Source organism: Stenotrophomonas tumulicola (genome assembly GCF_014117215.1).
GTDB classification, from domain to species: Bacteria; Pseudomonadota; Gammaproteobacteria; order Xanthomonadales; family Xanthomonadaceae; genus Stenotrophomonas; species Stenotrophomonas tumulicola.
Window position 1 is genome coordinate 1 of the sequence record NZ_JACGXS010000009.1, and the last position, 57,671, is coordinate 57,671.

The 57,671-nt window shown below is 64.3% G+C and carries 45 protein-coding genes and 1 pseudogene (1 of these 46 running past the window's edge); 22 read left to right on the forward strand and 24 right to left on the reverse strand.

Translation table 11 applies throughout. The features are described 5' to 3' along the window. Positions 1–558: 558 nt before the first annotated feature. Genes H4O11_RS14875 through H4O11_RS14895 form a run of 5 tightly spaced genes read right to left on the reverse strand, consistent with a single transcriptional unit; the run spans position 559 to position 6,082 of the window. Positions 559–1,863: an amino acid permease gene (locus H4O11_RS14875; RefSeq protein WP_182340221.1), complete on the reverse strand. Its 1,305-nt coding sequence runs from the start codon at positions 1,861–1,863 to the stop codon at positions 559–561. Continuing rightward, a complete protein-coding gene (locus H4O11_RS14880; RefSeq protein WP_182340222.1) occupies positions 1,860–2,636 on the reverse strand; it encodes a L,D-transpeptidase family protein in 777 nt (258 codons plus the stop codon). Before H4O11_RS14880 ends, H4O11_RS14875 begins: the two co-directional genes overlap by 4 nt. Positions 2,637–2,649: 13 nt before the next feature. Beyond that, positions 2,650–3,498, reverse strand: coding sequence for a MurR/RpiR family transcriptional regulator (locus H4O11_RS14885; RefSeq protein ID WP_182340223.1), 849 nt, complete (start codon positions 3,496–3,498; stop codon positions 2,650–2,652). A 43-nt stretch (positions 3,499–3,541) separates the two neighbouring features. Then, the gene (locus H4O11_RS14890; RefSeq protein ID WP_182340224.1) at positions 3,542–4,636 is read right to left on the reverse strand and encodes a dipeptide epimerase; all 1,095 of its coding nucleotides are present in this window, start codon (positions 4,634–4,636) and stop codon (positions 3,542–3,544) included. Continuing rightward, positions 4,637–6,082: a C40 family peptidase gene (locus H4O11_RS14895; protein ID WP_182340225.1), complete on the reverse strand. Its 1,446-nt coding sequence runs from the start codon at positions 6,080–6,082 to the stop codon at positions 4,637–4,639. 131 nt (positions 6,083–6,213) lie between these two features. Between H4O11_RS14895 and H4O11_RS14900 the strand changes: the two genes are divergently transcribed. From H4O11_RS14900 to hglS, 9 genes are all read left to right on the forward strand, one after another. Continuing rightward, positions 6,214–7,713: a transglutaminase domain-containing protein gene (locus tag H4O11_RS14900; protein ID WP_182340226.1), complete on the forward strand. Its 1,500-nt coding sequence runs from the start codon at positions 6,214–6,216 to the stop codon at positions 7,711–7,713. A gap of 38 nt (positions 7,714–7,751) precedes the next feature. Continuing rightward, on the forward strand, positions 7,752–10,778 hold the full coding sequence (locus H4O11_RS14905) for a TonB-dependent receptor domain-containing protein (RefSeq protein ID WP_182340227.1): 3,027 nt from the start codon (positions 7,752–7,754) through the stop codon (positions 10,776–10,778). A gap of 104 nt (positions 10,779–10,882) precedes the next feature. Then, positions 10,883–12,445, forward strand: a complete 1,563-nt coding sequence (locus H4O11_RS14910; RefSeq protein WP_182340228.1) for a serine hydrolase — start codon at positions 10,883–10,885, stop codon at positions 12,443–12,445. After that, positions 12,378–13,088: a M15 family metallopeptidase gene (locus tag H4O11_RS14915; RefSeq protein WP_182340229.1), complete on the forward strand. Its 711-nt coding sequence runs from the start codon at positions 12,378–12,380 to the stop codon at positions 13,086–13,088. Before H4O11_RS14910 ends, H4O11_RS14915 begins: the two co-directional genes overlap by 68 nt. A 78-nt stretch (positions 13,089–13,166) precedes the next feature. Then, entirely contained in the window at positions 13,167–13,544 is a 378-nt protein-coding gene (locus tag H4O11_RS14920) for a hypothetical protein (RefSeq protein WP_182340230.1), read from the forward strand. Between the two features lie 220 nt (positions 13,545–13,764). Then, a complete protein-coding gene (locus tag H4O11_RS14925; RefSeq protein ID WP_182340231.1) occupies positions 13,765–14,130 on the forward strand; it encodes an EF-hand domain-containing protein in 366 nt (121 codons plus the stop codon). Between the two features lie 110 nt (positions 14,131–14,240). Beyond that, positions 14,241–14,990: an HAD family hydrolase gene (locus tag H4O11_RS14930; protein ID WP_182340232.1), complete on the forward strand. Its 750-nt coding sequence runs from the start codon at positions 14,241–14,243 to the stop codon at positions 14,988–14,990. Positions 14,991–15,022: 32 nt separating this feature from the next. Next, positions 15,023–15,511: a hypothetical protein gene (locus H4O11_RS14935; RefSeq protein WP_182340233.1), complete on the forward strand. Its 489-nt coding sequence runs from the start codon at positions 15,023–15,025 to the stop codon at positions 15,509–15,511. Positions 15,512–15,762: 251 nt separating this feature from the next. Then, positions 15,763–17,127: a 2-oxoadipate dioxygenase/decarboxylase HglS gene (gene hglS / locus H4O11_RS14940; protein ID WP_182340234.1), complete on the forward strand. Its 1,365-nt coding sequence runs from the start codon at positions 15,763–15,765 to the stop codon at positions 17,125–17,127. 152 nt (positions 17,128–17,279) lie between these two features. Here hglS and H4O11_RS14945 read toward each other — a convergent pair whose 3' ends face one another. The 3 genes from H4O11_RS14945 to scpC form a co-directional block, all read right to left on the reverse strand. Continuing rightward, on the reverse strand, positions 17,280–18,008 hold the full coding sequence (locus H4O11_RS14945; RefSeq protein ID WP_182340235.1) for a hypothetical protein: 729 nt from the start codon (positions 18,006–18,008) through the stop codon (positions 17,280–17,282). A gap of 333 nt (positions 18,009–18,341) precedes the next feature. Beyond that, complete coding sequence (locus H4O11_RS14950) at positions 18,342–19,253, reverse strand: hypothetical protein (RefSeq protein ID WP_182340236.1); 912 nt, start codon at positions 19,251–19,253, stop codon at positions 18,342–18,344. 187 nt (positions 19,254–19,440) lie between these two features. Further along, complete coding sequence (gene scpC, locus H4O11_RS14955; protein WP_182340237.1) at positions 19,441–20,955, reverse strand: succinyl-CoA:acetate CoA-transferase ScpC; 1,515 nt, start codon at positions 20,953–20,955, stop codon at positions 19,441–19,443. A gap of 359 nt (positions 20,956–21,314) precedes the next feature. Here scpC and glnE point away from each other — a divergent pair, with 359 nt between their 5' ends. Then, positions 21,315–24,128: a bifunctional [glutamate--ammonia ligase]-adenylyl-L-tyrosine phosphorylase/[glutamate--ammonia-ligase] adenylyltransferase gene (glnE, locus tag H4O11_RS14960; RefSeq protein WP_182340238.1), complete on the forward strand. Its 2,814-nt coding sequence runs from the start codon at positions 21,315–21,317 to the stop codon at positions 24,126–24,128. Between the two features lie 402 nt (positions 24,129–24,530). Here the strand turns inward: glnE and H4O11_RS14965 are convergent, their stop codons facing one another. After that, entirely contained in the window at positions 24,531–25,091 is a 561-nt protein-coding gene (locus tag H4O11_RS14965) for a queuosine precursor transporter (protein WP_182340240.1), read from the reverse strand. A 147-nt stretch (positions 25,092–25,238) separates the two neighbouring features. Beyond that, positions 25,239–26,228, reverse strand: a complete 990-nt coding sequence (locus H4O11_RS14970; RefSeq protein ID WP_182340242.1) for a mitochondrial fission ELM1 family protein — start codon at positions 26,226–26,228, stop codon at positions 25,239–25,241. A gap of 127 nt (positions 26,229–26,355) precedes the next feature. Between H4O11_RS14970 and H4O11_RS14975 the strand changes: the two genes are divergently transcribed. Together H4O11_RS14975 and H4O11_RS14980 are read left to right on the forward strand one after the other, a co-directional pair. Beyond that, the gene (locus H4O11_RS14975; protein WP_182340244.1) at positions 26,356–26,946 is read left to right on the forward strand and encodes a malonic semialdehyde reductase; all 591 of its coding nucleotides are present in this window, start codon (positions 26,356–26,358) and stop codon (positions 26,944–26,946) included. 86 nt (positions 26,947–27,032) lie between these two features. After that, the gene (locus H4O11_RS14980; protein WP_182340245.1) at positions 27,033–27,740 is read left to right on the forward strand and encodes a YceI family protein; all 708 of its coding nucleotides are present in this window, start codon (positions 27,033–27,035) and stop codon (positions 27,738–27,740) included. 113 nt (positions 27,741–27,853) lie between these two features. Here H4O11_RS14980 and H4O11_RS14985 read toward each other — a convergent pair whose 3' ends face one another. The 6 genes from H4O11_RS14985 to H4O11_RS15010 form a co-directional block, all read right to left on the reverse strand. Continuing rightward, positions 27,854–28,468 carry a short chain dehydrogenase gene (locus H4O11_RS14985; RefSeq protein WP_182340246.1) on the reverse strand — a complete coding sequence of 205 codons (615 nt, stop codon included), beginning with the start codon at positions 28,466–28,468 and terminating at the stop codon, positions 27,854–27,856. A 287-nt stretch (positions 28,469–28,755) separates the two neighbouring features. Continuing rightward, positions 28,756–29,163 carry a hypothetical protein gene (locus H4O11_RS14990; protein ID WP_182340247.1) on the reverse strand — a complete coding sequence of 136 codons (408 nt, stop codon included), beginning with the start codon at positions 29,161–29,163 and terminating at the stop codon, positions 28,756–28,758. 33 nt (positions 29,164–29,196) lie between these two features. Next, entirely contained in the window at positions 29,197–29,997 is an 801-nt protein-coding gene (locus tag H4O11_RS14995; RefSeq protein ID WP_182340248.1) for a siderophore-interacting protein, read from the reverse strand. A 60-nt stretch (positions 29,998–30,057) separates the two neighbouring features. Further along, positions 30,058–30,555 carry a PadR family transcriptional regulator gene (locus tag H4O11_RS15000; protein WP_246333522.1) on the reverse strand — a complete coding sequence of 166 codons (498 nt, stop codon included), beginning with the start codon at positions 30,553–30,555 and terminating at the stop codon, positions 30,058–30,060. A gap of 105 nt (positions 30,556–30,660) precedes the next feature. Beyond that, entirely contained in the window at positions 30,661–31,041 is a 381-nt protein-coding gene (locus tag H4O11_RS15005) for an STAS domain-containing protein (RefSeq protein ID WP_182340249.1), read from the reverse strand. 3 nt (positions 31,042–31,044) lie between these two features. Beyond that, the gene (locus H4O11_RS15010; protein WP_182340250.1) at positions 31,045–33,414 is read right to left on the reverse strand and encodes a SpoIIE family protein phosphatase; all 2,370 of its coding nucleotides are present in this window, start codon (positions 33,412–33,414) and stop codon (positions 31,045–31,047) included. A gap of 249 nt (positions 33,415–33,663) precedes the next feature. Between H4O11_RS15010 and aceE the strand changes: the two genes are divergently transcribed. From aceE to H4O11_RS15040, 6 genes and pseudogenes are all read left to right on the forward strand, one after another. Continuing rightward, positions 33,664–36,351, forward strand: coding sequence for a pyruvate dehydrogenase (acetyl-transferring), homodimeric type (gene aceE / locus H4O11_RS15015; RefSeq protein ID WP_182340252.1), 2,688 nt, complete (start codon positions 33,664–33,666; stop codon positions 36,349–36,351). A gap of 84 nt (positions 36,352–36,435) precedes the next feature. After that, positions 36,436–37,398 carry a DGQHR domain-containing protein gene (locus tag H4O11_RS15020; RefSeq protein ID WP_182340254.1) on the forward strand — a complete coding sequence of 321 codons (963 nt, stop codon included), beginning with the start codon at positions 36,436–36,438 and terminating at the stop codon, positions 37,396–37,398. Then, on the forward strand, positions 37,395–38,327 hold the full coding sequence (locus tag H4O11_RS15025; RefSeq protein ID WP_182340256.1) for a hypothetical protein: 933 nt from the start codon (positions 37,395–37,397) through the stop codon (positions 38,325–38,327). Before H4O11_RS15020 ends, H4O11_RS15025 begins: the two co-directional genes overlap by 4 nt. Before the next feature lie 128 nt (positions 38,328–38,455). Then, positions 38,456–39,226, forward strand: a pseudogene (locus H4O11_RS15030) (IS3 family transposase); the annotation flags it as partial. Positions 39,227–39,721: 495 nt separating this feature from the next. Continuing rightward, the gene (locus H4O11_RS15035) at positions 39,722–42,130 is read left to right on the forward strand and encodes a hypothetical protein (protein WP_182340258.1); all 2,409 of its coding nucleotides are present in this window, start codon (positions 39,722–39,724) and stop codon (positions 42,128–42,130) included. Continuing rightward, positions 42,127–43,116 (forward strand): hypothetical protein, encoded by a 990-nt coding sequence (locus H4O11_RS15040; protein WP_182340260.1) that lies wholly within the window; start codon positions 42,127–42,129, stop codon positions 43,114–43,116. Before H4O11_RS15035 ends, H4O11_RS15040 begins: the two co-directional genes overlap by 4 nt. A 192-nt stretch (positions 43,117–43,308) precedes the next feature. Here the strand turns inward: H4O11_RS15040 and H4O11_RS19600 are convergent, their stop codons facing one another. Next, positions 43,309–43,533 carry an antitoxin VbhA family protein gene (locus tag H4O11_RS19600; protein ID WP_182340262.1) on the reverse strand — a complete coding sequence of 75 codons (225 nt, stop codon included), beginning with the start codon at positions 43,531–43,533 and terminating at the stop codon, positions 43,309–43,311. A 78-nt stretch (positions 43,534–43,611) separates the two neighbouring features. On the opposite strand from H4O11_RS19600, the gene H4O11_RS15050 reads away from it, so the two are divergent. Beyond that, the gene (locus H4O11_RS15050; protein WP_182340264.1) at positions 43,612–45,021 is read left to right on the forward strand and encodes an HNH endonuclease; all 1,410 of its coding nucleotides are present in this window, start codon (positions 43,612–43,614) and stop codon (positions 45,019–45,021) included. Positions 45,022–45,314: 293 nt separating this feature from the next. Here the strand turns inward: H4O11_RS15050 and H4O11_RS15055 are convergent, their stop codons facing one another. Beyond that, complete coding sequence (locus H4O11_RS15055; protein ID WP_182340266.1) at positions 45,315–45,602, reverse strand: helix-turn-helix domain-containing protein; 288 nt, start codon at positions 45,600–45,602, stop codon at positions 45,315–45,317. Next, on the reverse strand, positions 45,599–46,021 hold the full coding sequence (locus tag H4O11_RS15060) for a hypothetical protein (RefSeq protein WP_182340268.1): 423 nt from the start codon (positions 46,019–46,021) through the stop codon (positions 45,599–45,601). The genes H4O11_RS15055 and H4O11_RS15060 overlap by 4 nt, the downstream gene beginning before the upstream one ends. A 622-nt stretch (positions 46,022–46,643) precedes the next feature. Between H4O11_RS15060 and H4O11_RS15065 the strand changes: the two genes are divergently transcribed. Further along, positions 46,644–47,474 carry a hypothetical protein gene (locus H4O11_RS15065; RefSeq protein WP_182340270.1) on the forward strand — a complete coding sequence of 277 codons (831 nt, stop codon included), beginning with the start codon at positions 46,644–46,646 and terminating at the stop codon, positions 47,472–47,474. Between the two features lie 71 nt (positions 47,475–47,545). Here H4O11_RS15065 and H4O11_RS15070 read toward each other — a convergent pair whose 3' ends face one another. Then, positions 47,546–50,632 (reverse strand): TonB-dependent receptor, encoded by a 3,087-nt coding sequence (locus H4O11_RS15070; protein WP_182340272.1) that lies wholly within the window; start codon positions 50,630–50,632, stop codon positions 47,546–47,548. Positions 50,633–51,000: 368 nt separating this feature from the next. Between H4O11_RS15070 and H4O11_RS15075 the strand changes: the two genes are divergently transcribed. Continuing rightward, a complete protein-coding gene (locus tag H4O11_RS15075; protein WP_182340273.1) occupies positions 51,001–51,594 on the forward strand; it encodes a hypothetical protein in 594 nt (197 codons plus the stop codon). A 23-nt stretch (positions 51,595–51,617) separates the two neighbouring features. Here H4O11_RS15075 and H4O11_RS15080 read toward each other — a convergent pair whose 3' ends face one another. Together H4O11_RS15080 and H4O11_RS15085 are read right to left on the reverse strand one after the other, a co-directional pair. Further along, positions 51,618–53,015 (reverse strand): MFS transporter, encoded by a 1,398-nt coding sequence (locus tag H4O11_RS15080; RefSeq protein ID WP_220466777.1) that lies wholly within the window; start codon positions 53,013–53,015, stop codon positions 51,618–51,620. Positions 53,016–53,197: 182 nt separating this feature from the next. Then, a complete protein-coding gene (locus tag H4O11_RS15085; protein WP_182340277.1) occupies positions 53,198–54,067 on the reverse strand; it encodes a LysR family transcriptional regulator in 870 nt (289 codons plus the stop codon). 130 nt (positions 54,068–54,197) lie between these two features. On the opposite strand from H4O11_RS15085, the gene H4O11_RS15090 reads away from it, so the two are divergent. Continuing rightward, positions 54,198–54,944, forward strand: a complete 747-nt coding sequence (locus H4O11_RS15090; RefSeq protein ID WP_182340279.1) for a glucose 1-dehydrogenase — start codon at positions 54,198–54,200, stop codon at positions 54,942–54,944. On the opposite strand, the gene H4O11_RS15095 is transcribed toward H4O11_RS15090, so the two are convergent. Beyond that, complete coding sequence (locus tag H4O11_RS15095) at positions 54,927–55,553, reverse strand: hypothetical protein (RefSeq protein WP_182340280.1); 627 nt, start codon at positions 55,551–55,553, stop codon at positions 54,927–54,929. The genes H4O11_RS15090 and H4O11_RS15095 overlap by 18 nt on opposite strands. A gap of 631 nt (positions 55,554–56,184) precedes the next feature. Continuing rightward, positions 56,185–57,671, reverse strand: partial view of a TonB-dependent receptor gene (locus H4O11_RS15105; protein WP_182340456.1) — the 3' portion only. 1,240 nt of this gene lie beyond the right edge of the window; the window shows 1,487 of its 2,727 coding nt (coding positions 1,241–2,727); its start codon lies off the right edge, out of view; the stop codon is at positions 56,185–56,187.

Consider the following 57,671-nt stretch of genomic DNA (forward strand, 5'->3'; position numbering starts at 1 on the left):
ACCCGGTAGCGCCGAGCCATGCTCGGCGAGCGCGAAGCGCGGCCTGCTTCGAGCACCGTGTTGGCCTCACGCACCGTGTCGTTGGAAAGCAGAGCCGCCGAGCATGGCTCGGCGCTACCCTTCCCGGCGTGGGAACCGGCAGATCACCGCACCCACATAACGCTCGCGCCAATAATCGGTGAACGCCTCTGGTAATCGGGGCTCATGGCGTGGGCTCCGCAAACCCGGTAGCGCCGAGCCATGCTCGGCGAGCGCGAAGCGCGGTCTGCTTCGAGCACCGTGTTGGCCCCAACCATCGTGCCGCCGGAAAGCAGACCCGCCGAGCATGGCTCGGCGTTACCCTTCCCGGCGTGGGAACCGGCAGATCACCGCACCCACATAATGCTCGCGCCAATAATCAGTGAGCGCCTCTGGTTATCGGGGCTCATGGCGTGGGCTCCGCAAACCCGGTAGCGCCGAGCCATGCTCGGCGAGCGCGAAGCGCGGCCTGCTTCGAGCAGCGTGTTGGCCTCACGCACCGTGTTGCTGGAAAGCAGAGCCGCCGAGCATGACTCGGCGCTACCCTTCCCGGCGCGGGAACCGGTAGATCACCGCACCCACCACGAATGCAGCCAGTGCGGCCAGGATGTTGGCCCAGCTGGCGCTGGCGAACAGGGCCAGGCACAGCACCAGCGCCAGCACCGGGATCAACGGGCCGCCGGGCAGCCGCAACGCGCCTGGCCGGTCGGCATAGCGCCTGGCCAGCACCAGCACCGCCGCCGCTGTGCCGATGTAGGCGAACAGGCGCGTGGTCATCGACAGCAACGCCAGCTGCACGAACGAACCGCTCAGTGCCAGCGCCAGCGAAATGATGCCCTGGCAGAGGATCGCGGCCGCCGGCGTGCGGAAGCGCGGATGCACCTGCGCCAGCACCTTCGGCCCATAGCCATCGGCGGCCAGCGCGAACAGGAAGCGCGGCCCCATCATCATGGTGTTGCTGTTGGTACCCAGGATGGAGATCGTCGCGCCGACGGTAAGGATCAGCGCCAGGGCTTCGCCGCCGAAGCCGGCGGCGGCATCGGCCAGCGGCGTGGCCGAACCGGCCAGCCCGGCCAGGGTGCCCTGGGCGACGATCTGCACCGCCGCGTAGATCAGGGTGACGGTGACGATCATGGTGATCAGCGCGAACGGGATGTCGCGGCGCGGGTTGCGGTATTCGCCGGCGGCGGCCGGGATGTTCTCGAAGCCCGCATAGGCATACAACAGCAGCAATGCCGCTTCGCCCATCCGCTGCAGGTCATGTGGATCCGGACGCTGCCCGGAAAATGCCAGCTGCGGATCGATGTAGAACGCACCGATGGCCACGAACAGCAGCAGCGGCACCAGCTTGCCGATCACCAGCACCACGCCGGTACGGGCGGCAGAGCGCACCCCGATGATGTTCACCCCGGTCAGGAATGCCAGCGACAGCACGATCACCGCGATCCGCCCCGCGCCGCTACCGGCCAACGGCCAGAAGCGCGCCACCGCGTCGGCCAGCGCGTTGCTCAAGGCGGCCGCCGAGCTGATCCGGGTCAGCCAGATCATCCAGCCGATCTCGAAGCCGGCAAAGCGCCCGAACGCCTCGCGCGCATACAGGTAGCTTCCGCCGGGCTCGTCGAAATAGCTGGCGGCCTGCGCATAGCACAGCACCAGCAGTGCCACCACGATGCCCGCGGCGACCACCCCCCACAGGCTGAAGGGGCCCAGCAGCAGTACCGTGGCGGCCGGCAGCAGGTAGATGCCGCTGCCGATTACATCGTTGATCGACAGCCCGACGATCTGCCAGCGGCTGACCGCGCGCTGCAGGCTTGGCGTGGTTTCGTTTCCGGATGCGTCGCTCACTGGCGCGCACCGCGCGTGTCATCCAGCGCGGGCAACTGCCATTGCGCCTGCAGCTGGCGGTACGCCGCGCGCGGCAACAGCACGAAACGCGGCTGCCGGTCGGGTTCCAGCCACGCCAGCAGGCCCTGCATGTGCGCGGCGGTCATCGCGGTGCAGCCAGCGGTGGGTTCGCCTTGCCGGCGCCACAGGTGCGCGAAGATGCAGCTGCCCTGGCCGGGTACGTTGCGTGGGTTATGCAGGATCACGAACCCCTGCTGGTAGCGCACGTCGCCTTCGTTGTGCAGGTCCAGCCGCATCGGCTCGGTCGACCCCTCCACTGCTTCGGCACCGACCGTGTCCGCATCGACGATGCGGTTGTAATACGGCGAATCCGGCACGTCCATGCAGTAGCTGCTTTCATGCATCGGCTGCCAGGGCAGGGCCGTGTCGGCCTGCGCGGCGTAACCGAACGCGGTGCCCAGCGCGAATACGCCGGCTGGACTGCGTCCGTCACCTTCGCGCTTGCGTGGTTCCCCTGGCGATGCCACGCCATCGGCATGCAGGCCCACGCCCCAGGCGCTGCCGCTGCGGCCCAGCGCCACCTCGAAGGCTTCGCCTTCGCGCTGCCAGCCCGCGTCGGTGCGCGACCAGGCCTGCAGCCGTCCCTGGGTGCTGTCCCAGCCTTCGCTGGTGACCACCACCAGTTGCCCGGCACCGTCCAGCGGCGATGCAGCCAAGGCAGGGCCGGCCAGCAATGCCACGGCAGCGAGGAGGCAACGCAACAGCGACTTCATGGGCAGGCTCCGGTCAGGTGTCCAGCAGGTGTTCGATGCGTTCCAGGTTCACCGCCAGCTGGCGGTTGCGGTCCGGGTTGGCCTCGCACAGCAGCACGAAGACGAAATCCAGCAGGGACTGCAGGGAGGAACGGTACAGCACTTGCGCAACGTGCGGTGCGCGGTCTTCGGCACACACCGCCAGCGCCGCGTCGGCATGCGCACGCAGCGGGTTGGCGGTGTGGCGGGTGATCGATACCACCTTGCCGCCCACGTCCTGGAACTGCCGCGACAGCATCGACAGCTGCGCCAGCTTGCCGAACTCGGAGAACACCAGCATGACGTCGCCGGGCCGCGCGGCGGACAGGTTGGCCAGCATCAGGATGGGATCGGCGTGGTGCACCACCAGCATGCCCAGCAGCGACAGGCGCATGGCGAACTCGCGGGCATACAGGCCATCGTCGCCCAAGCCGTAGACGAACAGCTTGGGAGCGCCATCGACCAGGGTGACGATGCGTTCGATGTCGGCCTGTGGGTTGGCCGCGCGTGTCTCGTCTTCGGCGGCTGCCTTGCTGGCCTGCAGCGCCTTGGCGATGCGGCTGAAGCCATCCATGCCATCGTTGGTGGGTGGCGGCGACGACGGGCCGCCGCCGCTGCGCGCCACGTCCTGGCCGATGGAGTACTTCAGGTCCGGGTAGCCCTTGAAGCCCAGCTTCTGGCTGAACTTGACCACGCTGGACTGGCTGATGCCCAGCGCACTGGCCAGTTGCTGCGAGGAGTAATCGCGCAGCAGGTGGGCGTTGTCGAGGATGAAATCCGCGATGCGTCGTTCGATCGCCGACATCTGCCCGCGCTCGGCGCGGATCTTCAGCAGGGGCGGCATGCAGCGGTTTCCATTGCGCAGGGCATCGCGGTGGGGCCGACGGTCACGCCAGCATCTCCAATCCGCGCACTTCGGTGATCCCCAACCCCGGGGCATCGCTGATGCTGATCTCCGATTCGTTGAATGTCACCCCACCGCTGACCGGGTCGAACTGGCCCAGCGAAGGACCATCCAGGTCCACCTTGACGATGACGTCCGCCTTGGCCACCGCCAGGTGCACGGCAGCGGCCACGCTGATGCTGGATTCGATCATGCAGCCGATCATGCACGGTACGTCGTGGATGGCGGCGATGTCGGCGATGCGGATGGCGTTGGACAGCCCACCGGTCTTCATCAGCTTGATGTTGACGATGTCCGCCGCGCGCTGCTGGATCAGGTCGATCACCTGCGAAGGACTGAACACGCTTTCATCGGCCATCACCGGTGTATTGACCCGGTCGGTCACGTACTTCAGGCCGGCGATGTCGGCGGCCTTGACCGGCTGCTCCAACAGTTCCAGCACCACGCCGGCTTCTTCCAGCGTGCGCATGGCATGCACGGCCTGCTTGGCCGTCCAGCCCTGGTTGGCATCCAGCCGCAGCAGCGCACGGCCCTGCACGGCGGCATGGATCGCCTTGACCCGCTCGATGTCCAGCCCGATGTCCTTGCCGACCTTGATCTTCAGCGACTCGAATCCACGGTCGATGGCCGACAGCGAATCAGCCACCATCTTGTCGATGTAATCCACGCTGATGGTGATGTCGGTGGTGATCACCGGGTCGCCGCCGCCCAGCATCTGGTACAGCGGTGCGCCATGCAGCTGTGCCCACAGGTCGTACAGCGCGATTTCCACCGCCGCCTTGGCGCTGCTGTTGCGCTCCATCGAGGTCTGTACCAGCGCGCACAGCTGGTTGAGGTTGGCCACGTCCTGGCCGACCAGCCGCGGCTTGATGAAATGGCGGATGGCTTCGATGATCGAACCGTGCGTATCGCCGGTGATCACCGCGGTGGCGGCTGCTTCGCCATAGCCGGTATGGCCGCTGTCGGTGCGCACCATCACCACCACGTCCTCGATGGTTTCCACGGTCCGCAGCGCGGTCTTGAACGGGGTCTTCAGGGGCACGCGCAGCATGCCCAGTTCGATGTCTGTGATCTTCATTCAGGGGGTCTGCGCGCGGATGCGCTGGATGTTGGTGATACGGTCGATGTAACGCAGCTCGTCGCTGGCCATCATCGGCTCCAGCGGGGTCACCGATACACCGTTCAAGTGCGCCTGGATGCGCTGGCCGTCGGCGTCTTTCCAGCTGCCGCCTGCGGTGTCATGGATCACCCAGGTGCGGCCTTCGACATGGCCGATGGCCATCATCACGTGGCCGGGAATGTAGACCAGGTCACCCACCTGCAATGCCGCCACCGCACGGTCGCGCGTGGCAGCGCCGTCCTTGTCGGTGAAGGCGATGCGGTCCAGTGCGGGGCTGACCCCCTGTGCGCTGGTATTGCGCGGCAACAGCACGCCGGCGCTGCGGTAGATCTCCGAAACGAAGCCGCTGCAGTCGCGGGTGTCGTAATCGTGGCCCCAGCCATAGCGCTCGCCGAGGAATTTGTAGGCTTGCTGCAGCAGCACGCGTGGCGTCAGCGGCAGATACTCGCTGCTGCTGTCCTGCGAACGCGGCAGCAGTGCCGGCACCAGCGACAGCGTGCCGTCCGGCTCGCGCACCGGCAACTGCACCACCCACGAGGCATGCGCCTGCTGGCCGTTTACCACCTGGGCCGGCGGCCAGTCGGCCAGCACCGGCAGGCGCACGCCCATGTCCAGCTGCAGCCGCGACACGCGCGGATCTTCCGGCGTGTAGGCGGTATGCGCCACGGCACCGGTGATCACCCGGTACGGGCCCTGTGCCCCATAGCCGAGCACCGTCTCGCGGTTGCCGGTGGCCACGTGCCGTGCTTCGATCCATGCGCTGTAGCGTTCGCTGTGCACGAACAACCAGGCGCCGTCGGCGCTGCGGTGGACCACCGCGACCTTGTCGCCGGGGAACAGGGCCGATTCCTGGAAGCGGTCGATGTCGGTGCCTTCGGTGCTGCTGAAGACACGTTGCCGCGCCGGGAAGGTACGCAACGCGCCGCGATGCACGACCAGGCCGTATTGCGGCACGGTGGTCGTGGCAATGGCATCCAGCGCGAGGTTGGCCTCGATGTCCTGGCGCAGGGCCGCCGGGATGGCGTTGCCATGGATGTCATGGAGCGGGCGCGACGGCCAGTGGGAAAGCGCGGTGATCGCGCTGCGTACCTGGCTGGCGGGAATCGAAGCCGGCAGTGCGGCGATGTCCTGGATATGGGGATCCTCGGCGCGCATCCGCGCGTGCTGCGCATCGATCTGCCGCCGGTCCAGGATGGGCGTGTCGGCGTCGGGAAGGCGCGCGGCCCAGTATCCGGGGCTGAGGTAGGCCTCGTGCAGGCCAATGATGTACGGCAGCGCCGGACCGGGGTCGGGCGCGTCGTCGGCGGCAGCCGGGCGCGCCAGCACCGGCGCGCTGCCGATGCACAGCACCAGCGCCAGGGCCAGCCCGTGCCGGCGGGAGGTGTGTCGGGAAGCCAGGAACATGCGGCGGTCACCCTCTTTGAAAGCTCTTGGAATAGTTATTCCTTTTTTCCGTTAACGCAAGAATAAATTATTGACCACCTATCCCGTGCGTGTTACACAGCGGTTACCACCCGCGCTGGGGAAGTGTCGCTGTGGATCCAGTCGTTCGCAAACTGCCTTTGCCCGTTGTCGCCGGCCTGTGTGCCGCCGCACTGCTGTGGGCGCTGCCCTTCGGGGCCGCCGCCGACACGGTCGATGGGCCCGTGCAGGAGATCAGCGCGCTGGTGGACCAGGGCCATTTCCGCGCGGCCGCCGAGCAGGCCAACGCCCAGCTGGCCAACGCCCCGGCCACCGCGCAGCGTGACGCGCTGGCATTCCAGGTCGAACGCATGCGCCGCATCCGCATGGACTTCACCCTCGACCAGGCCGCGGCGAAGGACAGGCTGCGGCGCTGGATCCCGGACCTGCGCGATGAAGAGTTCGCGCGCTGGGACGGGCAGGGGCTGCTCGAGCACATGCAGATCGACGGACAGCGCTGGTACTTCAACCGGGCCCCGTCGAACCTGTTCCGGCTCAGTGCCGAAGCGCGCGCACGTCGCCGTGCCGATGCCCCGATGCCTGCCGACGGCCCCTACGAAAACCTGACCGGTTACCACGCACAGGTAGTTGCGGCCGCAGGAAGCAGTGGCACCGCCTCGGTGCTGCCGCAGCGCGTGGAAGTGACGCAGTCGCTGGTGGTCAAGGCCGATGCTGTCCCGGCCGGGGAGACCGTGCGCGCCTGGATTCCGTACCCGCGCGAGATCAGCGGCCAGCAGGAAGACCTGCAATGGATCGGCAGTACGCCGGGAACGGCACGCATCGCCCCGCGCGACACCCTGCAGCGCACCGCGTACCTGGAAGCCAAGGCCGTGGCCGGCCAGCCCACGCACTTCCAGGTCCGTTACGCGCTGACCGTCAGCGCCCAGCACACCGCCATCGATCCTGCCAGGGTGCAGCCTGTTCCGCGCGATGCCGCGCTGGCGCCCTTCCTTGCCGAGCAGCCGCCGCATGTGCGTTTCACGCCTGCCCTGCGCGCGTACTCCGAACGCATCCTGCAGGGGGAAACACGCCCCTACGAAATCGTGCGCCGGCTGTTCACCGCGGTCGACCAGATTCCGTGGGCCGGTGCCCGCGAATATTCCACCATCAGCAACATCAGCGAGTACGCGCTGCAGGCTGGCCATGCCGACTGCGGCCAGCAGACCCTGCTGCTCATCACCCTGCTGCGCATGAACGGCATTCCCGCGCGCTGGCAGTCGGGCATGGTGTTCTCCGACAACGCCACCGCGTACAGCAACCTGCACGACTGGAGCGCGGTGTACCTGGCGCCCTATGGCTGGCTGCCGATGGACGTCACCACCGGCGCGTTGGACAGCGATGAGCCCGTGCTGCGCGACTTCTATCTCGGCGGCATCGATGGCTACCGCATCGCCTTCAACGATGACTTCGGCCAGCCGCTGGTCCCGGCCAAACAGCATTTCCGTTCGGAAACAGTGGACTCGCAGCGCGGCGAGGCCGAGTGGTCCGGCGGCAACCTGTATTTCGACCAATGGGACTACCGGTTCCAGTGGCGGGTACTGCCCGTGGATGAAACACCCAGCGCGACACCTTGACAACCACACCGTTCAATTCTTGCAGGAGAGAGCAGGGGATGAAGGCAATCAGCATGAAGAGGGCGGCATTGAGCATCGCCCTGGGGACGTGTATGGGCATGATGGTGCCCAGCGTCGTATCGGCACAGAACGTGTCAGGCGCGGTGGCCGGACGGGCCACGGCCGGTGACCAGGTCACCGTGGTCAACCGTGGCACCGGGCTGACGCGCTCGGCCACCGCTGGCGGCGATGGCAGCTATCGGCTGGGCCAACTGCCGGTGGGTGACTACACGCTGCAACTGGTCCGCGACGGACAGCCGCAAGGCGAACCGGTCAACGTCAGCGTGAGCGTCGGTGGCACCACCACGGTGAACCTGGCCAGCAGTGGCGACGTGGTCAACCTGGACGCACTGCAGGTGGTCGGTACGCGGGTGATCAACCGCGTCGACGTGTACTCCACCGAAACCTCGTTCAACGTCAACCGCCAGGAAATCTCGCGGCTGCCGGTGGCGCAGGACCTGTCCGCCGTGGCGCTGCTGGCGCCGGGCGTGGTGGGCGGCAACTCTTCCTTCGGTGGCCTGTCCTTTGCCGGTTCCTCGGTCGCCGAGAACGCGGTGTACATCAACGGCCTCAACGTCACTGACATGTACACCCGCCGCGGCTTCTCCAGCGCACCGTTTGGCTTCTTCCAGGAATTCCAGGTCAAGACCGGCGGCTACTCGGTGGAGTTCGGCCGCTCGACCGGTGGCGTCATCAATGCCGTCACCCGCTCGGGCAGCAACGAGTTCGAAGGGGGTGCGGAGGTCACCTTCGAACCCAGCGCCTGGAAGTCAGCGGCGCGCGACCATTTCCATCGCGATGGTTCGCCGCATTCCTATGCCAGCACCGATGCCACCTCGTTCACCAAGACCAATGTCTGGGGTTCCGGTGCACTGGTGAAGGACAAGCTGTTCCTGTTCGCGATGTATGAGAAGCGCGATACCAACGGCCACAACACCGCCTCGGACGGGCGCACGTGGTACGACAACGACGGCAATGATGATTTCTGGGGCGCCAAGCTGGACTGGAACATCACCGACAACCACACCCTGGAACTGCTGGCGTTCTCCGACGAAACCGAAGCTACCCAGGCATCGTCCGGCTATGACTGGGACAACCGCAGGATTGGCGAGTGGGGAGGTGACACCCTGACCGACGGCGGTGGCAAGAACTGGTCGGCTACCTATACCGGTCGTTTCGGCGAGAACTTCACCGCCAAGGCGATGGTGGGGCAGAACAACCAGCGTGCCTTCTCCAACTCCACGCTGGACCAGTACTGCGATGCGGTGTTCACCGATGCCACCTATGCCCCTTACCTGGGGCGCCTGAATGGCCTGCGCGCCGGCTGCCATCCCACCGGCACCGCCATCGCAGAGCGTGACGACACCCGCGATGCGGCGCGCCTGGATTTCGAATGGGCGCTCGGCAACCACCTGCTGCGCTTCGGCGTCGACCGCGAGCTGATGACCACCGAGCAGTCCGCCCGCTATCCCGGCCCGAACCAGATGACCTATACCGCCTACCTTGCCAGCCCGGGCGACGAGGTGTGGGACGGGGCTGGCGCCTACGTACCGGCCGGCGTGGACCAGATGCTGCGTGCACGCAACCGCGTGTCCGGTGGCACCTTCGAAACCGAGGCCAACGCGTTCTACCTGGAAGACATCTGGAACATCACCCCGAACCTGATGTTGAACCTGGGCGTGCGCTGGGACCGCTTCGAGAACCGCACCGCCGACGGTGACGCCTTCATCAAGATGGACGACCTGATCGCCCCGCGGGTAGGTTTCTCCTGGGACATGAAGGGCGACGGCAGCACCAAGCTGTTCGGCAACGCCGGCCGCTACTACCTGCCGGTGACCAACAACATCAACGTCAACTTTGCCGGCGGGCTCACCGACGAATACAGCTACTACGTGCTGGACGGCTGGCAGCAGATGAGCAATCCGGTCACCGGCGCGCCCTACATGGCACCGGTCATCGGCCAGCAGATCGGTCCTACCGACACCCGCATGAACACCGGCGCGGCCGACCTGCGCCAGAGCGTGGACAAGGACCTGAAAGCGGTCTACCAGGACGAATACATCCTCGGCTTCCAGACCATGATCGACCAGGCATGGTCGTGGGGCGTCAATGCGACCTACCGCCGCATGACCCGTGCGCTGGACGACATGCGCCTGAACTACACGCCCTGCGGCCCCACCGGCAGTACCTTGTGGCCGATCGCCAATCCGGGCGAGAGCCTGACCATCTGGGGTGATTCCAGCATAGGCTGCGATACCGAGGGCTGGATCACCATAGACACGGCCAACAGTGGTTACGCCAAGGGCGGCAGCGACGAAGTGGTGGGCTATTCCAAGCCCAAGCGTACCTACAAGGCGCTGGAGTTCCAGCTGGACCGCGCATGGGACGAGAAGTGGATGTTCAACGCTTCCTACCTGTGGGCCAAGAGCGAGGGCAACTTCGAGGGCCCGGTGAACTCGGACACCAATTACGGCGATACCGGCATGGTCCAGCACTGGGATCATCCGTCCAACAATGAACGTTATGGCGTGCTGTTCAACGACTTCCGCCATCAGTTCAAGTTCCGCGCGGCGTATGCATTGAACGAGCAATGGTCGTTCGGCAGCACGCTGCAGGTGCAGTCCGGCGGTCCGATCACGGCCTTCGGCGTGATGTGGCCGGGTGACACGGTGGCCGGCGGCAGTACCTCCAGCGAGGGCAGCGGTGGCGGCACCGGCTGGCTGTGCGTGGCCAACTGTTCGGGAGCGGATGGCGAGCGGGTGTTCGAGCGGACCTCGCGCGGCGCCTTCGGTCGCCTGCCGTGGACCTGGACCATGGGTGCGAACGTGACGTGGCGGTTGCCGGTGGATGGCATCGACCTGAGCGCACGGCTGTCGGTCTACAACCTGTTCAACAACCAGACCGTCATCAACGTGCACCAGCGCTATGAAAGCCAGCCTGGCGTGTACCGGGAAACCACCTTCAACACCGGCACCCGCTGGCAGGCGCCGCGGTACGCACAACTGGTGGTGGCCTGGAACTTCTGACGGCCCTGTCCTCGCGGGTGACGACCATGGGTCGTCACGCCGCTGCTGTTGCCCTTGCATCCGCCGAGCATGGCTCGGCGCTACACCAGACACCGGGAGCGTTGATGGATCCGCGTCGGCTGCTGCTCACCACCGCGCTGTCGGCTGTTTCGGCGTTCGCGTCGGCAGCTTCGCCCTTCGATGCGATGCTCGAACGCACGGTGGAACGCGAAGACCTGCCCGGCATCGCCATGGGCGTGGTGGAGGATGGCAAGGTGGTCTACCAGCGCAGCTGGGGCGTGCGCGGCGATGCGGCGGGCAGCCGCATCGATCCGGACACGTTGTTCAAGATCGCCTCCAACAGCAAGGCGATGACCGCCGCGCTGCTGGCCAGGCTGGTGCAGCAGGGCCGGCTGCAGTGGGACGATCCGGTCACGAAGTACCTGCCGCAGTTCCGCATGCATGACCCGTGGGTGACGCAGCAGATACAGGTGCGCGACCTGCTCATCCACAACAGCGGGCTTGGCCTGGGGGCAGGCGACCTGATGCTGTGGCCGGAACCGAACCATTTCACCCGTGCCGACATCATCGCCGGGCTGGCCCACCTGCAGCCCGTCACCAGCTTCCGCAGTGGTTATGCCTACGACAACCTGATGTACGTCGTTGCCGGCGAGGTCGCCGCGGCCGCAGGCGGAAAGCCGTACGACCAGCTGATGCGCGAGCAGGTGTTCGAACCTGTGGGGCTGCAGCGTTGCCAGGTGGGGGCCTGGTCCACCGCTGCCGTGGGCAACATCGCCCAGCCGCACGTGCGCCGCGCAGGCCGCAATACGGTGGTGGCCGCCGACGGCGTGGCCAGCGCGGACCTGCCGTCGATGGCGGCAGGCGGCATTCGTTGCTCCTTGAACGACATGCTGCGCTGGATGCAGGTGCTGCTGGATCCGGAGCGGGTGCCGGGATGGCTGGATGACGCACAACGTCGGCAGTTGTGGACGCTGCACATGCCGATGCCACTGGGTGAGCGGCAGCGCCGCTGGGACAACGCACACTTCTCCGGCTACGGCCTTGGCTGGCGGCTGTCGGACATGGATGGGCAGTGGAAGGTGGCCCATACCGGCACCTTGTCCGGCATGTATTCCTCGCTGGCCCTGTTGCCCGACCGCCAGACCGGCGTGGTGATCCTGATCAACGGCGAGGGTGAGGACGCACGCACCGCACTGATGCAGGCAGCGTTGAAGCACTACACCGCGCCGGACACGGTACAGGGCGTGGATGCCTGGCTGGACGAACTGGCGCAGGCACGCGCGCAGCGGCACGAAGCCGGCCACCATGCGCCGGACACGAAGGACGCGCGCCCGGCAGCGGCAGCGGCATTGGCTGGCCTGCAGGGCACCTATCGCGATCCATGGCTGGGCGATGCCTCGCTGTGCCCGCAGGAGGGGAGGCTGCGTTTCAGCGTGGAGAAATCGCCGCGGTTGCAGGCGGAGGTGATGCAGCTTGGAACGCGCTGGCTGCTGCGCTGGGATACGCTGGAAGCTGCTGCCCAGGCGTGGCTGCAGCCCACGGCGACGGCGACGCCCACCCTCGCGCTGCGCGCGATCGATCCGGACATCGACTTCAGCTATGACTTCCAGGACCTGCACTTCACTCGCACTGGCGATTGCCCTGGCAACGACGGCACGCGCCGCTGAGCCACCCACGGTCTCGCCCGCCACCACCACGGCGCAGGCCGGCCTGGTGGATATCCGCACGCTGTCGCCGGATATCAGCCTGGACATCCGCTATGCCAGCGCGAACAACTTCACCGGCCAGCCGGTACCGGGATATGAAGCACCGGCCTGTTACCTGCTGGCGCCGGTCGCGGTTGCATTGGCGAAGGTGGAAAGCGAGCTGCGTGCGCACGGCTACGGCCTGCACCTATACGACTGCTACCGGCCGGTGCGCTCGGTGAAGGCGTTCGTGGCCTGGGCGCGGGACCCGGATGAAACCTCGCGCAAGGCACTGCAGTATCCGGACCTGGCCAAACCGGACCTGCTGGGTGGGTATATCGCCGAATATTCCGGCCACAGCCGTGGCGCCACCGTGGACCTGGGCCTGATGCGCTGCGAAGCAGATCAGTGCACGCCGTTGGACATGGGCACTGATTTCGATTTCTTCGGCCCACGCGCGCATACCAATGCGGCAGGGCTGGACGCCGGGCAACGCGCCAACCGCAAGCGCCTGCTGGATGCCATGGCGCGGCAGCGGTTTGCCAATTACCCGATGGAATGGTGGCATTACACCTTCCAGCCGGAGCCGGACCCGCAGATGGCCTATGACGTGCCGGTGGAGTGATCCGGCTGTCCCGGTAGCCGCCCTGGCGGCTGGTCATCCCCGGCGGTGCATGTGGGCGATGACCCGTACACTGTCGCCATGAACCTTCCTCTTCATTTCGGGCTGCTGGGATCGCTGGAAGCCGGTGGCATCGCGCTGCTGGTGGGCCTGTTGGTCTACTTCCTGTTCCACCACCTGTGCCGCGCGCTGCGCTGGACGGTGGGCCATGCCCTGGGCTGGGCCTGTGGGGTTTCGGTGGTGGTTTCCGCCGGCATCGACATGTGGAAGCTCTTCTACATGGGCATCGTCCGCCTGGAGTCGCCGTTCTACGCGCGGCTGTTCCTCGCCACCGTGCATGACCCGAATGAACTCGGCACGCGGGTCGTGCTGGAAATCATCGGCGCACTCGGCGGTGTCGCGCTCGGCTGGCTGTTGTTCAGCTCGCGCTCAGCCAGGGAATCCAGCGAAACTGCATGAGATTCGTTCGCTGCGGGTTAAATATACGTTCGCTGAATGCGAGCCTTACTGCTTGTTCACCTGAGCCTAACCACTGGGGTAGCGGATGCGTGCGGCTCATTGGTTAAGTGCGTGTGCCCATGCCGATCGCGTTGCAATGGGCGTTCATCGCCGCGCTGTCAGGGTGGCTTTCGTACGGAATACGACAAGCCCGTGCGACATTTCCAAAGGAGACCACCCAATGACCCTTCGTAACCGCAAGCCGCTGATCGCCCTTCTCGTTGCCGCCGGCAGCGTGTTCGCTCTTCCCGCCATGGCGCAGAGCGCTGCCCCGACACAGCAGCAGCCGCCGACGACGGGCGCCCCGACGCAGCAGGCACAGCCTGCGGCACAGTCCGGCGGTGATGGCCAGACCTGGGCCAGCGTCGATACCGATGGCAATGGCACCATCAGCAAGAGCGAGGCGGCAGTGAATGCCGGCCTTTCCCAGGTATTCGAACAGGCCGATACCAACGCTGACGGTGAGTTGACCCCGGACGAATACAAGGCCTTCGTGGAGAAGGCCCAGCAGGGTGCCGCCGGTGCGGCGCCGCCGCAGGGCAACTGATCGGGAATGATCCTCGGCTAAGTGCCGGCCGCTGGCCGATACGAACCGGATGACCATCGCAGGCCGGGTCACGCAGACGAGGGCGTGGCCCGGCCTGTTATCCTTGGGCGATGATTACCTCCACGCCCGCGCCTTCGCGCGCCATCGGCCTGGTTGGTTTTGACGGTGACGATACGCTGTGGAAGAGCGAAGACTATTACCGCAAGGCCGAGCAGGATTACCTGGACCTGCTTTCGCATTACATCGACGTGCACGACACCCGCACCGCGCGCCACCTGCTGGATGTGCAGCGGCGCAATCTGGCGGTGTTCGGGTATGGCGTCAAGGCGATGAGCCTGTCGATGATCGAAGCGGCCATCGAGATCACCGAACAGCGCATCAGTGCCGCGCACATCCAGAAGATCCTGGACCTGGGGCATGAAACCCTGCGGCACCCGGTAGACCTGATCGACGGCGTGCGTGAGTCGGTGGCGAAGATCGCCGAACAGTATCCGGTGGTGTTGATCACCAAGGGCGACCTGTTCCACCAGGAGGCCAAGATCAAGGTCGCGCAGCTGCATGACCTGTTCCCGCGGATTGAAATCGTGTCCGAGAAGGACCCCGAGACCTATGCGCGGGTACTGGCGGAATTCGACCTGCCGATGCAACGGTTCGTGATGGTCGGCAATTCACTGCGTTCGGATATCGAGCCGGTGGTGACGCTGGGGGGCTGGGGTGTCCACACCCCGTATGCGGTTACCTGGGCGCACGAAACCGAACATGGCGTGGCCGATGACGAGCCGCGCATGGTCACCGCCGATACCGCCTGGGATTGGCCCGAGGCCCTGCTGGCGATCGAAGCCAAGGCGGCCAAGGCCTGACAGCGGCGGAGCGCTGCGGCACAATCGCCACCATGGGCCGCCTGTTGCAATCAATGCTGATGTTGCTGCTGCTGGTGCCGGCGATCGCGCTGGCGCAGCAGACGGCCGAGAAGTCGTCCGCGTATTCGGTCGACACCGGTGACGCCTGGGTGGATACCTGGCTGCAGGACATCAACCACTACGCCGAGCGTTATCCGGACAGTTTCCTGGACGAGGTGGCGCGCTACAGCGGCGTGCCGCGCGGCTATGCTGCTGCGCTGATCAACCACCACGGCTGGCAGGCAGCCGATGTGTACTTCGCCTGCTTCTGGGCCAAGGCGATCGAACGCAGCTGCCGTGACAGCGTGCGCGCCTTCAGTGCCAATCCGGAAGGTGGCTGGAAGGCGGTGGTGACGCGCCTTCCGGTGGAGCCGGGCAACCTGCATTGGCGCGCGGTGCGCCACGCCATCGTGGACAGCTACCAGCATTGGGATCGACCGATCACGCTGGACGCCGTGTTGCGCCGCCAGTACGCCCGGTGACCCCGTAGCGCCGAGCCATGCTCGGCGGCCCTGCCACGTTCGGCGGCGCCTGGTTTCCGCCGGGCATGGCCCGGCGCTACGGGAATCGGCCTACGTAGCCCCCCTGTAGCGCCGAGCCATGCTCGGCGGCCCTGCCACGTTCGGCGGCGTCTGGTTCCCGCCGGGCATGGCCCGGCGCTACGGGAATCGGCTTTGCTGCTCTGCGTCTACAATGGTGCTTCGCACTCTCCTGTTCCTTTACCGGGTTGCCCATGAGCGCTGCTGATTTCGTTTCGCCCGATGCCATCCGCCGCCAGTTTGCCCAGGCCATGTCACGCATGTACCGCGCCGAGGTGCCGCTGTACGGCGACCTCGTCGACCTGGTGGCGCGCATCAACACGCAGGTGCTGGGCGAAGACCGTGAACTTGCCGCGCAGCTGGAACGCAATGACGGTCGCGGGCGCCTGGACGAAGAGCGCCACGGCGCCATCCGCGTGGGCACGGCGGAAGAGCTGGCCACCCTGCGTCGCCTGTTCGCGGTGATGGGCATGCAACCGGTGGCTTACTACGATCTCAGCGTGGCCGGCGTGCCGGTGCACTCCACCGCGTTCCGCCCGTTGGCGGCCGATGCACTGGCTGCCAATCCATTTCGCGTTTTCACCTCGCTGCTGCGCCTGGAACTGATCGAAGACCAGGCACTGCGTGCCCAGGCGGCCGATATCCTTGCCCGTCGCCGCATTTTCACCGATGGCGCGTTGGCGTTGATCGCCCAGGCCGAACGTGATGGCGGCCTGTCCCAGGCCGATGCCGCGCGCTTCGTCACCGAGGCGCTGGAGACCTTCCGCTGGCACAGCGATGCCACGGTGGCGCTGCAGACATACCACGCGTTGAGCGCGGCGCACCGCTTGATTGCCGACGTGGTGAGCTTCCGTGGCCCGCACATCAACCATCTCACCCCCCGCACGCTGGACATCGACGCCGCACAGCAGGGGATGATAGAGGCGGGCATCGCCGCCAAAGCCGTGATCGAAGGGCCGCCGCGCCGCGCCTGCCCGATCCTGCTGCGGCAGACCAGCTTCAAGGCGCTGGAAGAACCGGTGCACTTCCCCGATACGCAGGGCGGCGACACCGGCACGCACACGGCCCGCTTCGGCGAGATCGAACAGCGCGGGCTTGCGCTGACCCCAAAGGGGCGCGCGCTGTATGACCAGTTGCTGGCGCAGGCACGCGACAGCGACGGTGCGGGCAGCACGGATAGCGATTACGGCACACGCCTGCGGGCAGCATTCGCCGCCTTCCCGGATGACCACGACACGCTGCGCCGCGAAGGCCTGGGTTACTACCGTTACCAGCTCACGGCTGCCGGCCGTGCGGCACCGGAACAGGTTGCCGACCTGCCGGCCGACGCATTGATCGCCGCCGGCCTGGCCACGGCCGACCCGATCATCTACGAGGATTTCCTGCCGGTCAGCGCGGCCGGCATTTTCCAGTCCAACCTGGGTGGGGGCGAGCAGCGTGCATATGCCGCGCATGCCAACCGGGACGCTTTTGAAGCGGCCCTGGGTGCCAGCGTGCACGACGAGTTCGCCCTGTACGAAACGCTGCAGGCCGACTCACTGGCTGCCCTGCATGGCTGACAGCACCGACACCCGGTAGTGACGGGCCATGCCCGTCACCACTCAACCGATGCTGCGCCGCTGATGGATGCCGCGGGTCAGCCTCCCGACGACGGCACCGGGCTCCGCGGCAACTGCGGTGCCAGGAACAGGCGCCGGGCCTGCTCGTCGCGCTACCGCTGCGCTTCCAGTGCGGCGACGATCGCATCACGGTGGAAAGTGGGTTCATCCAGGGCATAGGCACAGCGCAGCGGACCGAAAGGCTCTTCGCCCTGGGGTGCGCGCATCAAGGGATCCACCTGCATCGCGGGCAGGGCCGACCATTGCCAGTTCAACCACGCACTGAGTGCGGCGCGGGTGTCTTCCGGTGACCGTGCGCGTTGCAGCGCGCGCTCGCATGCCGCCGACTGCTGCATGAAGCCGTAGGTACCTGCCAAGGTCGTCCCGGCCTCGGCAATTCCCCTCCGCAGCTGGCGCAGCGCATCGTGATAAGTGAGGAAGGCAGCGGGAGTCAACGGCCGTATTCCGCGATAGACGTGGCAGGCGTCGCTCTGGGCTGTTGCGAGCGGGTGGAGCGGGGAGGAAGGGGTCCGGTCATCAGCCAGGGCGAGTGTCAAACGCTGGCACAGGATGGCGTGTTGCAGCGTTGAATGAGCCGATTTTGCGCGCAGGCAGAGCGCCACCGTCCTGGGAACGCCGTTCTGTGCGACCCGTCGACGCATTCCATCCAGCAGTGAAACGGGCGCCGAGGCTGCCGCAGGTGCGGCAGCGAGAGGTGCAGCGAGCCCTGTGGCGGTGTTGGCCACGCCAGACACCGGCAGGACGGACGCCTCGCTCGCTTGCAGGATCTGTGACGGGGCAATGAGGTGCGACGTGCGGGAACTACTGGGTGCGATATCCATGTGCCCATCACAGCCGATGCCGCAACGCGTGGCTTCCACTTTGCGATCATCACCGCCACGGCTCGTGGTATCCAACTGCGGGGCGTGCGCCAGGCAGAACGCCACTGTCCGGTGCACCCTTGCGTGCCACGTGTTCATTGAGTAATCGAAGGGTATCGCTGGACGTGGGGTGGGTGATGTCCACGACCACCGCGCCCCTGGTGCGGATCTCGCCCTTCAGCCCTGTAATGAGTCTGCATCTGATCCTATTGCAGCGACACCCGCTTCAACATTCCGCTTGCAGCGGCGTTGCCGCGATCAGCCGCTCGCCCTGACATAGCGGAACCAAGGCATTCAGATGCCGGCATGGAATGGCAAGCGGTTCCTGTCGTCCAGTCTCCCGTGCAAGTGGAGGGCCTCCGCCGCCTCTCGCGCCCATCGTTGCAGCATCGGGCAGGTGATATGGAAGCGTTCTATTACGTTATCGGCACGGTGATCGCTTCGAAGCGCATCCATCACAGGACCATGGAACGTATCCGCTCTCTGAATGCGTCTTGCATGGGTGAATCGATTGTCTTTGCCGGCGATCAGCAGGGTCCAGATTCTTTGTCGATTGTCCTCAGCGCGCCAGTCCCCCTGGTCCAGCGCATAGCGGGCCCACAACGCATGGCAGCAGACCGGTGCATCGGTGGCCAGCGCGTCCATGACCTCGCCGACAGCGCGGCCCTGCCAGCCCATCACGGTGCTGATTTCCAGCCCCAGCTCCTCCGCGTTGCCGGCCGCTTCCGCAGCGTTGATCATCGGTAGCAACCTGCCGGCCCGTGTGGCAAACCCGGTCATGCCATCGCGGCCGTGACCCTGGCTGATCGCGTTCTCGATCTGCTGCAACAGTGCACGCAGAGCGGCCGCCTTTGCGGCAAGCAGGTCCACCTTGGCAGGTGTGGCACGGACCTCGTGCTCCCATGCCCTGTCTGACGGCAGAAAGGCGATCAGCTGCTGCAAGGCATCTGCCACGATGGCATCGCCATGGTGCTGGCCGCCCTGAAGGTAGACCAATGCGCTCGCCAGCCCCTGTTTCCGGCATACCGCTGCCACGCCGTCGACGAAACGTTGGGCGTCGGTGGCGGTTGCAGCATCCGACTGCAGGACGGGTACCAATGGAGCCGTGTTGACGACGGAATGGGGAAACGTCCGTGTGTCGGCGGCGGGTGACGCGCTGCGCGCGGCAGCGAAGGTGGACGGGGTAGGTGAACTGATCGGCTCCATCGTGAAAAACTCCGCGTAGGGTTCCGCACAAGTAGACTGCCGCCAACGGCGGGCCGCTTCCACGGAGCGCTCACCGGCTGATACCCCATGCGCCTCTGTGGTATCGAGCTTGCTCGACATCACAGACATCGCAACCGCGCTGTGCTCTTAGTGCGCGGTGTCGAGCAAGCTCGACACCCGACGATGCTCAGGCCTTCATCGTGCCGGTATCCAGCCAGCGCTGGTGCCAGCTCAACGCTTCGGGCAACAGGTGTGGCGTGTGCTTGCCGTAGCTTTCGCGGCTGGCGCGGTCGAAGTAATCCTGCAACTGCGCACGGAACTCCGGGTGCGCGCAATTATCGATCACCAGCTGCGCGCGCCTGCGCGGCGTCAGCCCACGCAGGTCGGCCAGGCCCTGTTCGGTGACGATCACCGATACGTCGTGCTCGGTGTGGTCGACATGGCTGACCATCGGCACGATCGCCGAGATCGATCCGTTCTTTGCCGTGGACGGGCTGAGGAACGCCGACAGGAAACCGTTGCGCGCGAAGTCGCCCGAGCCGCCAATGCCGTTCATGATCCGCGAGCCCATCACATGCGTGGAATTGACGTTGCCGTACAGGTCCACTTCGATCATGCCGTTCATGCCGATGCAGCCCAGCCGGCGCACCAGTTCCGGATGGTTCGAGATCTCCTGCGTACGCATGATGATGCGCTCACGGTAGAAATCGATGTTTTCCTTGAACGTGTCATTGGCCTGCGGGCTCAGCGCGAAACCGGTGCAGGAGGCATAGCCCAGCACGCCATCGCGCAGCAGGTCCAGCATGCCATCCTGGATGACTTCGGTGAACGCAGCGAGATCGCGGAATCCGCTTTTGCCCAGGCCAGCCAGCACTGCGTTGGGGATATTGCCCACGCCACTCTGCAGCGGCAGCAGGTTGGCAGGCAGGCGGCCCTTGGCCACCTCGTGCTTCAGGAAGTCGATCAGGTGCGCAGCGATCTGCTCGCTGGTCGCGTCGATCGGGCTGAACGGACTGTTGCGGTCCGGGCCGTTGGTGCGCACCACCGCCACGATCTTGTCCGGGTCGCAGCGCAGCGCCGTTTCGCCGATGCGGTCGTTGGCGTTGACCAGGGGGATCGGCCTGCGGTGCGGTGGCAGTGCGGTGCCGTAGTAAATGTCATGCATGCCATCGACGCCGGCCGGTTGCCATTCGTTGACCTCGATGATCACCTTCCTGGCCAGGTCCAGCCAGGTCTTGTTGTTGCCCACCGAGGTGGAGGGCACCAGCGAACCGTCTTCGCGGATCGCCGAGACTTCGATCACCGCCGTGTCGATCTCGCCATAGAAACCGAACCACACGTGCTGGGCGACATGGCTGAGGTGGATGTCGATGTAATCCAGCTTGCCTTCGTTGATGCGCTTGCGTGCATCCGGATCGCTCTGGAACGGCATGCGCATGGCGATGCCATCGGCCTTGGCCAAGGCACCATCCAGTTCCGGTGCGGTGGATGCGCCCGTCATCAGGCTGATCTGGAAAGGTTGGCCCTGCGCGTGCACGGCTTCGATGCGGCGGGCCAGCTCAACCGGCACGGCCTTGGGATAGCCCGATCCGGTGAAGCCGCTCATGGCGACGGTTTCACCGGGTTGGATCAGCGCGGCTGCGGCCTCGGCGGAGACCACGCGGTCACGAAGACGCGCGTTGGCGATGCGATCTACTGACATGACGAGGATGTTTCGTGGGGGAAAGCCCGATTATCGGCGATCGCCCGCAGGCGGGGGCTGCGACCTTCGTGGGATGGCGTTTCCCCGGGGCAGGCTTCTGTACCTGCCAGTGTTGTTTTGCAGTGCAGCGTGCAAGTTGCTTTTGCAACCTGCACGATGGCCCTGCATCCCGACGTGGGGGAGGGAGCAGAGCCCGCTGGCAGTTCGCTGCAAGCGGGCTTTTTTACGCCTGTCGATTGTAGCTGAATAGGCGATGCAATGAGGGGGGCGCCGCGACCGTGGCCTGGAAGCGCCCGTCCAGGCCCGGCTGCTGCTGGATCCGCGGTCAGCGGGGCACGGCCCCGCTCTACAATTCAGGTATGACAATCGCCCCCACGCCGCTCCCCGACGCCCTTGTCCCGTTGACCGATCGCGCACTGGCCCGGCTGGCCCACGCGCTTGGGGGGCAGATCCCTTTGCACGGGAACAGGGACCTGACCCTTTTCCTGCGGCAACTGGCGGTAACCAGTGATTTCGCCCTCGACACCCTGTGCCGCCAGCCGGGGCTGCTGGCCCATCTGGCCCAGGACGGCTGCCCGCCGCTGGCGCCGCCGGTGCTGGACCCGCAACAGGCCAGTGAATGGCCGGCACTGCTGCGGCGCTGGCGTACGGCCATGTCCACCCGCCTGGTCTGGCGTGACCTGGCCGGCATGGATAGCGTGGAGGCCACGCTGGCAGGGTCCACCACGCTGGCCGAGCAGTGCCTGCAGCTGGGCCTGGAGGCGCTGGAGCAGGATTTCGCCGTGCGCCATGGGGTGGTCCGCAGCGCCGATGGCCAGGCCCAGCGGCTGGTGGTGTTCGGGCTGGGCAAGCTGGGCGGTGGCGAGCTCAATTTCAGTTCCGACGTGGACCTGGTCTACGCCTACCCGCAGGGCGGCGAATCAGACGGTGCGCGTCCACTGGCCGCCGAAGAGTATTTCGCCCGCCTCGGGCAGCGGCTGGCCAGATTGTTGGACGAAACCACGGTCGATGGCTTCAGCCACCGCGTGGACCTGCGCCTGCGTCCCTTTGGCAATGCCGGGCGCGTGGCGCTGTCGTTCAACGGCATGGACCAGTACTTCCAGCGCGAAGGCCGCGACTGGGAACGCTACGCATGGCTGAAGGCGCGGACAGTGGCTGGTGACATCGCCGCTGGCGAGGAATGGCTGGCCACGCTGCGCCCGTTCGTCTATCGCCGTTACCTGGATTTCACCGCGCTCGATGGCCTGCGCGAAATGAAGGCGGCGATCACCGCCGAGGTCGCGCGCCGCGAGATGCACGATGACATCAAGCGCGGTGCCGGTGGCATCCGCGAGATCGAATTCCTGTGCCAGGCACTGCAGTTGATCCGTGCCGGCCGCGAGCCGGCGCTGCGCGAACGGCGCCTGCTGCATGCGTTGGCTGCGCTGGTCGATGCCGGGCAGATTGCCGCCGAAGACGGCGCCGCGCTGCGCGACGCGTATCTGTTCCTGCGCCGGCTGGAAAACCGGCTGCAGATGCTGCGCGATGCGCAGACCCACACCTTGCCGGCAGACCCGCTGGACCGCCTGCGCCTGGCAGTGGGCCTGGGGTACGCAGGCTGGGAAGGGCTGCAAGCCGCGCTGGCCGTGCACCAGCAGCGCGTCAGCACCGAATTCGGCGCGCTGCTGGCACCCCGCAAGGGGCATGTCGCGCCGGATGCGCTGGCCAACTACTGGCGTGGCCTGCGCGACGGCGGCGATGCGCAGTTGCTGGCCGACATGGGCTTCACCGACCCGGGCGGCGCCGACCAGATGCTGCGCGAGTTTGCACAGTCGATGGGCGTGCAGGCGCTGTCCGATGCACCGCGCGCGCGGCTGGACCGCGTGCTGCCCGCGCTGCTGCATGCGGCCACGCGTTCGCCGCAACCCGATGCCGCGCTGAAGCGGGTGCTCGGCCTGCTGCAGGCCATCCTGCGCCGCACCAGTTACCTCGCGCTGCTGGACGAACAGCCCAGCGCGCTGGCCCGGCTGGTCGACGTGCTGGCGCGCAGCGCGCTGCTGGCGGAACGGCTGGCGGCCTATCCGTTGCTGCTGGATGAGCTGCTGGACGTACGCGTGTCCGGTCCCCTGCCGACCCTGCAGGAGATGCAGGCCGAATGCCGGCAGGTGCTGGCGATGGAAGATCCCGAATCGGCGTTGCGCTGGCTCAACGAAATCCGCCTGGCGCTGAGTTTCCGCATGGCCATGGCCACGCTGGATGGCCGCCAGCGTGCGCTGGACAGCACCCGCCAGTTGGCCGAACTGGCCCAGGTGGTGGTGGCCACCGTGCTGGAAATGGCCGAGGCCGACCTGCGCGCGGCGCATGGCGAGGTGGCCGGTGGGCGCTTTGCGATCATCGGTTACGGCAGCTTGGGCGGGTTGGAACTGGGATTCGGCTCGGACCTGGACCTGGTGTTCCTGCACGACCACCCGGCTGACGTGGACGCCAGCGATGGTGCCCGGCCGCTGGAGCCGGGCCGCTGGTATGCCCGGCTGGCGCAGAAAGTGATGGCGCTGCTGGGGGCGGTCACCGCAGCAGGCCGTTTGTATGACATCGATGTGCGCCTGCGCCCGGATGGGGGCAAGGGGGCGCTGGTTTCCTCGTTGGCCAGTTACCGCGAATACCAGCGTGACCGCGCTTGGACATGGGAGCACCAGGCGCTGGTGCGTGCGCGCGGCGTGGCGGGTGATGCCGCACTGCTGGAGGCGTTCGAACAGGTGCGTGCGCAGACCCTGGGGCGCGAACGCGACGCGGACGTGCTGCGCGCGGACGTGGTGAAGATGCGCCAGCGCATGCGTGCCGAACTGGACCGCAGCGATGCGGCGCGCATGGACCTGAAGCAGGGTGCCGGCGGCGTGGTGGACCTGGAATTCCTGTTGCAGGCTGGCGTGCTGGGCAATGCATCGCGCCACCCTGCGTTGCTGGCGCCGCGCGACACCCCCGGCCAGGTCGATGCGCTGGCGGCTATCGGCTGGTTGCCGGCTGGGCGGGCGCAGGCATTGCACGCCGCGCACGCCACCTTGCTGGACCTGGGGCTGGCCTGCACGCTGGACCGTCGCCCGCGCATGGCGGTAGGCAGCGATGCGCTGGACACCGCACGCGCGGTGATCAGCGAAGCCTGCGCGGACGCCGGGTTGGCGTTCGACGGGCAATGACGGGCACCACCCGGTAGTGACGGGCCATGCCCGTCACCACAGAAGCAGCGGGGCATGGCCCCGCTCTACCGGCGGGCGCGGACGCCGGGTTGGCGTTCGACGGGCAATGACGGGCACCACCTGGTAGTGACGGGCCATGCCCGTCACCACAGAAGCAGCGGGGCATGGCCCCGCTCTACCGGTCGGCCCGGATGCCGGGCCGGCGTTCGACGGGCAATGACGGGCACCACCCGGTAGTGACGGGCCATGCCCGTCACCACAGAAGCAGCGGGGCATGGCCCCGCTCTACCGGCGGGCGCAGGTGCCGGGCCGGCGTTCGACAGGCAATAACGGCCACCACCCGGTAGTGACGGGCCATGCCCGTCACCGCAGAAGCAGCGGGGCATGGCCCCGCTCTACCGGTTACCGCGATGCGGTGACCGGCGCGGTCTTCCACAACAACGCGCGGAACGGTGCCAGCAGGCACACGCCGATGGCCAGCTTCACCGCCAGGTCGCCCAGCGCCCAGCTCATCCACGGCAGTGCCGAGCCGGCGAAGGCGATGCTCCAGAAGATCGCCGTATCCACCGTCGCGCTGCAGGTGGTGGCCACCATCGGCGCACGCCACCAGTTGCCGCGACGCAGCCGGTCGAACACGGTGATGTCCAGCAACTGGGCCACGATGAACGCCGAACACGACGCCACCGCGATGCGCGGGGTTGCCACCCAGATCGACAGCAGCACCGCCAGCGCGAAGCCCGCCCAGGCCACGCGGCGGGCCGGGCCGGGGCCGAACCGGCGGTTGATCAGGTTGCTGACCAGGAACGCCACCGGATAGCTGAACGCTCCCCAGGTCAGCCAGTCATTGATCGGGTACTGCACCAGCACGTTGGAGCCCAGCACCACCGCACCCATCGCCAGCACCGCCAGCAGCAGCGCACGCAGGGTCATCGGGGCAAAAACGGGCGACGAACGCACAGGCATGGCGAACCGGGTAACCAGGAGGAGGGCGCACATTATCCGCCTGCGCGAAGCCCGCGGCCACCCGGAGGATGAACGCTGCCCGGCCCCATGCCTGATGGACTCAGGGGTACAGGCGGCACAGATCCGGGTAGTGACGGGCCATGCCCGTCACCGGCGCGGCGTGCAGGACTCTTCCGCCGATGCGCACCCCAACCGCTGCTTCACCTCGGCCGCCACGCGCGCCGTCTCGCGCAGCGGCTCGATGCGGCCATGGTCCCATTCCAGCCAGTGCGGCTGCAGCCGGCCGCGCTCATGCAGCGCGTGCTGGAACCGCGCCATCCGCCCTTGCACAGTGTTGGCCAGGGCCACCATCACCGGCATGCGCGTGGCACTGGCTTCGGACAGCAGGTTCACCGAATCCGGTGACACCACGATGCGATCGGCCCAGCCCAGCAGGCCGGCATAGGGATTCACGCCATCGCCGCCATCGCCCCAGATCACGTTGGGGATGTCGCGGAAGGCCTGCCGCAGCTGCTCGGAAAGCGCCGGCGGCGTGCGTCGCGACGTGGTGGCCAGCAGGCTGCCGCCCTCGCTGCGTATCTGCGCGGCCAACTGCCCGAACACGCGCTGCATGCCGTCTTCTTCCCACGGTGCATGCGCGGTCGGCCCGCCCACCAGCAACGCCGTGCGGGGGCCGGGCAGGGTGCTGAAGTCGGCGAAGGCCACCCGGCCACAGCCCAGCCAGGTGTCATCGACCGGATTCAGGCTGCCCAGCAGGGTCAGGACATTGCTGCCGCGCAGGGCGTCGTGCTCGGGCACCACCACCAGGTCCCAATGGCGCGAGCGGATGCGCGGGTCGAGGATCTGCACCACCCGGCTGCCGCGCGCACGCAGCACGCGCAGCGCGCCGGCGGCCTGGCGGCCACAGCCGATGGCCAGCGCGGGCGGGTCGGCCAGCAGGGCCTGCAGCGCATCGCCATAGCCGCGTTCGTCACCCGGCAGGCGGCGCGGCGATACCCATCGCCAGGGCGCGCGCGGTTCCAGTTGCAGTGGTTTGTGCGTGCCCAGCCGCAGGGCGCCGGCCAATGCCACGGCCTGGCGCATATTGCCGGCGCGGCCATCGGTAATCGTCCAGGGCGCGCCCGATCGTTTCACCATTGGCATTAATTCGTTTCAGTCCTGCTGGGTGTTGCAACAGACGCGACACTCTACACTGCCTCGCATTGCCCCGGTGGCTTACCTGCCTGCAGGTGCTGCCGGACCGTTGCCCGTTCCAGGAGGATGCATGTCGCACGTACTTGATGCTGCCGCGCTTGACCAGTTGTTCCGCACTGCCCGTACCCAGAATGCGTTCCTCGACAAGCCGGTCGAAGACAGCCAGCTGCAGGCCCTGTACGAGCTGCTGAAGTGGGGGCCGACCGCAGCCAACTCGAGCCCGGCACGCTTCGTGTTCGTGAAGTCCCCCGAAGCCAAGGCCAAGCTGGCCCCGGCCCTGTCCGAAGGCAACCACGACAAGACCCTGGCCGCTCCGGTCACGGTGATCGTCGCTTTCGACGAAGACTTCCACGAAAAGCTGCCCTACCTGTTCCCGCATACCGATGCCAAGGCCTGGTTCGATGGCCCGCGCGAAAGCCGTACCGAATCGGCATTCCGCAACGGCAGCCTGCAGGGCGCCTACCTCATCCTGGCCGCGCGTGCGCTGGGCCTGGACGCCGGCCCGATGTCCGGTTTCGACCAGGCCAAGGTCGACGAAGCCTTCTTCAAGGGCACCACCATCAAGTCGAATTTCCTCGTCAATCTGGGGTACGGTGATGCTTCTGGCCTGTTCCCGCGCCTGCCCCGCCTGGCTTTCGACGAAGCAGCACGCATCGAATAAACGTTCCCGCCGGATGTTGGCCCGTCCGCACGATGGGCTGTCGCATCATTTTCCCGTTCCCTTCGAATTCGAGAGAGAGACCTGACATGAACGTTACCCCCAAGCTGCTGCTGCCGTTGGCCCTGACCCTGGCCATCGCTGCCTGCTCCAAGCCGGCCGAAGAAAATGCAGCCCCGGCCGCCGATGCCGCCACCCCGGCCGCCGCCGAGCAGACCACCACCCCGGCTGCCGATGCCGCCGCTGCTGCCCCGGCTGAAGCGGTGCGGATCGCCTCGGGCACCTACAAGCTGGATCCGAGCCACACCGACGTGCTGGCGCAGTGGAGCCACTTTGGTTACTCCAACCCGACCGCGCACTTCGGCAACGCCGAAGGCACCCTGGTGTACGACGCCGAAGACGTGACCAAGTCCACCGTGGAAGTGAAGCTGCCGCTGAGCGGCCTGAACAGCTTCACCGCCAAGTTCGACGAGCACCTGAAGAGCGCCGACTTCTTCGACGCCGCCAAGTTCCCGGCTGCCACCTTCAAGAGTACCCAGGTGGAATCGGCCGGCACCAACAAGCTGACCGTCACCGGCGACCTGACCATCAAGGACCAGACCAAGCCGGTCACCCTGGATGTCACCATCAATGGCGGTGGCGAGCACCCGATGGCCAAGGTGCCGGCGGCGGGCTTCGATGCCTCCACCACCATCAAGCGCAGCGATTTCGGCGTGGGCGCCTATGCCCCGAACGTCAGCGATGAAGTGAAGATCCGCATCACCACCGAAGCCACCGGCGAAAAGCCGGCCGCCTGATCCAAGGCAGGCTTCAATGAAAAACCCGCTCCCCAGGAGCGGGTTTTTTCATGTTCCCGACGCACCGCCTATGGCGGACGCGGGCTTCGTTTCCCGGCGCCGCTGCGGCGTTCTCAGTTGTCGCGCGACCAGCCGATCCGATAGATGCGTCCGGTCTGCGCGCCCTCTACGCTCTTGGCGTAACCCAGCGCTGCATCGGCGGCTGGCGCAGCTTTGACGCCGCGGAAGAATGGCGCGTAAGAAGGCAGCGCCTCTTCGATCACGGTGGGGCTGACGGCGTTGATGCGAATCCCGCGCGGCAACTCGATTGCCGCGCTGCGGACGAATCCGTCTATACCGCCATTGACCAGCGCCGCGCTCGCGCCTTGGCGAATCGGGTCGTCGTTGAGCAGCCCGCTCGTCAACGTGAACGATCCACCGTCGCGCACATGCTCCAGGCCGAAGAGCACGAGGTTGACCTGGCCCATCAGCTTGTTGCGCAGGCCGATCTCGAACTGCTCGGGCGTGAATTCTTCCAGGGGACCGAAATGGACTTTGCCTGTCGCACTGACCAGTGCGTCGAATGGTCCGACCGCTGCATAAAACCGGCGGATCGAATCCGGATCGGCGATATCCACCTTCGCATCGCCGCTGTTGCGGCCGGCACGGATGATGTCGTGGCGTTGGCCCAGTTCGGCTTCGACAGCTTTGCCAATAGTGCCCGTGGCACCAATAAGGATGATCTTCATTGGTAGCTCCTTTTAAGGTGATGTTTGAAGGTAGTTCCGCCGGGCATGGCCCGGCGCTACGTCCAGGGGTGCATGGTCCGGCGTTACGTCGAGGGGGCATGGCCCGGCGTTACGTCCAGGGGTGCATGGTCCGGCGTTACGTCGAGGGGGCATGGCCCGGCGTTACGTCGAGGGGTGCATGGTCCGGCGTTACGTCGAGGTGTGCGTGGCCCGGCGCTACGTTGAGGGGTGCGTGGCTCGGCCGGCCCCCAGGTATCTACTGTGGCGCCTGACGCCCATGACCGGCATCACCCCAACCGCGTCAGCAGCCACCTGTCTGCAACGGCGATCGGCGTCAGCCGCGGGGTGATCTTCAGGTCCAGCGCACGCACGAAATCCTGCGCGGCCCGCCCATGCGCCTGCCGCGCAACCAGCGCCGCCTGCTTGGCGGTGGACTGCTGCTTGCGCAGTTGCACCAGGTGCACCGAAGGCCGCCCGGGCGGGGCGAACTTCTGGTCGCGGCGCAGCATGTCGGCCACCAGCGTGACGTCGCCATCGGTCCTGAACGCCGCGCCGCGTGCTTCCAGCAGGCTGAGCAGCAACGGGCGCAGGGCAGCGGCATCGCCGTGGGCAGAGAGCGCCGTGTCGAACGCGGACGCGTCGGCCTGCAGGCGCGGCAACGCCGCCGCAACCGAGGAGGGGGTGAGTTCATTCATGCCGCGATTATCGCACTGCCGGCGTGATGCCCATCAATCGCCGTCGGTGTCATCCGGGTGGGCCTTCCAGTAGCCGGTGGAGCGGATCCAGTCGCGCGGCACGGCCAGGTGCCCTTCGAAGAACTTGCGCATCATCCGGGCACGACGCGATTCGGTGGCGATCCAATAGAACACATCGCCTTCCGGTGCCTCGAAGTCCACCAGCGCATCCTCCAGCAAGGTGCTGGTCGCCGCCGGGAAACCATTGCGCTCCAGCCAGTGGATACGCACGTTGTCGCCCTGCGGCAGCTCCTGGCGTTCGGCTTCATCGGCCACTTCGATGAACACCTGCACCTCGGCGGCTTCGGGCAGCGCCTCCAGCCAGCGGCTGATCGCCGGCAGCGCGGTTTCATCGCCGATCAGCACATAGCCATCGTAATCATCGGCCACCACGAACGAACCGCGCGGGCCGCCCACGGCCAGCGTGTCGCCCGGCTGCGCGCGCGCTGCCCACGGCCCGGCCACGCCGTGGTCGCCATGCAGCACGAAATCGATGGCCAGTTCGCCGGCCTGGTGGTCCCAGCTGCGTGGCGTGTAGTCGCGTGGCAGCGAAGGCTCCTTGCCCTCGGGGTAGCGAGGGCCCTCGGCGGTGAGGGTCGGCAGCACCAGCTCACCGCTGCTATTGGGGAAGAACAGCTTGATGTGGTCATCGCAACCGGGCGAATCGAAGCCGGCCAGGTCGGCGCCGCCGAGGATCACGCGGCGCATGTTCGGGGTGACTTCTTCGGTGCGCAGCACCTGCAGTTCGCGGAAGCGGACGTCCAGGCGCAGGCGCTTGTTTTCATGTTGGGACATTGGAAATTCCTGCGGGGGAGAAAGTAATGAGGGATGGATAACGCCGGGCATGGCCTGGCGCTACCTGCATGGCGGGTCCTTCAGCAGCGCGACGGCACGCAGCAGGTGCGCCGCCACCTGTTCGGCTTCGCCGTCGGTCCAGCGGCCGTGGTGATGCAGCAGCGCGCCCTTGAACTGGCGCATCGCATCGCGCAGCGCCGGCGGCATGGCGGCCTTGGCGACATCGCGCGCGCGGTGGTGCGCCCGATGCTGGGCAGCCTTTACCTCATCGGCGCGCGCGCGCAGTTCGGCCTGGCCGGCCGCGGTGATGTGGAAGCGGCGTCGGCCGGCGTCGTCCTCGGCATCCACCCAGCCGGCCTGTTCGAAGCTGGCCAGCAACGGATACATGGTGCCCGCGCTGGGGGTATAGACCCGCGCGAACAGGTCGCTGACGTGCTGGATCAGCTCGTAGCCATGGCGCGGCTGCTCGGCCAGCAACGCCAGCACCAGCAGGCGCAGGTCGCCGCGGCTGAGCATGCGGGCAGGGGAGGAGGCGGGCGTGGCACGGGGCGGGGACATTTCGATATATCGTTATCGGGTTGCGAAACGATATATCGATAACGGTCAGGATGCAAGGTGAGGGCGGGCCATGCCCGTCATCGTCGTGCCACCCGGTGCCGCAGGCTACAGCTCGCCGCGGGCGACCTTGGCCTGGATCGCGGCCAGGTAGGTGTCCAGTTCTTCCTGCGAAGCGAATACCTCTTCCACCGGCACCGCCTTCACCAGTTCGAACACCTTGCGCACCCCCGGCTGCGGCTGCATCACCAGCACCCGCCCGGCATGGCCGTGCAGCGCCTTGCGGGCACGGAAGATCGAACGCAGGCCCGCGCTGGAGATGTACTCCAGTCCGGCCAGGTTGAATTCCAGGATATGCGTGCCGTCATTCAACAATGGCGCCAGTGCGGCATCCAGCTCGCCGTGGGTGGCACCGTCCAGCCGGCCTGCCAGGAAGACACGCTGGTAAGGCCCTTGCGCGGGTTCGATACGCATGCTCAGCTGGGACACGGCTTACTCCTTGCACAGGCCTGCCGGCGACAGCCGCAGGTGGACGTGGTTGCCGCCATCGCGACGTTGGTATTCGAAGTGGTCGCACAGTGATCGGACCAGGTGCAGGCCCCAGCCGCCGATGGCGCGCTGTCCGAGCGCCGCGTCCAGGTTCGGGGCGGGGGCGGAAGTGGGATCGAAGGCCAGCGCGGTATCGCGCACCTGCAGTGCGAGGCCATCGTCATCCAGGGTTGCGGTCACGTCGAGAGTCACTTGCGACAATTGACGCTGATGCACCAACACGTTTCCGAACAGTTCATCCACTACCAGGCGCGCGCGCAGCAGTGCGTCCCCGGCCACCCCCATCTGCTGCAGCCCCGCCTCCAACCGGTCCAGCAGCGCCCGCAGGTCGGCGGCGTCGGCCTTGCCGCGCAGCTGCAACGGCGGCCACTGCAGGTGCCGGCCCACGCTGAGCAGCGCCAGGTCATCCGGGTTGCCGTGGCCGGCGCAGAAGGCCTGCAGCGCCTGCACCACGTCGGCACACACCTGGCGGTCATCGGCCTGCGCGGACACCGCCTCGCGCAGCCGCTCCAGCCCGAACCATCGCTGCTGCGGGCATTGCGCTTCGGTGATGCCATCGGTGTAGGCCAGCAGGTATTCGCCATCGGCCAGCAGCCCATGCGCGCGCGGAAACGCCAACGTGGCACTGATGCCCAGCGCCGGGCCGCTGCGCAGCGGCAACACCCGGGTGCGACCGTTGGCCTGCCTGCGCAACGGCGCCTCATGCCCCGCGCTGGCCAGTTCGAACAGGCCGGTGCGGGCGTCCACCACCCCGCACAGCACGGTGGCGAACATGCAGGCGTCGTTGCGCTCGGCCAGCAGCCGCGCGGCCTCGGCCAGGATGCAGTCCGGGTGCCGGCGGTGGGTCATCGCCGCTTCCAGCACGGTCAGCACGCGGGCCATGAACAAGGCCGCCGGCACGCCGTTGCCCGACACATCGCCGATCACGAAGCACAGCGTGGTGCGGTCCAGCTGCGTGATGTGGTGGAAATCACCGCCGACCTCGCGCGCAGGTACCAGCAGGGTGGAACTGCGCAGCACGAAGCCATCGGCCTGCAGCCGCGGCGGCGGGGCCAGCATGCCCTGCTGGATGCCGTGGGCGATGCGCATCTCGCTCTCGCTGCGCTCACGCACGCCCGCCATCCGCGCGATGGTGTCCATCTGCTGCAGGATGGAACGGCGCGCGCTTTCGAACGCACGGGTCATCTCGCCGACTTCGTCATCGTGGCGCGACGCCGGCAGCGGCTGGCGGAAGTTGCCGGCACTGAAGCGCCGCGCCGCCGCAGTGAGCGTCTCCATCGGCTGCAGCAGGCGCAGCGCGTGGCGGCGCACCAGCAGCAGCCATGCCAGCACGCCCAGCAGTCCCAGGCCAACTGCGAAGTGGGTCACCCGGCGCAGGTCGGCCATCATCAGATCACGGTCGGCCGACAGCACCAGCTGCCAGCCGTGCTGTTCCAGCGCGGCGATGCGGCTGAGGAAGCGCGTGCCGTCGCTGGCCTGGTGGTCGAAGCCGTCTTCCACCTGCGGTGGCGGCTGGCGCGGGTCGAACAGCGGCGCCAGGTCCGGGCGCAGCTCCAGGTACTGCGCCAGCGCCTGCCCCGGCTTGATTTCAGGTGCCGAACTGAGCACCACGTGGTGATCCGGGGCCAACAGGGTGGCGCGCAACTTCGGTGTGTGGGGCAACTGGCCCAGGTCGTGGCGCAGCTGCGCCAGCGGCACGTCCACGCTGACCACCCCGGCCGGCAGCAGTTCGCCGGGCAGGCGCAGCGGCATGTTGTAGGTGATGAACAGCCGGCCCTCCGCGCGCGGGTTGGCATACGGCGCGGACCACCATGGGCCGCTGGCACGCAACGCCTGCCGGTACCAGTCGCGCTGCAGGTGGTCGGTGCCCAGCTGGCTGTCGCAGGCGTGTTCCAGTGCCCCGTCCTGCAGCATGTCGTGGCAGGCATAGCCGTCGGGCAGGCCGGGCACGCGGTCCGGCTCGATGATGATCCTGGCGCCGTCCACGTTCGGGTCGGCCAGCACCGCCGCCCCCAGCAGGCTGTGCAGCTGGGCCACGTCGAACACCTGCCGGCCCAGCGGCGCCAGCAGCATTTCCCCGGTTATCTGCGCCGATTGCAGCGAATTGCCCAGGCTGCGCGCGGTCTGCTCGGCCAGGTGGTTGATCTGGCTGACCGCCTGCCGATGCACCAGCGAGCGTGCACCCAGATAGAACAGTGTCACGAGCAGCAGCAACAATGCGGCCTGCACCAGGCACGACCACAGCATCAGCCGGGTGCGCAGGCTGCGTCCCGGGCGGACTGGCGAGGGGTACGGCGGGGTACGGCTGCCCATGACCACTTCCTTGGTTTTCCGTACCGGATCAATGGCATGGCCGCCGGGGAGGGGGCAAGGAACAGGTTCCGCTTTGCACGTAACACCTTGGAAACATTGGCTTGGACAGCTTCGGACTGTCCACGGCGGGACAAGCCATTTACGACCATACGCACACGTAGCCAAGTGACGGAAGCCACTGGTGCGCTACACTTTGCGGTCTAGAAATCAATAACAGTCGCGCGCGTGCGTGCGGTAATGGGAGCGCTAATGAACTGGTTGAACGAGCTGCTGAACAACGACCCCAACCCGGTGGAAAGCCAGGAGTGGATCGAGTCGTTGAAGGCCGTGATTGATGTCGAGGGCCCCGAGCGCGCGCATCAACTGTTGGAAGGCATGGTGGAGCTGACCCGTCGTTCGGGCGCGTACCTGCCGTTCTCCCCGACCACCGAATACGTCAACACCATCGCGCCGAACCTGGAAGCCAAGAGCCCGGGCGACGCCGACCTGGAATGGCGCATCCGCTCGATCATCCGCTGGAACGCGATGGCCACCGTGGTGCGCGCGAACCGCAAGCCGGGCGACCTGGGCGGCCACATCGCCAGCTTCGCGTCGGGTGCCACGCTGTATGACGTCGGCTTCAACCACTTCTGGCGCGCGCCCAGCGACAACCACCCGGGCGACCTGCTGTTCATCCAGGGCCACAGCGCCCCGGGCATCTATGCGCGTTCGTTCCTGGAAGGCCGCATCGACGAAGCGCAGCTGGACAAGTTCCGCATGGAAGTGGACGGCGGCGGTCTGTCGTCCTACCCGCACCCGTGGCTGATGCCCGATTACTGGCAGACCCCGACCGTTTCCATGGGCCTGGGCCCGCTGGCGGCGATCTACCAGGCGCAGTTCCTGCGTTACCTGGAAAACCGTGGCCTGATCGAAAAGTCCGACCGCAAGGTGTGGTGCTTCATCGGCGATGGCGAGAGCGACGAGCCGGAAACCCTGGGCGCGATCGCGCTGGCCGGCCGCGAAGGCCTGGACAACCTGATCTTCGTGGTGAACTGCAACCTGCAGCGCCTTGATGGCCCGGTGCGCGGCAACGGCAAGATCATCCAGGAACTGGAAGGCGTGTTCCGTGGCGGCGGCTGGAACGTGATCAAGCTGCTGTGGGGCGGTTACTGGGATGCCCTGCTGGCCAAGGACACCGACGGCGTCCTGAAGAAGCTGATGATGGAAACCGTCGACGGCGAATACCAGAACTGCAAGGCCTTCGGCGGCGCGTATACCCGCGAGCATTTCTTTGGCAAGTACCCGGAGACCGCCGCGATGGTGTCGGGCCTTTCCGACGACGACATCTGGCGCCTGAACCGTGGCGGCCATGACCCGCACAAGGTGTATGCCGCCTACCACCAGGCCGTGAACACCAAGGGCATGCCGACGGTGATCCTGGCCAAGACGGTGAAGGGCTATGGCATGGGCAGCGCCGGCGAGGCACTGAACCCCACCCACCAGACCAAGAAGCTGGACGACGAAGCGGTCAGGCATTTCCGCGACCGTTTCAACATCCCGGTGACCGACGAGCAGTTGAAGGACGGCCAGGTGCCGTTCTACCACCCCGGCCCGGATTCGCCGGAAGTGAAGTACCTGCAGGAACGCCGTGCCGTGCTGGGTGGCTACCTGCCGCAGCGCCGCCGCAAGGCCAGCAAGAGCTTCAACGCACCGAAGCTGGAAACCTACGAGCGCCTGCTGAAGAGCAGCGGCGAGCGTTCGTATTCCACCACCATGGCCTTCGTGCAGAGCCTGAACATCACCCTGCGCGACAAGGAACTGGGCCCGCACATCGTGCCGATCGTGGCCGACGAAGCGCGCACCTTCGGCATGGAAGGCCTGTTCCGGCAGATCGGCATCTACGCCCCGTTCGGCCAGAAGTACAAGCCGGTGGATGCGGACCAGCTGATGTTCTACCGCGAAGACCAGAGTGGCCAGGTGCTGCAGCAGGGCATCAGCGAGCCGGGCGCGATCGCTTCGTGGATGGCAGCCGGTACCAGCTATTCGGTTTCCAACGTGCCGATGCTGCCGTTCTACATCTATTACTCCATGTTCGGCTTCCAGCGCGTGGGCGACCTGGCCTGGCAGGCAGCGGACATGCGTACGCGTGGCTTCCTGCTGGGCGGCACCGCCGGGCGCACCACGCTGAACGGTGAAGGCCTGCAGCACGAAGATGGCCACAGCCACCTGGCCGCTGGCGGTATCCCGAACGTGCGCAGCTATGACCCGACCTTCGGTTTCGAAGTGACGGTGATCCTGCAGCACGGCACCAAGGCGATGATGGAAGATCAGATTGATGAGTACTACTACATCACCCTGATGAACGAGAACTACACCCATCCGGAAATGCCGGAAGGGGCGGCCGAAGGCATCGTCAAGGGCATGTACCTGCTGACCGACGCCGGCAAGCCGAAGAAGAACGAGCTGCGCGTGCAGCTGCTGGGTTCGGGCACCATCCTGCGCGAAGCCATTGCCGCGGCCGAGCTGTTGGACAAGGACTTCGGCGTGACCGCCGATATCTGGAGCTGCCCGAGCTTCAACGAACTGCGCCGCGATGGCTTCGACGTGGAGCGCTTCAACCGCTTCCACCCGGAAGGCGAGCAGCGCAAGCCGTACGTGACCGAGCTGCTGGAAGGCCGCCAGGGCCCGGTGATTGCCGCGACCGACTATGTGCGGGCGTATGCGGACCAGATCCGTGCGTTCGTGCCGGCGAGCTACACCGTGCTGGGCACGGATGGCTTCGGGCGGTCGGACACCCGGGCGAACCTGCGCCGGTTCTTCGAGGTTGACCGGTACTACATCGCGCATGCGGCCATTGCGGCGCTGGCGAAGGAAGGCAAGATGACGGGCAAGGACGTGGCCCGGGCGATCAAGCAGTACAAGATTGATGTGGAGAAATCGAATCCTGTTGGGGTTTGATAGTTGAGGTTGTCTCATAAATAAATGGGCGTAGTTTAACTGCGCCCATTTTTATGTTCGAACTAAGAAATCCGGAGAGCGTACATGGAAAAGGCACGATATTCCGTCAGCCACATCACGCAAGGAAGTCATAAATTCTATACGCTGACTATTCCTAGCGACGTCCTGGCAAGGTGTTGCTTTGTGACGACTCGGGACGAAGACCCCCAGCAAGGGTTTCAACGTGTGCTAGATAAACGTCGCGCAGAAGAGATCGCTCGCTATATCGATACCGGTCTAGGCACCATCCCGAGCTCCATTGTCCTTTCAGCGCAGCCTGAGGCGCAGCTACAAATTATCGGAAAAGGAAAGACCGCTGAATTTAACATCTCGCCAAAATCCTTCCTTGTACTTGATGGTCAGCATAGAGTTTTCGGATTCTCGTTAGCCACATCTCTGATGCGCGTTCCTGTCGTAATCTACAATGGCCTGACTCGTCGTGATGAGACGCGTCTATTTATCGATATAAATTCGAAACAGAAGGGCGTACCGAACGAATTGCTGCTCGATATTAAGAGTCTTGCTGGCTACGAAAATGACAATGAAGAGAGGTTAAGGGAGCTCTTTGATTTCATGCAAGATGAGCCCAGTAGCAGGCTGTACGGGTTGCTTAGTCCCGCCGCAAAGGCCAAGCAGAAGGTATCTCGTGTCACCTTTAACGCCGCCATCAAGCCTCTCCTTCCGATGTTCGATGGAAAGTCGACGGATGAGACGTATCAGGCGCTAAATTCATACTTGATCGCATTCCATTCGGGTATGGACTCTTTGGACTGTGGTGAGCAATTAACCAACACAACAGTCTTTAAGGCCGTTTTTACGTTCTTCCCTGCTGTGGCCTCAAAGACGAAGGATAGGTTCGGGCCAATCTACGTTGCTGATAATTTCGCCGAGGTTCTGGGGCCGGTCTTTGAGGGTGTAAGCGCTTCGAAATTGCGGAAGCCGGGCTCTTCGTTCAATGAGCTTGCAAGCTATCTGGAGGCTAAGCTCAAATCAGGGTTTATTTTGTGATCGACTTTGGTCTATTTAGATCAATATCGGTTCCAGGGATTCTGCGTTCAAGTGGTTTGGGGAGGGTCGAGCTCAAGGCGTGGGTTGCCCAGGGGCACTACAAAGTGTCAGCGATCTCGTCAGGATCGCAAGACTTGGTCTTTCACGTAGTTGATGTGCTTCCCTTAATTGAATCTTTTGGATATGACCATTCGCGATTCGCATGCGCTGCGTTTGAGAGTGCTCGTGAGCTGCGGGCCGACCCTAGCTTCCCGAAGGCGACCGCTTGGGCTGCAATTCGAATGTACTACGCAGCATTCTTCGCCGCGCATGCGCTGTTGAGGTATTCGGGGAACGCATGTTCACAAATCGACCCTGAACAGGCCTCTCTGGTTTCCAAGTACGCAGGGTTATATGGCGTCACCGAGAATATGGGGAAGGGGTTTTATCAAATCAATTGGTCGCCCGTGTCAAATGATCTTGTCATGGAGAAAGTGAAAGATAGTCATAGGGATACATGGCGAGTGTTCGATCAGTGGTTGCAGCGAGCTATCACGGTGCTTCCAACCGTACAGGGGCTCACGCATTCAAAGGTCGAAGTCATAGAAACGCTTTCCGCTCTACGAGAAAATCTACGCTCAGAAGGGGCGAATTCGGGCAACTGGCTTTCGGCTTTCAGAAATAATGTAAATTATCGTCAGTCCTACGATGCTTGGTATCCATACAGGAAATCAGCAGTGCGTTTCGACAGGATATCGAGGTACATTGATGGGTGGAAAGATTCAGCGTTCAATGTGCAGGCCGCGCTAGGTGAAATTGATGATAGAGCAAAGTTCTTCGGCAGTTGCGCAGTTATTATGCATCTCCTAAATGGCATTACCATCGACCTTTTGAAGGCTGCACAAAAAAATTCATTGCATTCGAGCCAAACAGCTAGGCTCGTGCGATAGGCGGTCAGCTTGTGCGTGTTGTTATCCGCGGAAATCGATTTTTTCGACGATTTTATTCTTTCGCAGTTTTCCAAGTAGAGAAGGGGAATCCACTCCTTTCGCTCGAAGGGCTGACAGGGCGTCGGGTCATTACAGAGCCGGCAAGCGCTCGCGACAAAGACGATTAGCGATTGCTCGGCCTGATCAAGCACAGCTGGCTGGAAAGCGGCTCCGTGTACGGCCACCGCAAAGTGACCACTGATCTGCGCGAGCTTGGCGAGACATGTAGTCGTCATCGCGTGGCACGCTTGATGAAGGGCGAGGGGCTGCGGGCTATGGTCGGCTACGGTCGGCGACCACGCCCATTGAGCGGTCCAGTCGGATCAGTTGCCAAGAACGTATTGGCTCGCGGCTTCAAAGTCAGTGAACCCAATCGCGCTTGGGTCACGGATATCACCTACATCCGCACGTACGACGGCTTCCTGTACTTGGCGGTGGTGCTTGATCTGTTTTCGCGTCAGGTCGTTGGATGGGCAACCCGGCCAATTCAGCATACGGACCTGGTTTTGCAGGCGCTGTTGGCTGCAGTGTGGCGGCGCAAGCCAAGCCCTGGACTTCTGCTTCACTCCGACCAGGGAACGCAGTTCACCAGTGAAGACTGGCAGAGTTTCCTGCGCGAGCACGACATCGTGTGCAGCATGAGTCGACGAGGCAATTGCCATGACAATGCAGCGATGGAGAGCTTCTTCCAGCTGCTGAAGCGGGAGCGGATCAAGCGGAGGATCTACAGCAGTCACGACGAGGCACGCGCCGACGTCTTCCAGTACATCGAGATGTTCTACAACCCAAAACGGCGGCACAGTTCCAACGACGGGCTGTCCCCAGTAGAGTTCGAGAAGCAGTACGCACTAAACGGCTGACGACTGTCTACAAAACCCTGGGCGATTCATCACCGCACGAACTTGACGCTACCGCTAGCCAGTTGGACACATGGTATGGCTTTGATGACAGCTTTCGGCCAGAAGCGGTGAACCCCTTTTCGATATGGCTTCAAGAGCTCTTGCGTCCGACCAGGACCGGGCAACGTGCCGATAATCGACAAGGAAATGGTCAGCTAGCGCAGCCACATTTCGCTCCGGGCGGTCTATCGGATCTGCGCGGAACTTTTGGGAGCCGGACTGTTTGCAGAACCCACCGTCGGCAAGGCGCCAGGCCTAAGCTCCTGAGCCAGTTCCGGGCTGTGGCCCAGGCATGAAAAGTCCTGGCAAAGCTACGATTCGCCCAGGCCAGGCAGCACGAAGCGGTCGGCCAAATCTTTCGGGTTTCCGGGGGGCGCTTGATGGTTCCAGGCCGTGCGACAATCTTCGCCTACAAGGACATGCCAGCCTCACTGGCCTGGCAACAGGGGGCAACAGATGTCAACGGTTGATCCAAAAACACACCAGAGTCTCAATGAGCTCCGGGGCCATGCAAAGGCGTGGCGCCGAGCCAAGGCAGATGAGCTTTTCAGGCTCATTGTCCTCGGCTCGGACCACGCGACACTGACACTAATTTCCCATGATTTGTCCGAGATCCTAGGAGAGTTCGAAAAGACGCGGAAGCGCGACCTTGGATACTTGCTTCAGCAAGCGCTTCAACGCGGGCCAAGACATGCCCCGGCGCAGAACATCTCGTTCAACCCAACTCCTGCAGCCTCTGCTTTCGAAGTCTACGAAATGCGGATGGATGACCTCGCTGACAAGCATATTTTCCAGTGGGCCACGTTCTACAAGGACAACTGCGCCTTCATCTTCAAAGACGTCGTCAGTCAGTTGCCAACCATGCACGACTACACCGACGTCGAAGAACGAATCCAGCTGATCTTTTCCAACCACTCGCACGACATATTTTCAAGGGGATATTCGCGCGTGCTCGAGCGCGGACTCGCCCACGAAATCGGCCTGGCCAAATCTCTTAGGGGATTGCAGCAGTTCCTGCACGTAATCGTCGGCCTGCTCAGAGACCAAAGAGAAGGCGCACCATCGCGCGCCCAAGCGGCGATGTACTGGGACATTGCGTCGGCCATGATTACCGGCGTCCTTCTCGGATATCGACGTGTTGTAGTCGATGAGCTAGTTGGACGAGAGGTCCTTAATGACTATTTGACCGCATGGCTGCCCATGCTTGGTTTCTGCAGGGGCCGCCACGCGGTCATGTTGGCTGACCCGGGTGAGTCTGCCCTTATTGGAAGCGAGGCCGCAGTCTTTTCTTTACTTCTTGGCGTGGACCGCTGGACCTCTCAAGCCGCAACCCCTCCGGTCATGCCCAAGTACAGCAGGGTCATCATTGGCCTTAGCCGCTTGGACGTGACCTACAGTGTTGGCGTTGACCGCGTCAGCCAGGACGTTGGCGCCACGGCCTTCTTTGCCGGCCCCTTGCTACACAAGAGTGATCTTGAGAACGCCGTTGCCTTGGGCCTGACCATTGTTGCCGAACTGACTAAATCAACCAGGGAGTGGGTCGATACTAGCTGTACCCATGAGGTTGTCGATTCCTCAGATGCCCAAGGCCAGATCACTAACTTTTCCACCCTGGCCGAGACGGTGGCTGCGGCGCTAACAATGCGATCGGCGCCGGTTACCTCCCAGTCTCTCTCTGGGCGTCTTCCAAGGAACTATGCCAGTGACTTCCCTTTAGATGACCCGCTCTTCCGCGAAGGCCAGTTCGAGGTCGAGCGCCATAGCGTGAACCGCATCATCCAGGGCCTGCAGCGCGGCATCGGAGCCTATGTGTGGTGCAGCGTACGGCGCTCGGGCAAGACCACTTCTGCCGAGGCGGTGGCTGGCGCTGCCGGAGATCGAATGGTGATTGTACAAAGCATGGATCATCGCCCCAACTCACCAGAGGTTAACCTCTTGAGTTCAAGGGTGAGAATGGCATTCGAAGCTGGCAATGCCATCCCAGAGACGTTCTTTTCCGAACTGGTCAAGGATTGCGTGGTTGCTACTACCCAAGCCAATGCGCCTCGTCGCAACCTAGTGCTGATCATCGATGAGTACGAATCCCTGTTCGAGACCATCGACACTTACACGCGTAGGGATCCGGACCTGAAGGCACTGGTCTCGCTGCCACTGATCAGTCAGATGCTCGGTTTTTCGATGAAGAACACGCTCTTGTTCATGGGCCAGCGTCCAGACGCTCACATGATCCTGTTGAGCCAGAACCAGCTCAGCCCAAACGTGCGTCAGTATGCTTTCCCGCTGTTCGAACATCAGCCTGGCGCACCTTCTGAATTCGCAACCCTGGTATCGCGCGTCCTGAGCGAGAACCTGCGAGTCAACGATGCTTTCATCGAAGCGGTGTATCAGGAGACCAAGGGACATCCCTACCTGACCGTCAACGTTCTGGTCGATTTCTGCGACTGGCTGATGGAGTCAACGACATTTGAGCTTGGCGTTGAGCTGAGCGCTAAGTACTTTCATGATTTCTCCCGCGAACGCCTCGACATTGCCGCATTGAGAAACAGTCCGCACTACCGGCTATTCCACAAGATGCTTGCCGAGTTCAGCTCAGAGACAAGCCGAGAACAGGAGCCTTGGCTATACGCCGTGACCAGCATCCTCAGAGAGATCGTCAAGCGACATCCCAAGCGCATGAACTGCTCGCTGGCAGCCTTTGATCAGCTGGCCAAGCCCTATGAGGACCTGGCCAGGACGCCGGCCCGCCAGCTTTTGTCCAGTGCTGCAATGGCGAATTTTTTGCATGAAACCAATGGTGCCGTCTATGCAGGCATCCCGCTGATGGCTCGCCTTGCGGCATCGGCCACGACAAGGAGTCTCACGTGAGTGCTGTAGATGCGACTAGGGCCATCGAGCTAATTTCCAACGCAGCATGGCCGGCCGATGAGGTCTTACGGGCTTTTTGGATTCAGGTCGATGGTCCGCGCGACGGTATGGCCCAAGACATGCAAAAAGCCTTGGATCGGGAAGAGGTATTCACGATCGTGGTTCGGGATGACTCTTTTACCGTTCCCAATCGCATCTTGGCCGACATGCATCAACTCCTTGAATCACACAAGGACCTGCTTAATGTGCTCGGCGAGCGGCGCCCAGAGCGGCTCACCATCGTGGTACTGGTCAAGGAAAACTTCACCAAGGCCCAGATCGGCTCTCCAATCACCTTGCCTTCTTGGTTTCCGGTCAGGCCGGGATTGGAAACCCATTTTTTCCTAACCGATCTGTTCGGCTCACCTGAAGGAACGCTCCTCAACTGCCCAGAAGCCCGGATAGACAAAGTTGCCGAACTGGTATTTGATCTTGAAAGAGTACTGGTCAACGCACTGCAATCGCTAAATACACGGTCGGCTTCAGCGGCCAACGCCTTCATCGCCCAGCTTCCTAACAGGGATTCTCAGACAGCGTCGACGATGCTCGCGCGCTATCGCACCCACCTGACGACAGTGGCCGCCCCACGCGCCTACAGGCCAAACGCTGGCGAGACCACTAACTCATTGGTTTCGGATATGCTCAGGCTGTTCCTGTCCGTCAATGTCGATGATTTGGCGAAAGCCGCCAAGATTCTCGCAGTCCAACTGCCCAAAGACAGCAGGCTACTCAAGCCGCCCTATCTTGGCGTCATGCTTAGACCCCGCGCTTTGCTGACAACCAGCGGTAAGAACTGGTTTGCCTTACTGGTTGGCCTGTATCAGGCATATCAGCTGATGAACGCAGCAGCCCATGCCGGCGACTATGGGCATTACGCGCCCGCTCTGATTCACCACAGCAGTCGCGACCTTCAGCTTTTCCTCGAAGATGCCCAGCAGTTCTTCTGACTTGACGTCCCCCCGCCTCGAGGAGTGGGCGGGTGTAGATTCAGGTGCTGATGTTATCTTTCTTCGCCGCAAACTGCGCGGCCGCAAACTGCGCGGCGTAATCAAAGCCTGCGCTTTGCCGGATAGATCCACATCGGCTTCCTTGAAGTTCGCCCACCAGTGATACCTAGCTTAATGCGGGGCAGCCCCTTATCACTCACCGAGCGGCGATCGCCTCGCTTGGCACACGGCCACTGGCGCTGCCGGCGACTGCATGTGACGCGCCTTGGTTGCCTCCAAGAGCTGGGCGCCAGTGATAGAGCCATTGACCCAAGACTGCCGCAAGTCAGCCGACTTGCTCGAAAATGCCAAGCCTTCCAAGCGAAGGGAACCGGCTGCCTGCTCAAGCGCCTTGCCTAGTATGGCAACCTCCTCCACAGGCTTTTCGCGCCATCAGATGGCGCATATGGGCTCATCGGGGATAGACTTGTTCTATAGCCAGTCGCTGAGTCATTCATGCCAAAGATCCTCGGGCCTATCAACCTGGCTGACGTACGCGTCGGCGAGCCATATAGCAGGCAGGACATAGCCAGGGTAGGCGGTCTGCCGATACCGGATCCGGTCTTTGGCTCTGGCTGGGACACCGGTGTTCTAGAGCTTGAGAACGCGGTCCTACTCTTCGTAACTCTGCAAAAGACGTCGGCTGACGACTATGTGGACGAGTTTGATGGTCGTGAGTTCTTCTGGGAGAGCCAGAACCGGCAGACCCAGGACACGCCCGTAATCGCGAGCATCGCCAACGGCGATCAAGTTGCTCATCTTTTCGCACGCCTAAAGGGCAAGGATGGCTCCCTCGCAGAGCCCTTCATCTACTGCGGCAGGCTGGGTCGTCCCGCTATGGAGGGCAATAACCCTGTCACTTGCTTGTTCGAGGTCCTTGATTATCAGGAAAACCCTTCAGCGGCGCTCGCAGCGATCTACAACTGGCGAGCCGCGGCGGCTCCCCCTGAGAATGAGCGGCGCCAGGTAAGCTTGAAAACGAACCGAACAGGCCAGCGAGTTGGGGAGCGCAACCGTGCGAAGTACTGGCATGTGGCCGATGCGGTGGCAGCGATTGGGCCCGCTACGGTCAGCCAGATTGGCACATGGCTGGCCCAGACGTATCCGGACGAAGTGCACTCGGATCTGACTGAAAATCTTTCTCACATAACAGTGAACTCGCCAAGTCGTGTCCACTATGATCGCGCTCGGAAGAACTGGAGGAGTGACTCTGATCACCCGCGGGACCGCTTGTTCAAGTTGCCCACTACACCTGCACGCTACGAACTTTACGAGCCCGAACGGCATGGGTGGGTCGATCTCCAGAAGATAGAAGGCAGATGGAAGGTCGTTCCTTTGCAGATCAGTGAGTTCAGCAGGGCAGAATCAGAAGGGCAGCAGGCTGCCGAGCGGTCGGTTCCACCAGTAGACAGTGAACATGACGCACGAGTGTGGATTATGCGTGCCGTTGCCCTGCGTCGCGGACAAAATGGGTTTCGTGAGAGCCTTCTTAGTGCCTACGAAAATACCTGCCCGATTTCCGGGTGTCGGACTGTGAGCGTTCTTGAGGCTGCTCACATCTTGCCCTACAAGGGCGATCATACGAATCGCGTTGATAACGGCCTTCTGTTGCGTTCCGATCTCCATACGCTCTTCGATCTAGGTCTGCTTTGGATTGATCACGACATGCGAGTAAGGCTGTCACGTGAGTTGCTTGGTGGTGATTATGCGACTTACGAAGCACTTCCTCTACGACTCCCGAAGCATCAAAGTGATCGGCCCAATCCAGATCACCTCGCTGCCCACGCCAGCCTGGCCGATGGAAGGGCTCTGGTGAGCCAGAGGTCTGAATTAATGGCCGGCCAAGCACTAGCGGTGCAGAGTTAGTCCGGGATTAGATTGCTACGTGGGATCTCGCGATGAGGTCGCCTGGGACGCGTCTATCTATCAGCAGGATGGTGGGCGGCGAATAGGGGGCGAGCGTCCCCAAGACCACCAGTCCAGCCGTTCCAACTCATAGTCCGCAGCGAACTCCATCGCGGCCTGCTCTCCAGGCAGATCTACATACCGCAGCAGAGTGGCTTCGTCCGCCCCCGCATCCGCATATCCGATAGCGAAGTACCTCCGCAGCGTCGCATCAAACGCAGCCAGCCAAGCTACATCACCCCCCCACCACCCACTCAAAAAGCCTCCGCCCGCAGTCGAATCCCCAGCGTCTTCATCACGCTCAACACCGTAGCGAAGTTCAGTGGCTGTCTGCTGTTCAACTGCTGGCGCAACGTCTCGCAGCTCAGGCTGCGCTTCCCTCCCGCCACGCCAACCCCACGCATCTCCGCGATGAGCAGCAACGCTCTCACAACGTCGTCTGCATCTGCATCACGCAGGTAGAGCTTGCCATTCAAAAATGCCGCCATCTCGGTCGCACGCTCAGGTGCCAGCGGGCCTGTTTTGTCATTGGCCCGGGTCAAGCTTCACCCCGCACGTCATGCGAAGGCCTCGCCAGCGCACGTCCGGCCACGATCAGCCCTTCCAGCAGATGATCGCTAAGCATCGCGTCCGTGTCGCGATCGCGCCGCCCAATGTGCGCCGCGTGCAGCACCTCCAGGATTGCGTCCAGCCCCTGCAACGTGCGAACAGATACGAAAACGCTCTCCTCCGTGCACGCCAGTGATTTATCGGCAGAGCGGGTCCATGTCCCACTGCTCTCGGACTCGATACTTTCGCTAGCCTCCATCGACAACTTTGACAATCGCGCAGCTGCTGGGTTGTCCTCGTCGTACTGCTCCAGCCTCCGCTCCAGCTTCTCGATGAAGTAGGGCGGCACATCATGGAAGGCGTCACCCAGCAGTGCACGCAGGCGCGCGGAACTGAGAGGGTATTGGGACATCGGTAGACCTCGCTTGGCTTGAGGCCACCTACGCCAAAGCGCAAGGTGGCGGGCGATGCGGGTTGGCATACCGGGCGAATAGACCGAAAAAGACCGGCGGATCAAGGATCCCCACGCATCACCCGCCGTATAACCGATGGGCAATGCAGTGCATTCTCCGCCGTGCCCAAAGGGCAAAACAGAGTCCAAAGTCTAATTCGCTATCAGGATGCCAATCCCGGCTGGTGATCTTCGCCACCAGCAGGGTCATCGTGCGTGGGGCCAAGTACCCGCGTCCATGAGGAAAATTGCGGAGTTGCTCGAGATCGATCAGTCGAAGACGTCTGAAGAGTGCCCCCAGATCATGCATATGCCCCATCAGGAATAGTGCGCTGGAAGGCTGCCACTGCCCTTCGCCCCGGGGTAGAAAACGACAGCAGCCCATGGTTGGCGCGGGCTAGACCGAAGCCGGTACGGCTTGTTGAGGTGTCTCTCGCATGGTGCATGGGACGAGGGTTGGCAGCTTTGCCTGGTACAGGCCAAAGAACTCCTGCGCAGGTGCTGCAGGATCATGCTGGCAGGTCTCAGCCTGTGCGACTACGTCGGGCTAGCTTCATGAGTCCTCACCACCTGCCCAAACAAGATGAGCGAAAAGAAGACAGAAGCTGCTGTTATTAAAGAGCTGATCGGTATTTTCGAGAAAATGGCATCGCCCTCTACTCTCCCGCGAGAGAAGAAGGTCCCCGATTGGGTCCATGCATCGGAGCGCTGGATTCTTCGGGTCTACATTGCGGTAACGATTGGTTACATCTTGCTTGCGTTCGCGGCAAAGCTGTTTTCCTTTCAGGAGGCGGCGCAAAATTGGATCTATCGGGGTATTGCCGCTTCAGTTGTGCTGGGCTTCGCATTGATCGTGGTCAGCGTCATCTCGCTCGTGGTGGAGGTCAGGTCCTCGAAGGAGAGGAAGCATGCAGCCATCTTTGATCGAATGGAGGCCGAGGCACGGGAGAACTGGGAAGTGATCGCACGCTTGCGGGCATACCCTCGGGTGCTCGTCAGCTACGCGTTTGCGCAATACACCAGCCAGTGGGAGGCGATGGGCGTGCGCATGAGCCTGGTGACGGGGGACGTCCTGCGTCTTGGCGTCGTGCCTGCACTTGCCGCAAGCGCCGGTACTGCAGCGACGCTCGCCAAGCAGGATTCGAACGTCTACCTGTGGGCGCCTATTGGCCTGGCTGCGCTTGCCTACATCATGGCATTCATTGCAATTGCATCGCGCGAGCGTGTCCGGCAGGTGGGCGATACCGTCAGCTATCTCCTTCGCGAATGGGAAGTCCTGCGACCTGCAGCCAGCAAGGATGCTCCTGTGGCCAAGCTTGCCACGTTGGACCAAACCAACTTTATTGATACCGATGCGGGCTTCAATCTGGTGCCCCAACCGACGACGTCCCATGATGCTAGTGCGAGAGCCTGATCAAGCGACACCACCCACAAGAAAGGCCCGTGCATCGCTGCACGGGCCCCTCGGTTATACGCAGGCCACGGTCAGAAGTCGTAGCGTGCGGTGAAGCGGAAGTAACGCGGCGGGGAGTAGTTCAGCTCCTGGCCGTAGGTCGGGTTGTAGTCGGCTGCGCCGCGGTATGGGCTGGCCGCATAGCGCGAGTTGTAGCTGCCGGCAACCTGGCGGTTCAACACGTTGATCACGTCCGCCTGCAGGGTGAGGCCTTCCAGCCAGGTGGGGGTGTAGGCCACGTTGAGGCCCAGGTTGAACGTCCACGGCGTGGTGCCGTGCGAACCGCGCGGCGACGGGCCGTAGTCGCCCGACGGTGCCACATAGTTCGCGCTGGACGGGTCGGTGCCAGTGCCCGGCAGGCCGCAGTACCAATAGTAGGAACCGTTGTACAAGCCCGGGTCCGGCGTCGGGTACATGCTGGTGCAGTTGCGCGGCCGTCCTTCGGCCACGGTCAGCGTGCCACCCACGCGCCATTCCGGGCTCAGCTTCAGGTAACCGAAGGCCTTCAGCTGGTGCGCGCGGTGGTTCGGCAGCAGGCCGTTGGCACCTTCCATCAGCTGCGGCAGGTCCCAGTCCTGGGTGACCGACACGTCAGCCTGGCCACCGGTGCCGGTATCCAGGTCGGAGTTCAACTGGCCTTCGGTGTTGCCGTAGTTGCGCGAGAACGTGTACTCCACCTTGCCGTACCAGTTGTCGGTACGCTTTTCCAGGAACAGGTCCAGTGCGTAGTACTTGCGCTTGAGCTTGGGCAGGCCCAGGTCGGCGGCGGAGTAGTGCACCTGCTGCAGGCTGCCATCATCCTGTTCCTGCCAGAACGTATTGCCTTCGCCCGGGTTGAACAGGAAGCACGAGCCGCCCAGCGCGTCAGTGCAGGTATCGTCGATCGCACTCTTCAGTTCGCGATAGGTGAACTTGGCGCCCCACACGGTATCGGGGGTCAGCTGCTGCTCCAGGCCGACGATGTATTCGTCCTGGAAATGCGACTTGATGTCCACCGCTGCCAGCGTGCGCGGGTTCGGCGCTTCGCCGCATTCGCGGTTGGACGACACCACGTTGCCGGTGCAGGTATAGCCCAGGCTGGCATCCACCGGAATGGAGTTGAGGCCGGTCGGCGCGCCGGTGACCGGGTCCACGCCGGTATAGGTGAAGTATTCACTGGTGATCAGCGAGCCCGACGCGGCGCGCACGGCAACGTTGTTGGGCATGGCCAGGTGGTAGCGGCCGGCGTTGGCAAACAGCTTCAGCGATGAATCGCCATGCACGTCCCACACCGCGCCCAGGCGCGGGGCCAGCTGGTGGCGCTGGCTGATGTACTTCTCGCCGGTGCCGGTGAAGTTGCTGAACTGCTCGTTGCGCAGGCCCAGCGACAGCAGCACGTTGTCGGTCACGCGCCAGCGGTCTTCGATGTACTGCGCGGCCTGTTCGGTCTTCGGCTGCGCCAGTTGGGTGCTGTAGTAGCGGTAGACGTAGTAGCCCTGTGCGCCCAGGCCACCGGCGCTGGCGGCGGAGCCGACGCCGTGGGACGGGTCCAGTGCGGTGGTCGGGTTGGTGGAACGGCCATACGTCCAGCCATAGCCGCCCGGGTAAGTGGTGCCGGTCAGCGATTCGGCATCCTGGCGGTCGTAGCCCAGGCGGATTTCATGGTTGCCCAGCTGCCAGGTCAGGTCGATGCGGCCGCCTTCGGTCTTGTCGAATGCGCCGTCGGTGGCAACGCGTGTACTGGACGTCTGGCAGCTGTTGTACTCCAGGCCCGGTGCACGCGCGGTGCTGCCCACGCTGATGTAGGGGCAGGTTGGATCGTAGTTGAACAGGTCCTGCGAGTGCTTGACCTTCTGCTGGCCGTACAGCGCGGACAGGGTCAGGTTGTCGGTCAGGCGGCCGGTGTACTTGCCCACGTACAGCTTGGAATCTTCCTTGGTTTCCACGCCACCGTTCTGCACGTTGCCGTGCTCGAAGTTGTCGTAGCTGAAGGCGTAGTAGTCCGCGTCGTACTTGGTGACATCCGAAACGCCGGTGAACTCCAGCGTGTGGTTGTCGGTGATGTTCCAGTCCACCTTCGCCGTCCAGCGCGGGTACTCGTAGTTGTATTCGTTCCAGGCATTGTTGAGGTTGGCCGCGGTCGCATTGGTGGCGTAACGCACGCTGCTGCCATCGGTCTTGGCGAACTCACCGTTGACGAAGAAGAACAGCTTGTCCTGGATGATCGGGCCGCCGACGTACGCGCCGGTGGTCTGCTGCCAGGAGCTGTTCTTGTTGCGGTAGGTGTAGAGCTTGCCGTCGGTCTGGTAGTTCTCGCCGCGCGGATCGTCGGCGGCGAAATGGCCGGTGTTCGGATAGTTGGTGTTGCGTGCCGAGGCGCGCAGCGATTCCGGCGTCCAGATGGTGTACGCGCCGGCCGTCCATTCGTTGGAACCGCGACGGGTGACGATGTTGACCACGCCGCCGGTGGAGCGACCGAACTCGGCACCGTAGCCACCGGTGAGCACCTGCTGCTGGGCGATGGACTCGTACGGCAGGGTGGTGGAGCCGATGCTGCTGAGCGGGTTGGTCACCGCGTAGCCGTTGATGTAGTACGCGTTTTCCGATGCTGCCGAACCGCCGAAGCTGGGCGTGCCGCTGTAGCTGCTGCTGGCCACCGCACCCGGTGCCAACAGGGCCACGGCGGTGATGTCGCGCGGAACCGGCAGGTTGCGCAGGTCTTCATAGCTGAACACCGTGCGGGTGTCGGTCTGGGTGACGTCCACCGACGCCAGCGACGGTGCGCGCACCACGATGCGGTCCAGGTTCTGCGCATCGCCGGTGCCGCCGAAGGACACTTCGGTGCCGCTGGAAATGTTGACCGCCACGGCATCCTGGGTGCTGACGGCAACGCCGCCGCGACGCAGCTCCACCGCGTACTGGCCGTTGGGCAGGTCCGAGGCGCGGTAGCGGCCGTTGCTGTCCACCTGCAGCGTGCGGCTGGCGCCGGTGCCGAGGTTGCGCACTACCACGGTGACATCCGGATCAGCCGGAGCCTGGCCGTAGATGTAGCCTGTTACGGATTGGGCATGGGCCACCGAAAACAAGCAGCCAGACAATGCCGTCGCCAGCGCCGCACGGCGCCAGGATATGTTGTGCATGGGGGGTCTCTCTCGATGTATGGGGGGAGCAGAGGTGCGTCAGGCCCGTTCAAGCAACCTGTAACCCGATATAAACAAAAGCTGAATAATATTGCAATGCACCATGAATGATTTTTTCATCTAATCTTGACTTTCAGGTGCATGAGGGATGCAAGTCCTTGATTTCAGGGCGCCCACATCGCCCCGGGCCACGCCCGCCGCTGCCCGCTTCCCGCTGCCCGCTGCCCGCTGCCCGCTTCCCGGTAGAGCGGGTCCATGACCCGCTTTGGATGCCGGCTGAGGAGCAGGTTGCCACCGCTTCCTGAATCATCGATGCTCCCGCTTTCGGCCGCGCGAACCCGCTCGACCGTCAGCGCCCAGGGGACAACATGGATGGCGTCGTAGACAAACTGCTGTCTTTACAGAATGGGCGCTTGTTGCTGCCGTTCCTGATCATCGTCGTGATCTATTTCGGGGTTAAAGGCATTGCCGGCCTGCATCAGTCGCGTACCAGCACGCGTCGCGAGTTTCTGGAACTGATGAAGGACCACGCCGCGAAAGATGACCTTTGGCTCTCGGTGGCGGTACGCCATCAGTTCGGCGCCTACCTGCCGGTTACGCTGATCCGCCACCTGCTGGGGAGCAAGCAGCCAGCGCGAGCGCTGCTGGAGGTGAGCGAAGCGTGGGAGCTCATCGACATGGATGATCAGACAGGAGAACTGCGCTGGCGCCGAACGCGGCACGACAGCCGGGGCAAGCGTAAGTGGATAGCACGTGGCCACCTGCTGGCCTATTTCATTACAGCATTCTGCTCAATGATGCTGGCCTACCTGCTGGTCACGTCCCGAGCGCCCATTACGGATTCTCCCGTCTGGTGGCTGTGGGTATCCATGGGGGCTGGCTACGCTTTGTGGTCCATCCATCGGCGCGAGCTGCTGAAAACGAGCAGTCAAGCGCTTGAACGATGGGTTGGATTGAGCTGACGCATTCCTTCGATCAGTTGACCCTACCTGTCCCGCTTCCAGCTCAGCCCCGCCGCCACTGCCAGTGCGCCCGCCATGGCCAGCGAGGCGATGGCAAAGCCGGATCGAACCTCGCCCGCGCTTGAGCCATCCGGTGCGAGCGCGAAGAACAATCCGCCAATCAGTGCCACGGATACTGCGGCGCTGATCTGCAGCGTGGCGCTCACCAGCCCGGCCGCGAGCCCGGCCCAACGCGCATCCACATGGTCCACGCTCAACCGCACCAACGCGGGCAGCGCGATGCCCTGGCCCAAGCCGATCAGGAGCAGCGGCACGGGAAGCCAGCGCGGTGCGTCCGCAAAGGCCAGGGCTGCTGCCATCACCAGCCCCACCACTTCCAGCGCCATGCCACATGACGCCGTGCGTGGGCCAGTCCATCGTGCGATACGTGGGCCGCTTAGCGGGCCCAGCAGCAGGCCCACGCCGAGCGGCAGGATGGCCAGCCCCGCTGCAAGTGCATCGTGGCCCAATCCGGCCTGCTCATAGATGGCAAACACCAGGAAGAATGCGGCAAGGGCGTAGAAGAAGAACGTCGCCAGCAGGCGGCGCTGCAATCCACGCGTTGCCAGCAGTGAGGGCAGCACCAACGGCGTGCGGCCTGCCTGCTCCTGGCGCTTCTCGTAACGCCAGAAGTTGAACAACAACGGCACGCTCAGGGTCAGCAAGGCAATGCACCACCACGGCCAGCCATGCTCGCGTCCTTCGATCAACGGCACCACCAACGCCAGCAGCCCGGTCGCCAGCAGGAAGGCACCCGGCACGTCCAGCCGGGCGGAACGTTCTGCCCGGCTTTCGCGCAGCAGCGCCAGCGCCGCTGGCACGGCGAAGGCGATGATGGGCAGGTTGATCAGGAAGATGCTGTGCCAGCCGAGTCCGAACGGATTGGCCGCTACCAACAGGCCGCCCAGCAGTTGCCCGCCCACGGCAGCAAGCCCGAACGTCGCGCCATACAGGCTAAGCGCGCGGCCCTTTTCGCTGGCCGGGAACATGGCGTGGATCGACGCCAGCGACTGCGGCGCCATGATGGCCGCGGATATTCCCTGCAACAGCCGCCCGGCCACCAGCACGCTGGGCGAGGTGGCCATGCCGCACAACGCGGAGGCCAGGCCGAAGCCCAGCATGCCGGCCACGAACACGCGCTTGCGTCCATACAGGTCGCCCAGGCGACCGCCCAGGATCAGCGTGACGGCATAGGCGGCCGCGTACACCGACACCACCAGTTGCGCGACATCCGACGAGGCACGAAGGTCGGTGCGGATGACCGGCAACGCCACGTTGACGATGAAGAAATCGAGCGGCGGCAACAGCGTGCCGGTCAACAGCACGACCAGCGCGAGCCAGCGGCGTGAGTCCGGAGCCACTTGCCCAGGCAAGCCGGGCACGGGCGTGCTGTTCGTGTTCATCACCGACGGGGGAGGGCTTGATATGTACCGGGCGGTACATTAGTCAGGCGTCCATCAGGATGTCAATTCTTTTGTATCGATTGGTTCATTAATGCGCGCGCCGGGGGATCCAGCGCCGACGCTGCCCTGTTGGAGCAGCCTGGCCAGTCTTGGAGATTGGGTCAGCGTGCTGCCATGGCAGAGTCCGCCAGCATCGCATCGGCGATATCCAGCATCGCGCGCAGGCGGTCCATGTGCCGCAGGTCGTGGTGGTAACCCACCCATACATCGCGCGCCGGTGGTTGATCCTGCGTGTCGATGCGCTGCAATCCCGCCACTGCATCGCCCACTGGCCGTGGCAACACGGCAATGCCCATGCCGCGTACGCACATCTGTGCCTGGACGGTTCGGCTGGTGCTGGTGAAGGCGCGCCGTGAGTGCGGGAACCTATCAAGCACCCAGGCGACATCAGGGAAGTGGGATTGCGCGGTATTCATGAGGATCAGCCCTACCGATGCCGGATCCTCCTGCGCTGCACGTGCGGTTTCGGCCGAACCATAAAGGCCGTACGGAATGCTCATCAGCCGGCGCTGGACGATATCCGGTTCGCTGAAGGGCACGATGCGAAAGGCCACGTCGGCATCGCGACGTGAGAGGTCGAGCAATCGGTAGCTTGCGATCACCTCTGGCACGACGGCGGGATGGCGGCGCCCCAGTTCGGCCAGCACGGGGGCCAGCACATACCCGGCGAACCAGTCCGCCGAGGATATCCGCAGGATGCCCTCGAGGCGTCCGTGGCTGCCGGCCAGGCGCCTTTCCATGGACAGCGCGGAGTTCTCCATGGATTCGGCCAGTGCCAGCACGGCGTCTCCGGCGTCGGTGAGCACCAGCCCGTCCTTGGTCCTGCGGAACAGCGGCTGCCCGGCTTCCTCTTCCAGCGCCTTTATCCGCCGCCCCACCGTGGGATGGCTGACACCCAGGCGCCGGGCCGCCTCCCCGAGGGATCCGCCCCGGGTTGCCGCCAGGAATATCCGGACGTCGCTCCACTCCATGCCCTGGCTGCCCGTTCAAAAATGTACGAACAATATGCAGGAATGAAAGTTCTCAAACAATCCTGTGGGTATCACCCTGTCAGTCTCCCACTGGCCCATACCGGGCCAACCTGATCTGGAATCCCAAGACATGAGCAAGCTGGAAGGCAAGGTCGCCATCGTAACGGGCGCTTCGAAAGGCATGGGCGCGGGCATCGCCCGCCAACTGGCAGCCGACGGCGCGAAGGTGGTCGTCAATTACGCGTCGAGCAAGGCGGGCGCAGACAAGGTCGTCGCTGATATCGAAGCCGCAGGCGGCGAGGCGGTGGCGGTGGGCGCGGACGTGACCAACAAGGCGCAGGTGGACGCGCTGGTCCAGGCGGCCATCGACACCTTCGGGCGGCTGGACATCGTGGTGAACAATTCCGGCGTGTACGAGTTCGCCAGGATCGAAGACACCACCGAAGCGCTCTATCGCAAGCAGTTCGACATCAATGTCCTTGGTCCGCTGCTGGTCATCGGCGCGGCTGCGCCGCACCTGGGCAAGGGGGCAAGCATCATCAACATCAGTTCGTTCGTCACCCGCGTCCTTCCGGCTGAGAGTGCCATCTACACCGGCTCGAAGGGCGCGGTGGATGCCATCACCGGGGTGCTGTCGCGCGAGCTGGGCCCGCGCGGCATCCGTGTCAATTCGGTGAACCCCGGCCTGATCGAAACCGATGGCACCCACGCGGCCGGAGTCATCGGATCGGACTTCCATGCCTGGAACGAGGGCCAGACACCATTGGGCCGCATTGGCCAGGTACGCGACATTGCACCGATCGTTGCCTACCTCGCATCGGATGATGCGGGTTGGGTATCGGGCGAGCTGATCCTGGGGTCAGGTGGGATGCGTTGACGTTGCCAGCGCGTTGGCCTGGTTGGCCTCGTATATCTGGTTGGCCTGGTTGATCCACTCTGCCCATTGCGGCCACGAGTGCACATGCGTGCTTTCAAATAAGCGCATCGCCACATTGTCCTCATGCAGTGCATCCAGCAGCGGTGCCAATGTCGGATGGCCGGCTGTCGTGGTGTAGCTGAGCGACAGCAGCGTACCCATTCCGGAAAGGTACGGCTCCCTCGCGGCGGTGATGCTGCTGGTGCCATGCTGGTCGATGTCCATGCGTTCCAGCGCATTTACATGTGCCTTCAACCAGTTCATCAGTGCCGTGCGAAGGGGCAGCATGGCCTCGGGTGTATGCAGGTACCGGGCGAAGGGCCGTTGGGCAGCCAGGTGTGATGGGTGGGTATCGTGTGCGAGCTGCTGTATGTGCGTTGTCGTGCCACCCTGCGACGAGGCATGTGCAATGAGTGCCTGCTTGAACTGGCGCCATGCAACGCGCAGGTCCCATGAAAGGACGTTGAACGTGTGCTGTTCCTGCTCACTGATGGTGCCCGGCGCTGCCGACACCGGCGCGGGTGGACGTGCGTCGTTGCCCTGCAAGGGCATCAGGTGTGTGTCCAGCATATGGTGCGCCGCCACGTGTCGCTGAAGCCACTCCTGCGTGCACGGCAGGACCCTGACATACCCCGGGGGCGGGGTGGGGCGTTGCGTGGCAGGTGGCACCCTGACAAAGCCTGGCGGTGTATCGGAACGTTGCGTGGCAGGTGCCTCGGCCGGTGGGTGCGCCTGCCGTGGCAGGGGTTCGTTGGTCACCTGTGGCGGTGCCGCCAATGATCCCGCCGCCCGGATCATCGCCTGGGTCGTCGCCAGCGTCCGGTGCAACGGCAGAGACAAGGGCAGGGAGAACGACAGCTGCGATGGCGCGGTCGTGCTTGGAGGGTTCAGGGGCATTGTTCGCTCCGCATGTCTGCAGTGCAGCCATTTCATACCAAGCAGCGGCCGATGCCCTTCAGAAACCGCTCGTTGCCATCATCGCGGACATGGGAGCAGATGCTGCGGCGCAACCCAGCTCACGCCATCAGCCCACGGATGCACACGATGGCGATGACGGCGAATATCGCGATCCATATCACGCGCGTGAGGCGGTTGCCTTTCGGATTGGGCATCGTCTGCTGCTCCCAGTCTGTCTGCAACCGGAAGAATACACCGGGTTCCTGCGCGACGTGGCCAGGCATGGCGTGCCGGCACGTTGATATCAGCGGAACGTCAACGTCAGCCTTAGATAGCGCCCCAGCGGGTCATCCAGCCCAGGCACCAGGGTGCCGTTGTCGGGGATGTAGTTCACCGGTTGCGCATCGAACAGGTTGTGCACGTCCAGCGCGGCGCTGAAGCGCGGGCCGAATGATCGGCCCAGGTGCAGGTCCCAGCGCAGCTGGTCCGGATTACGGCAATGGCCGTCGTCATGCTGGCCTGCCGGGCACGGCTGCTCCGGCAGCCAGGCAAGGGTGGAACCCCGGTAGTTGGCGCGCAGTGCGATGTCCCAGCGTGGGTCCTGCCATTGCACGCCCAGCGTGCCGGCGGTATCGGGCGTGGAATATCCCAGCAGGTCCATCGTGGTGCTGTTGCGGCGGAAGCGCCGTAGTTCCTGCTGGTGCAGTGCATCCACCGTGAAGCGCCATTGTCCGCTGTCCACCTGGCCGATGCGGTAGTCGCCGCGCAGCACCCAGTTGCGCGACACCGTGCGCCCCAGGTTGTCGAAGGACAGGCGCACGCCCTGCAGGTGCCCGCTGCCGTCCAGGCTCCAGGTGGCGCTTTCCCAGCTGGCGTCTTCCGGACGCAGCGCCAGGATCTCGTTGCGCAGCTCCACCACGTTGTGGGTGAGCGTGAGCGACAGCGCATCGTTGGGTGTCCAGCTGGCGCCGAGTGAATGGCTGCGTGCGGTTTCCGCGGCCAGCGTCGGGTTCTCTGCCACCTGCACGTCCACCATGCAGCCCTGTGCCGTTTCAAGCGTGCAGGGGGGCAACGCGGGTGATGCCCGCAGCGTGCGCATGCCGAAGTAGGCCGGTGGACGGCGGCGCTCGAACAGGCTGGGCGCGCGATAGCTTTCGCCGCTGGACAGCAGGAACGACCAGCTGGACGAGGGCGTCCAGCGCAGGCCGGCGCGGGGAGAAAAATCGCGATAGCGGCCGTCGCGGTCCCAGCGGGCGGCCAGGTCCAAGCGCAGGCTGCGCGCCAGTGGCAGCCCAAGTTCGGTATAGGCGGCATTGGACTGCCGCGACAACTGCCGCTGTTCCACCGGCAGGGCCAGCGCCAGTTCGCCCTTGCCCAGCAGCGCATCCGGGCGGGCGGTCCAGGTTTCCCGGCGCAGGTCGATGCCGCTGGCCAGCTGTGCGTTGCCCCCTGCCAGCGCGAACAGATCGCGTTGGACGCCCCACCACGCCTGCCATTGTTCGGTTCGCCCACGGTTGTGGATGGTCGGGAACAACTGTGCGGCCAGTTGCGGTGGCAGTTCGGTGAAACCGGGAATGAAGCCTTCCCGCAGCGCGTCCTGCAGGCGCGCGCTGTGCACGGTGCCTTTGGTGGACAGGTGGACCTGGCTGCGCTGCCGGCTGAGGCCGGCTTCCCAGTGCCGGCCGGGCTGGTCGCGGCCGAGGCCCACGGCCAGGTCTGCCTCCAGCGCACGTACGCGGGTGCGCACGCTGCCGGCTTCCTGGAACACGTGGTTGATCACCATCCCGTTGC

What these genes read in the sequence shown, in the direction of transcription:
- H4O11_RS14880 (WP_182340222.1), bottom strand. Translation starts at nt 2,636, where the DNA reads ATGAAGTCGCTGTTGCGTTGCCTCCTCGCTGCCGTGGCATTGCTGGCC.
- H4O11_RS14885 (WP_182340223.1), bottom strand. Translation starts at nt 3,498, where the DNA reads ATGCCGCCCCTGCTGAAGATCCGCGCCGAGCGCGGGCAGATGTCGGCG.
- H4O11_RS14890 (WP_182340224.1), bottom strand. Translation starts at nt 4,636, where the DNA reads ATGAAGATCACAGACATCGAACTGGGCATGCTGCGCGTGCCCCTGAAG.
- H4O11_RS14895 (WP_182340225.1), bottom strand. Translation starts at nt 6,082, where the DNA reads ATGTTCCTGGCTTCCCGACACACCTCCCGCCGGCACGGGCTGGCCCTG.
- H4O11_RS14905 (WP_182340227.1), top strand. Translation starts at nt 7,752, where the DNA reads ATGAAGGCAATCAGCATGAAGAGGGCGGCATTGAGCATCGCCCTGGGG.
- H4O11_RS14910 (WP_182340228.1), top strand. Translation starts at nt 10,883, where the DNA reads ATGGATCCGCGTCGGCTGCTGCTCACCACCGCGCTGTCGGCTGTTTCG.
- H4O11_RS14915 (WP_182340229.1), top strand. Translation starts at nt 12,378, where the DNA reads ATGACTTCCAGGACCTGCACTTCACTCGCACTGGCGATTGCCCTGGCA.
- H4O11_RS14920 (WP_182340230.1), top strand. Translation starts at nt 13,167, where the DNA reads ATGAACCTTCCTCTTCATTTCGGGCTGCTGGGATCGCTGGAAGCCGGT.
- H4O11_RS14925 (WP_182340231.1), top strand. Translation starts at nt 13,765, where the DNA reads ATGACCCTTCGTAACCGCAAGCCGCTGATCGCCCTTCTCGTTGCCGCC.
- H4O11_RS14930 (WP_182340232.1), top strand. Translation starts at nt 14,241, where the DNA reads ATGATTACCTCCACGCCCGCGCCTTCGCGCGCCATCGGCCTGGTTGGT.
- H4O11_RS14935 (WP_182340233.1), top strand. Translation starts at nt 15,023, where the DNA reads ATGGGCCGCCTGTTGCAATCAATGCTGATGTTGCTGCTGCTGGTGCCG.
- hglS (WP_182340234.1), top strand. Translation starts at nt 15,763, where the DNA reads ATGAGCGCTGCTGATTTCGTTTCGCCCGATGCCATCCGCCGCCAGTTT.
- H4O11_RS14945 (WP_182340235.1), bottom strand. Translation starts at nt 18,008, where the DNA reads ATGGATATCGCACCCAGTAGTTCCCGCACGTCGCACCTCATTGCCCCG.
- H4O11_RS14950 (WP_182340236.1), bottom strand. Translation starts at nt 19,253, where the DNA reads ATGGAGCCGATCAGTTCACCTACCCCGTCCACCTTCGCTGCCGCGCGC.
- scpC (WP_182340237.1), bottom strand. Translation starts at nt 20,955, where the DNA reads ATGTCAGTAGATCGCATCGCCAACGCGCGTCTTCGTGACCGCGTGGTC.
- glnE (WP_182340238.1), top strand. Translation starts at nt 21,315, where the DNA reads ATGACAATCGCCCCCACGCCGCTCCCCGACGCCCTTGTCCCGTTGACC.
- H4O11_RS14965 (WP_182340240.1), bottom strand. Translation starts at nt 25,091, where the DNA reads ATGCCTGTGCGTTCGTCGCCCGTTTTTGCCCCGATGACCCTGCGTGCG.
- H4O11_RS14970 (WP_182340242.1), bottom strand. Translation starts at nt 26,228, where the DNA reads ATGGTGAAACGATCGGGCGCGCCCTGGACGATTACCGATGGCCGCGCC.
- H4O11_RS14975 (WP_182340244.1), top strand. Translation starts at nt 26,356, where the DNA reads ATGTCGCACGTACTTGATGCTGCCGCGCTTGACCAGTTGTTCCGCACT.
- H4O11_RS14980 (WP_182340245.1), top strand. Translation starts at nt 27,033, where the DNA reads ATGAACGTTACCCCCAAGCTGCTGCTGCCGTTGGCCCTGACCCTGGCC.
- H4O11_RS14985 (WP_182340246.1), bottom strand. Translation starts at nt 28,468, where the DNA reads ATGAAGATCATCCTTATTGGTGCCACGGGCACTATTGGCAAAGCTGTC.
- H4O11_RS14990 (WP_182340247.1), bottom strand. Translation starts at nt 29,163, where the DNA reads ATGAATGAACTCACCCCCTCCTCGGTTGCGGCGGCGTTGCCGCGCCTG.
- H4O11_RS14995 (WP_182340248.1), bottom strand. Translation starts at nt 29,997, where the DNA reads ATGTCCCAACATGAAAACAAGCGCCTGCGCCTGGACGTCCGCTTCCGC.
- H4O11_RS15000 (WP_246333522.1), bottom strand. Translation starts at nt 30,555, where the DNA reads ATGTCCCCGCCCCGTGCCACGCCCGCCTCCTCCCCTGCCCGCATGCTC.
- H4O11_RS15010 (WP_182340250.1), bottom strand. Translation starts at nt 33,414, where the DNA reads ATGGGCAGCCGTACCCCGCCGTACCCCTCGCCAGTCCGCCCGGGACGC.
- aceE (WP_182340252.1), top strand. Translation starts at nt 33,664, where the DNA reads ATGAACTGGTTGAACGAGCTGCTGAACAACGACCCCAACCCGGTGGAA.
- H4O11_RS15020 (WP_182340254.1), top strand. Translation starts at nt 36,436, where the DNA reads ATGGAAAAGGCACGATATTCCGTCAGCCACATCACGCAAGGAAGTCAT.
- H4O11_RS15035 (WP_182340258.1), top strand. Translation starts at nt 39,722, where the DNA reads ATGTCAACGGTTGATCCAAAAACACACCAGAGTCTCAATGAGCTCCGG.
- H4O11_RS15050 (WP_182340264.1), top strand. Translation starts at nt 43,612, where the DNA reads ATGCCAAAGATCCTCGGGCCTATCAACCTGGCTGACGTACGCGTCGGC.
- H4O11_RS15060 (WP_182340268.1), bottom strand. Translation starts at nt 46,021, where the DNA reads ATGTCCCAATACCCTCTCAGTTCCGCGCGCCTGCGTGCACTGCTGGGT.
- H4O11_RS15065 (WP_182340270.1), top strand. Translation starts at nt 46,644, where the DNA reads ATGAGCGAAAAGAAGACAGAAGCTGCTGTTATTAAAGAGCTGATCGGT.
- H4O11_RS15070 (WP_182340272.1), bottom strand. Translation starts at nt 50,632, where the DNA reads ATGCACAACATATCCTGGCGCCGTGCGGCGCTGGCGACGGCATTGTCT.
- H4O11_RS15075 (WP_182340273.1), top strand. Translation starts at nt 51,001, where the DNA reads ATGGATGGCGTCGTAGACAAACTGCTGTCTTTACAGAATGGGCGCTTG.
- H4O11_RS15085 (WP_182340277.1), bottom strand. Translation starts at nt 54,067, where the DNA reads ATGGAGTGGAGCGACGTCCGGATATTCCTGGCGGCAACCCGGGGCGGA.
- H4O11_RS15090 (WP_182340279.1), top strand. Translation starts at nt 54,198, where the DNA reads ATGAGCAAGCTGGAAGGCAAGGTCGCCATCGTAACGGGCGCTTCGAAA.
- H4O11_RS15095 (WP_182340280.1), bottom strand. Translation starts at nt 55,553, where the DNA reads ATGCTGGACACACACCTGATGCCCTTGCAGGGCAACGACGCACGTCCA.